Origin of the sequence: Penaeicola halotolerans (assembly GCF_016464625.1) — a bacterium.
In the GTDB taxonomy this organism is placed as follows: Bacteria; Bacteroidota; Bacteroidia; order Cytophagales; family Cyclobacteriaceae; genus Penaeicola; species Penaeicola halotolerans.
The window spans coordinates 517,981-575,651 of record NZ_JAEAGO010000001.1; the positions used below are offsets into that span (position 1 = coordinate 517,981).

The 57,671-nt window shown below is 40.2% G+C and carries 58 protein-coding genes and 1 riboswitch (1 of these 59 running past the window's edge); of the genes, 36 read left to right on the forward strand and 22 right to left on the reverse strand.

Translation table 11 applies throughout. The annotated features are described in order from the left end of the window. Both I5349_RS02265 and I5349_RS02270 read left to right on the forward strand, forming a co-directional pair. Positions 1–618, forward strand: the 3' portion of a protein-coding gene (locus I5349_RS02265) for a M48 family metallopeptidase (protein WP_226389104.1). 186 nt of this gene lie to the left of the window's left edge; 618 of the gene's 804 nt are visible here — the last part of the coding sequence; the start codon falls outside the window, past its left edge; the stop codon is at positions 616–618. A gap of 48 nt (positions 619–666) precedes the next feature. Beyond that, positions 667–1,395, forward strand: coding sequence for a DUF3667 domain-containing protein (locus I5349_RS02270; protein ID WP_226389105.1), 729 nt, complete (start codon positions 667–669; stop codon positions 1,393–1,395). Between the two features lie 72 nt (positions 1,396–1,467). On the opposite strand, the gene I5349_RS02275 is transcribed toward I5349_RS02270, so the two are convergent. Together I5349_RS02275 and I5349_RS02280 are read right to left on the reverse strand one after the other, a co-directional pair. After that, positions 1,468–2,271 (reverse strand): 3'-5' exonuclease, encoded by an 804-nt coding sequence (locus tag I5349_RS02275; protein ID WP_226389106.1) that lies wholly within the window; start codon positions 2,269–2,271, stop codon positions 1,468–1,470. Positions 2,272–2,273: 2 nt separating this feature from the next. Further along, positions 2,274–3,641, reverse strand: coding sequence for a UDP-N-acetylmuramate--L-alanine ligase (locus I5349_RS02280; protein WP_226389107.1), 1,368 nt, complete (start codon positions 3,639–3,641; stop codon positions 2,274–2,276). Positions 3,642–3,780: 139 nt separating this feature from the next. Between I5349_RS02280 and dnaB the strand changes: the two genes are divergently transcribed. Continuing rightward, positions 3,781–5,343 (forward strand): replicative DNA helicase, encoded by a 1,563-nt coding sequence (dnaB, locus tag I5349_RS02285; protein ID WP_226389108.1) that lies wholly within the window; start codon positions 3,781–3,783, stop codon positions 5,341–5,343. Between the two features lie 136 nt (positions 5,344–5,479). After that, positions 5,480–6,478: a quinone oxidoreductase family protein gene (locus I5349_RS02290; protein WP_226389109.1), complete on the forward strand. Its 999-nt coding sequence runs from the start codon at positions 5,480–5,482 to the stop codon at positions 6,476–6,478. 3 nt (positions 6,479–6,481) lie between these two features. On the opposite strand, the gene I5349_RS02295 is transcribed toward I5349_RS02290, so the two are convergent. Next, a complete protein-coding gene (locus I5349_RS02295) occupies positions 6,482–6,814 on the reverse strand; it encodes a tetratricopeptide repeat protein (RefSeq protein WP_226389110.1) in 333 nt (110 codons plus the stop codon). Between the two features lie 76 nt (positions 6,815–6,890). Here I5349_RS02295 and I5349_RS02300 point away from each other — a divergent pair, with 76 nt between their 5' ends. From I5349_RS02300 to I5349_RS02310, 3 genes are read left to right on the forward strand one after another with little or no spacing between them, the layout of a single operon-like run. Beyond that, entirely contained in the window at positions 6,891–7,628 is a 738-nt protein-coding gene (locus tag I5349_RS02300; protein ID WP_226389111.1) for an electron transfer flavoprotein subunit beta/FixA family protein, read from the forward strand. A 32-nt stretch (positions 7,629–7,660) separates the two neighbouring features. Continuing rightward, positions 7,661–8,617 carry an electron transfer flavoprotein subunit alpha/FixB family protein gene (locus tag I5349_RS02305; RefSeq protein ID WP_226389112.1) on the forward strand — a complete coding sequence of 319 codons (957 nt, stop codon included), beginning with the start codon at positions 7,661–7,663 and terminating at the stop codon, positions 8,615–8,617. A gap of 4 nt (positions 8,618–8,621) precedes the next feature. Beyond that, complete coding sequence (locus I5349_RS02310; protein WP_226389113.1) at positions 8,622–9,209, forward strand: bifunctional nuclease family protein; 588 nt, start codon at positions 8,622–8,624, stop codon at positions 9,207–9,209. Positions 9,210–9,280: 71 nt separating this feature from the next. Here I5349_RS02310 and I5349_RS02315 read toward each other — a convergent pair whose 3' ends face one another. The 6 genes from I5349_RS02315 to I5349_RS02340 form a co-directional block, all read right to left on the reverse strand. Then, a complete protein-coding gene (locus I5349_RS02315) occupies positions 9,281–9,484 on the reverse strand; it encodes a helix-turn-helix transcriptional regulator (protein WP_226389114.1) in 204 nt (67 codons plus the stop codon). Continuing rightward, positions 9,484–9,882: a hypothetical protein gene (locus I5349_RS02320; RefSeq protein WP_226389115.1), complete on the reverse strand. Its 399-nt coding sequence runs from the start codon at positions 9,880–9,882 to the stop codon at positions 9,484–9,486. The genes I5349_RS02315 and I5349_RS02320 overlap by 1 nt, the downstream gene beginning before the upstream one ends. 147 nt (positions 9,883–10,029) lie before the next feature. Next, complete coding sequence (locus I5349_RS02325; RefSeq protein WP_226389116.1) at positions 10,030–11,802, reverse strand: DEAD/DEAH box helicase; 1,773 nt, start codon at positions 11,800–11,802, stop codon at positions 10,030–10,032. Between the two features lie 211 nt (positions 11,803–12,013). Further along, the gene (locus tag I5349_RS02330; protein ID WP_226389117.1) at positions 12,014–12,271 is read right to left on the reverse strand and encodes an acyl-CoA-binding protein; all 258 of its coding nucleotides are present in this window, start codon (positions 12,269–12,271) and stop codon (positions 12,014–12,016) included. 140 nt (positions 12,272–12,411) lie between these two features. Further along, the gene (locus I5349_RS02335) at positions 12,412–14,613 is read right to left on the reverse strand and encodes a M56 family metallopeptidase (RefSeq protein ID WP_226389118.1); all 2,202 of its coding nucleotides are present in this window, start codon (positions 14,611–14,613) and stop codon (positions 12,412–12,414) included. Positions 14,614–14,671: 58 nt separating this feature from the next. After that, the gene (locus tag I5349_RS02340; RefSeq protein WP_226389119.1) at positions 14,672–15,055 is read right to left on the reverse strand and encodes a BlaI/MecI/CopY family transcriptional regulator; all 384 of its coding nucleotides are present in this window, start codon (positions 15,053–15,055) and stop codon (positions 14,672–14,674) included. Between the two features lie 300 nt (positions 15,056–15,355). Between I5349_RS02340 and I5349_RS02345 the strand changes: the two genes are divergently transcribed. Continuing rightward, positions 15,356–15,724 (forward strand): phage holin family protein, encoded by a 369-nt coding sequence (locus tag I5349_RS02345; protein WP_226389120.1) that lies wholly within the window; start codon positions 15,356–15,358, stop codon positions 15,722–15,724. On the opposite strand, the gene I5349_RS02350 is transcribed toward I5349_RS02345, so the two are convergent. Continuing rightward, positions 15,721–16,377: an RNA-binding domain-containing protein gene (locus tag I5349_RS02350; protein WP_226389121.1), complete on the reverse strand. Its 657-nt coding sequence runs from the start codon at positions 16,375–16,377 to the stop codon at positions 15,721–15,723. The two genes, I5349_RS02345 and I5349_RS02350, sit on opposite strands and share 4 nt — an antisense overlap. Before the next feature lie 119 nt (positions 16,378–16,496). Here I5349_RS02350 and I5349_RS02355 point away from each other — a divergent pair, with 119 nt between their 5' ends. The 7 genes from I5349_RS02355 to I5349_RS02385 all read left to right on the forward strand — a co-directional run bounded on the left by I5349_RS02355 (position 16,497) and on the right by I5349_RS02385 (position 23,310). Beyond that, entirely contained in the window at positions 16,497–17,069 is a 573-nt protein-coding gene (locus tag I5349_RS02355) for a hypothetical protein (RefSeq protein WP_226389503.1), read from the forward strand. A gap of 60 nt (positions 17,070–17,129) precedes the next feature. Then, entirely contained in the window at positions 17,130–18,032 is a 903-nt protein-coding gene (locus I5349_RS02360; RefSeq protein ID WP_226389122.1) for a histone deacetylase family protein, read from the forward strand. Between the two features lie 14 nt (positions 18,033–18,046). Continuing rightward, positions 18,047–18,301 (forward strand): hypothetical protein, encoded by a 255-nt coding sequence (locus I5349_RS02365; protein WP_226389123.1) that lies wholly within the window; start codon positions 18,047–18,049, stop codon positions 18,299–18,301. A 108-nt stretch (positions 18,302–18,409) separates the two neighbouring features. Continuing rightward, entirely contained in the window at positions 18,410–19,063 is a 654-nt protein-coding gene (locus I5349_RS02370; RefSeq protein WP_226389124.1) for an OmpH/Skp family outer membrane protein, read from the forward strand. An 82-nt stretch (positions 19,064–19,145) separates the two neighbouring features. Continuing rightward, a complete protein-coding gene (locus tag I5349_RS02375; RefSeq protein ID WP_226389125.1) occupies positions 19,146–20,117 on the forward strand; it encodes a deoxyhypusine synthase family protein in 972 nt (323 codons plus the stop codon). A 22-nt stretch (positions 20,118–20,139) separates the two neighbouring features. Next, the gene (locus I5349_RS02380) at positions 20,140–21,816 is read left to right on the forward strand and encodes an OmpA family protein (RefSeq protein WP_226389126.1); all 1,677 of its coding nucleotides are present in this window, start codon (positions 20,140–20,142) and stop codon (positions 21,814–21,816) included. 135 nt (positions 21,817–21,951) lie between these two features. After that, positions 21,952–22,054: riboswitch (SAM riboswitch) on the forward strand. 74 nt (positions 22,055–22,128) lie between these two features. After that, a complete protein-coding gene (locus I5349_RS02385; RefSeq protein WP_226389127.1) occupies positions 22,129–23,310 on the forward strand; it encodes a trans-sulfuration enzyme family protein in 1,182 nt (393 codons plus the stop codon). Between the two features lie 35 nt (positions 23,311–23,345). Here the strand turns inward: I5349_RS02385 and ggt are convergent, their stop codons facing one another. Together ggt and I5349_RS02395 are read right to left on the reverse strand one after the other, a co-directional pair. Next, the gene (gene ggt, locus I5349_RS02390) at positions 23,346–25,052 is read right to left on the reverse strand and encodes a gamma-glutamyltransferase (protein WP_226389128.1); all 1,707 of its coding nucleotides are present in this window, start codon (positions 25,050–25,052) and stop codon (positions 23,346–23,348) included. After that, positions 25,052–27,460, reverse strand: coding sequence for a S9 family peptidase (locus I5349_RS02395; protein WP_226389129.1), 2,409 nt, complete (start codon positions 27,458–27,460; stop codon positions 25,052–25,054). Before I5349_RS02395 ends, ggt begins: the two co-directional genes overlap by 1 nt. Positions 27,461–27,635: 175 nt before the next feature. Between I5349_RS02395 and I5349_RS02400 the strand changes: the two genes are divergently transcribed. After that, a complete protein-coding gene (locus I5349_RS02400) occupies positions 27,636–28,046 on the forward strand; it encodes a hypothetical protein (protein WP_226389130.1) in 411 nt (136 codons plus the stop codon). Here I5349_RS02400 and I5349_RS02405 read toward each other — a convergent pair. Continuing rightward, entirely contained in the window at positions 28,043–28,819 is a 777-nt protein-coding gene (locus I5349_RS02405) for a response regulator (protein WP_226389131.1), read from the reverse strand. The two genes, I5349_RS02400 and I5349_RS02405, sit on opposite strands and share 4 nt — an antisense overlap. Positions 28,820–29,050: 231 nt before the next feature. Here I5349_RS02405 and I5349_RS02410 point away from each other — a divergent pair, with 231 nt between their 5' ends. Then, positions 29,051–29,578: a rhomboid family intramembrane serine protease gene (locus tag I5349_RS02410; protein ID WP_226389132.1), complete on the forward strand. Its 528-nt coding sequence runs from the start codon at positions 29,051–29,053 to the stop codon at positions 29,576–29,578. A 32-nt stretch (positions 29,579–29,610) separates the two neighbouring features. On the opposite strand, the gene I5349_RS02415 is transcribed toward I5349_RS02410, so the two are convergent. After that, positions 29,611–30,042 (reverse strand): peptidylprolyl isomerase, encoded by a 432-nt coding sequence (locus tag I5349_RS02415; RefSeq protein ID WP_226389133.1) that lies wholly within the window; start codon positions 30,040–30,042, stop codon positions 29,611–29,613. Between the two features lie 154 nt (positions 30,043–30,196). Between I5349_RS02415 and I5349_RS02420 the strand changes: the two genes are divergently transcribed. The 4 genes from I5349_RS02420 (at position 30,197) to I5349_RS02435 (ending at position 32,169) form a co-directional block, all read left to right on the forward strand. Further along, positions 30,197–30,670 (forward strand): DUF4442 domain-containing protein, encoded by a 474-nt coding sequence (locus I5349_RS02420; RefSeq protein WP_226389134.1) that lies wholly within the window; start codon positions 30,197–30,199, stop codon positions 30,668–30,670. Between the two features lie 5 nt (positions 30,671–30,675). Further along, positions 30,676–30,858, forward strand: a complete 183-nt coding sequence (locus I5349_RS02425; protein WP_226389135.1) for a hypothetical protein — start codon at positions 30,676–30,678, stop codon at positions 30,856–30,858. Then, entirely contained in the window at positions 30,858–31,340 is a 483-nt protein-coding gene (locus I5349_RS02430) for a DUF2452 domain-containing protein (RefSeq protein WP_226389136.1), read from the forward strand. Before I5349_RS02425 ends, I5349_RS02430 begins: the two co-directional genes overlap by 1 nt. Before the next feature lie 163 nt (positions 31,341–31,503). After that, on the forward strand, positions 31,504–32,169 hold the full coding sequence (locus tag I5349_RS02435; RefSeq protein WP_226389137.1) for a DUF7255 family protein: 666 nt from the start codon (positions 31,504–31,506) through the stop codon (positions 32,167–32,169). A 38-nt stretch (positions 32,170–32,207) separates the two neighbouring features. On the opposite strand, the gene I5349_RS02440 is transcribed toward I5349_RS02435, so the two are convergent. Both I5349_RS02440 and I5349_RS02445 read right to left on the reverse strand, forming a co-directional pair. Continuing rightward, entirely contained in the window at positions 32,208–33,278 is a 1,071-nt protein-coding gene (locus tag I5349_RS02440) for an inorganic phosphate transporter (RefSeq protein ID WP_226389138.1), read from the reverse strand. 33 nt (positions 33,279–33,311) lie between these two features. Beyond that, on the reverse strand, positions 33,312–36,464 hold the full coding sequence (locus I5349_RS02445) for a TonB-dependent receptor (protein WP_226389139.1): 3,153 nt from the start codon (positions 36,462–36,464) through the stop codon (positions 33,312–33,314). A gap of 110 nt (positions 36,465–36,574) precedes the next feature. Between I5349_RS02445 and I5349_RS02450 the strand changes: the two genes are divergently transcribed. From I5349_RS02450 to I5349_RS02475, 6 genes are all read left to right on the forward strand, one after another. Beyond that, complete coding sequence (locus tag I5349_RS02450) at positions 36,575–36,913, forward strand: ArsR/SmtB family transcription factor (protein ID WP_226389140.1); 339 nt, start codon at positions 36,575–36,577, stop codon at positions 36,911–36,913. A gap of 122 nt (positions 36,914–37,035) precedes the next feature. Next, the gene (locus tag I5349_RS02455) at positions 37,036–37,494 is read left to right on the forward strand and encodes an SRPBCC domain-containing protein (protein ID WP_226389141.1); all 459 of its coding nucleotides are present in this window, start codon (positions 37,036–37,038) and stop codon (positions 37,492–37,494) included. A 65-nt stretch (positions 37,495–37,559) separates the two neighbouring features. After that, positions 37,560–38,477 carry a hypothetical protein gene (locus I5349_RS02460; RefSeq protein WP_226389142.1) on the forward strand — a complete coding sequence of 306 codons (918 nt, stop codon included), beginning with the start codon at positions 37,560–37,562 and terminating at the stop codon, positions 38,475–38,477. Positions 38,478–38,525: 48 nt separating this feature from the next. Continuing rightward, entirely contained in the window at positions 38,526–39,143 is a 618-nt protein-coding gene (locus I5349_RS02465) for a hypothetical protein (protein ID WP_226389143.1), read from the forward strand. Then, the gene (locus tag I5349_RS02470; protein ID WP_226389144.1) at positions 39,144–40,328 is read left to right on the forward strand and encodes a hypothetical protein; all 1,185 of its coding nucleotides are present in this window, start codon (positions 39,144–39,146) and stop codon (positions 40,326–40,328) included. It begins immediately after the preceding gene. A gap of 180 nt (positions 40,329–40,508) precedes the next feature. Then, a complete protein-coding gene (locus I5349_RS02475; RefSeq protein WP_226389145.1) occupies positions 40,509–41,288 on the forward strand; it encodes a murein L,D-transpeptidase catalytic domain family protein in 780 nt (259 codons plus the stop codon). Here the strand turns inward: I5349_RS02475 and I5349_RS02480 are convergent. Beyond that, entirely contained in the window at positions 41,281–42,951 is a 1,671-nt protein-coding gene (locus I5349_RS02480; protein WP_226389146.1) for a L,D-transpeptidase family protein, read from the reverse strand. The genes I5349_RS02475 and I5349_RS02480 overlap by 8 nt on opposite strands. Positions 42,952–43,217: 266 nt before the next feature. Between I5349_RS02480 and I5349_RS02485 the strand changes: the two genes are divergently transcribed. The 3 genes from I5349_RS02485 (at position 43,218) to I5349_RS02495 (ending at position 45,380) form a co-directional block, all read left to right on the forward strand. Next, the gene (locus I5349_RS02485) at positions 43,218–43,766 is read left to right on the forward strand and encodes a Crp/Fnr family transcriptional regulator (protein ID WP_226389147.1); all 549 of its coding nucleotides are present in this window, start codon (positions 43,218–43,220) and stop codon (positions 43,764–43,766) included. 66 nt (positions 43,767–43,832) lie between these two features. Continuing rightward, on the forward strand, positions 43,833–44,192 hold the full coding sequence (locus I5349_RS02490; protein ID WP_226389148.1) for a bleomycin resistance protein: 360 nt from the start codon (positions 43,833–43,835) through the stop codon (positions 44,190–44,192). A gap of 180 nt (positions 44,193–44,372) precedes the next feature. Beyond that, entirely contained in the window at positions 44,373–45,380 is a 1,008-nt protein-coding gene (locus tag I5349_RS02495; RefSeq protein ID WP_226389149.1) for an alpha/beta fold hydrolase, read from the forward strand. Between the two features lie 1,074 nt (positions 45,381–46,454). Here the strand turns inward: I5349_RS02495 and I5349_RS02500 are convergent. After that, positions 46,455–47,081 (reverse strand): deoxynucleoside kinase, encoded by a 627-nt coding sequence (locus I5349_RS02500; RefSeq protein WP_226389150.1) that lies wholly within the window; start codon positions 47,079–47,081, stop codon positions 46,455–46,457. Between the two features lie 132 nt (positions 47,082–47,213). Continuing rightward, entirely contained in the window at positions 47,214–48,104 is an 891-nt protein-coding gene (locus tag I5349_RS02505) for a 3-hydroxyacyl-CoA dehydrogenase family protein (protein ID WP_226389151.1), read from the reverse strand. A 166-nt stretch (positions 48,105–48,270) separates the two neighbouring features. Between I5349_RS02505 and I5349_RS02510 the strand changes: the two genes are divergently transcribed. Then, positions 48,271–49,104: a CvfB family protein gene (locus I5349_RS02510; RefSeq protein ID WP_226389152.1), complete on the forward strand. Its 834-nt coding sequence runs from the start codon at positions 48,271–48,273 to the stop codon at positions 49,102–49,104. Here the strand turns inward: I5349_RS02510 and I5349_RS02515 are convergent, their stop codons facing one another. Then, complete coding sequence (locus tag I5349_RS02515) at positions 49,105–49,464, reverse strand: arsenate reductase family protein (RefSeq protein WP_226389153.1); 360 nt, start codon at positions 49,462–49,464, stop codon at positions 49,105–49,107. It lies immediately after the preceding gene. A gap of 103 nt (positions 49,465–49,567) precedes the next feature. Between I5349_RS02515 and I5349_RS02520 the strand changes: the two genes are divergently transcribed. Next, on the forward strand, positions 49,568–50,065 hold the full coding sequence (locus I5349_RS02520; RefSeq protein ID WP_226389154.1) for a YkgJ family cysteine cluster protein: 498 nt from the start codon (positions 49,568–49,570) through the stop codon (positions 50,063–50,065). A 1-nt stretch (position 50,066) separates the two neighbouring features. On the opposite strand, the gene I5349_RS02525 is transcribed toward I5349_RS02520, so the two are convergent. Both I5349_RS02525 and I5349_RS02530 read right to left on the reverse strand, forming a co-directional pair. Next, positions 50,067–50,459: a hypothetical protein gene (locus tag I5349_RS02525; protein ID WP_226389155.1), complete on the reverse strand. Its 393-nt coding sequence runs from the start codon at positions 50,457–50,459 to the stop codon at positions 50,067–50,069. Continuing rightward, the gene (locus I5349_RS02530; RefSeq protein WP_226389156.1) at positions 50,437–51,675 is read right to left on the reverse strand and encodes a sterol desaturase family protein; all 1,239 of its coding nucleotides are present in this window, start codon (positions 51,673–51,675) and stop codon (positions 50,437–50,439) included. The genes I5349_RS02525 and I5349_RS02530 overlap by 23 nt, the downstream gene beginning before the upstream one ends. 113 nt (positions 51,676–51,788) lie before the next feature. Here I5349_RS02530 and I5349_RS02535 point away from each other — a divergent pair, with 113 nt between their 5' ends. The 4 genes from I5349_RS02535 to I5349_RS02550 all read left to right on the forward strand — a co-directional run bounded on the left by I5349_RS02535 (position 51,789) and on the right by I5349_RS02550 (position 57,649). Next, on the forward strand, positions 51,789–52,274 hold the full coding sequence (locus I5349_RS02535; protein ID WP_226389157.1) for a hypothetical protein: 486 nt from the start codon (positions 51,789–51,791) through the stop codon (positions 52,272–52,274). Positions 52,275–52,372: 98 nt separating this feature from the next. Next, positions 52,373–54,277 carry a DNA topoisomerase IV subunit B gene (locus I5349_RS02540; protein WP_226389504.1) on the forward strand — a complete coding sequence of 635 codons (1,905 nt, stop codon included), beginning with the start codon at positions 52,373–52,375 and terminating at the stop codon, positions 54,275–54,277. Positions 54,278–54,308: 31 nt separating this feature from the next. Beyond that, positions 54,309–56,945 (forward strand): DNA gyrase/topoisomerase IV subunit A, encoded by a 2,637-nt coding sequence (locus tag I5349_RS02545; protein WP_226389158.1) that lies wholly within the window; start codon positions 54,309–54,311, stop codon positions 56,943–56,945. Further along, positions 56,945–57,649, forward strand: coding sequence for a TrmH family RNA methyltransferase (locus tag I5349_RS02550; protein WP_226389159.1), 705 nt, complete (start codon positions 56,945–56,947; stop codon positions 57,647–57,649). Before I5349_RS02545 ends, I5349_RS02550 begins: the two co-directional genes overlap by 1 nt. Positions 57,650–57,671 lie beyond the last annotated feature (22 nt).

Below are 57,671 nucleotides of genomic sequence, written 5' to 3' on the forward strand. Positions count from 1 at the left end.
ATGGTCATCAGATCAGGTCAGCGTATCCAGAAAGCTGTAGAAGAGTATATGGCTGAAAATGGTCTTTCTGATCAAATCGCTAATTTTGAGTGGGAATATAATTTAGTGAAAAATGACTCCACCATAAATGCTTGGTGTATGCCTGGTGGTAAAGTGGCTTTTTATACTGGTATCATTCCTATCTGTCAAGATGAGACAGGCATAGCTGTGGTGATGGGGCATGAGATCGCTCACGCACTGGCCAATCATGGTCGTGAGCGTATGAGCCAAGGAATGATAGCTAATGGACTTCTAGGAGGTATAGGAGCGGCTATGGGACAAAATCCTACTCTTACTCAACAGATATTTTATCAGGCAATCGGTATGGGTGGTCAGCTTGGTATTTTGAAATTTAGCCGAACGCATGAAAGTGAAGCTGATGAAATCGGCTTGATCATCATGGCTAAAGCTGGATACGACCCTAGAGAGGCACCTAAGTTTTGGGAGCGCATGAGTGCTGGCACTGGTGGTGGCGGAGGACCTGAGTTTCTATCTACTCACCCATCTCCAAAGACTAGGATAGATGACCTCAATGCGCTGATTCCAAAAGCTATGGAGTATTATAAACCTGCACAATAATTTAATATCATCCCTCAAATTCCATTGAGGGATTTTTTTAAATAAGCTATGGAAGAAAAAGCGACTAAATATCCATTAGTGCATCAAGAGGAGAAACTAATTGAGCGCATCACTTTTGGTAAATTTTTAAGAGACGTATTGGCGGTTTTTAATTTAGAAAAAGGGTATCTAGCTACTCTTAAAAACCTGATTATCCAACCAGGAGCATTGATTAGGGCTTATTTTGAAGCTTCTAGATTCAAGCAATTTCATCCATTGAGGCTCTTGTTGATCAATACTACTTTGGCCTTATTGATATGTAATTACTTTGATATTGGTGAAGGTATGGCTAAGTATTCCTTCGGTCAATTAACTAGTGGTGGTGTAAATTCTATAGAGGGGATTGACTTTTCAGAAAGTAGAATCAGTGATTTTTTTTATCGCTGGTATAATTTGATGAATTGGCTTTACATACCAGTGGGCGCATTAGTAGCCTTTCTTGTCTATAGAAAAAAAGGCTTTAATCTGGCTGAACATTTCGTAATCAGCACCTTTATCAATGCCATGATTCAATTTTTTCAAATTGTAGTCATTTTCGTGCCAGTGATATGGGGATTTGAAATTTATAGTTTCGTAGCATTTATTTTAATGCTGACTTACTACACTTGGGTATATAATAGTTTCTTTAAGGAAAAATTAATGGTTAGTTTTTTAAAAACTTTGTTAATAGTTCTTGGATCTTCATTCGCTTATACAATCATTTATTACTTCATCTTGGGTATATATATGACTACTTAAGCTTAATTATATCTAAAGAAAAAGCCTCCAAAAAGTGTCTAGCATTTGGAGGCTTCTTCATTTTAAGGTTTCTTACTTATTAAAACTCCTCAGCTTAATCTGGGTGAGTTTACGCTTGGTATCCAATGGAAATTCACCACGCATCATCCAATCATAATAGGTAGGCTCCATCTTGAGTACCTCATCGACTGAGCGTCCTTTGTGCTTGCCAAAATTGAAGACTTCTACCCCCTGATTATTTAAGACGAATCTGCCCGCTAAGTCAACCATTCGATCTGCTGTAAGTTCATGCAGTACAGCCATATCATTACTGATTTTACCGATTTCTTTTCCAGACATATCGATCATTGCCTGACCATCATATCTGGCTACTTGCGCTTTGATCACTTCATAAGTAGCTAGCGTATCCGCCTCTGCACTATGTGCATCCTTGAGGTCTTTGTTACAATAAAATTTGTAAGCGGCACTGAGCGTTCTTTTTTCCATCATGTGGAAGATTTTCTGAGCATCTATGATTTTTCTATTGGACACATCAAAATCCACTTCGGCTCTCAAAAACTCTTCAACAAGAAGTGGAATGTCATATTTAAGAACATTGAATCCAGCTAGATCAGCTCCTTGCAAGAAAGGGGCTAGTGTGCCAGCGAGCTGTTTAAAAGTAGGTTCATCTTTGACATCCTCGTCATAGATACCGTGCACAGCACTTGCCTCAGCGGGGATTGGTACTGTTGGGTTGACGCGGTATGTTTTAGTGATTTCCTCTCCATTAGGCATGATCTTATGCATAGAGATCTCTACGATACGGTCTGTTGCAGTATTCGTACCAGTAGCCTCTAGATCAAATACGACCAATGGATTTCTTAAATTTAACTTCATGCTTACGCTGTTTTTTGGATTTGAGATTGAATTTTGGTCAGATCCATATGATCATAACTGCCAGATCCCATTAAAAGAAGATTTTGGCCTTTCCAAGTCTTCTGACAAAGGTAATTTTCTAAATCACTTTTGTCGGTGAAAAGCTGAATATCTTTTCTATTGAAGGCAGATTGCAATTCCTGAAGACTGAGCATTTCCAGCTTTTTCAATGCCACAGCTTTTGGATTGATATAGATCAAAAATTCATCTGCAGCTTTTGCAGTGTCTTTATATTGCTGGATAAATTCTTTATTCAAGCTACTGTAAGTATGCAGCTCTTGGACAGCCACAAGTTTTCTCTTAGGATATTGTGTTTTGACAGCTTCTACTGTGGCCTTAAGTTTAGAGGGAGCGTGTGCAAAATCTTTGAAAAAGACAGTTTCATTTAGCTCAAACAGTTTTTCTAAGCGTTTCGATGCTCCTTTAAAGCTTGCAATGGCTTCATAAAACATATCAGTTGTAATACCAAGCCTCAAAAGAACGGACATGGCTCCACTCAAATTTTGGAGGTTATGATCACCAAATACAGAGATGGCAACCTCTCCATTTTTTGTTTTCAAATAAGTTTTGCCATCCTTTACCTTAGCATCTAGTGCTTCGTATGGAGTAAATGTAAAGTCTTCATTCGTATCTTTCTTGAAAAGCTTTGCTAAAGACTTATCTCCAGCATAATAATACACGATACCGCCTTTGTCAGTGATATCTATGAGTTGCTCAAAGGCTTTGATGTATTGTTCATATTGAGGGAAGACATTGAAGTGATCCCACGCTATACCGCTGATCAATGCGATGTGATGATGATAGTGTAGAAACTTAGGCCTAGGATCAGTAGGAGAACTTAGATATTCATCTCCTTCTATGATGATCAGCGGGGCATCCGATAACTTTACCATTAGGTCAAAAGATGCTATTTGAGCTCCTACAGCATAGTCAAAGGACTTGTTCCAGTATTTCAGTACATGCAATATCATGGAAGTGATGGTAGTCTTGCCATGACTCCCAGCGATGACTACGCGCTGCTTCTGTAGAGATTTTTGGTAGATAAACTCAGGAAAGGAGTAGATAGCTAAACCAAGCTCTTGCGCTTTCAGTAGCTCTGGATTATCTTTTCTAGCGTGCATTCCCACAATAACAGCATCGATATCTTTGGTTATTTTATCAGGATACCATCCTAGAGACTTAGGGAGAAGTCCAGCACTAGACAAACGTGAGTAGGACGGCTCATGAATCTCATCATCTGAACCAGTGATTTGATAACCTGATTGTTGAAGTGCCAAGGCGAGATTATGCATGATGCTACCGCCTATCGCTATAAAGTGTATGCTTTGCATTTTAGATTGCGTTTTAGGTCAAAAATAGAAATTTAATCCATAGTCACCAATTTAGTTTGAGACACTAATAGACCAAATCAGCTTTTATTGTGTATAAAATGTGTAAAACAATCTCTACATTCCAATTACATTTGTAGCTATGGCAAATGAAAGAGTGAGCAATTCCAATAGAAGAGTAGGTGCAAGAAAACCAAGTACAGATCAGGTAAGTGGATTAGGTAAACTGCCACCACAAGCAGTTGATCTAGAAGAGGCTGTACTAGGTGCATTGATGCTAGAGAAGGATGCGCTTACAGCCGTCATAGATATCCTAAAGCCTAATAGCTTTTACAAGGATGCTCATAAAGAAATATATGAAGCGATACTTGATTTATTCAATGCGAGTGAGCCTGTAGATATTCTCACAGTTACAAATCAGCTTAGAAAAAGTGGTAAGCTGGAGTTTGTTGGAGGTGCATTTTTTATCACAGACTTGACTACTCGAGTTAGCTCAGCTGCCAATATTGAGTTTCACGCACGTATCATAGCTGAGCAAGCTATCAAGAGAGACTTGATCACTGTCTCATCAGAAATCCAAAAAGAAGCTTTTGAGGACACTACAGATGTCTTTGAACTTTTGGATAAGATGGAGCAGTCACTATTCGAGATCTCTGAATCTAATATTCGTAAAAACTATGCGGATATGCGCTCTATCATGCGAGAGGCATTTACAGAACTAGAAGCCAAGAAGCACCATAAAGACGGACTTACAGGTGTGCCAAGTGGTTTTACTGCACTAGACCGAGTGACCTCAGGGTGGCAGAAGTCTGACTTAGTCATCATCGCTGCTCGTCCTGCTATGGGTAAGACAGCCTTTGTATTGTCAGTTTTGAGAAATGCTGCAGTAGATCATGAAAAGCCAGTAGCAATATTCTCACTGGAGATGTCCTCCATCCAGCTTGTGAATAGATTGATCTCTGCTGAGGCAGAATTAGAATCTGAGAAAATCAAAAAAGGTCAATTGGCCGACTATGAGTGGGAGCAACTTGTCCACAAAACGAATAAGCTGTCTTCAGCACCGATATTCGTAGATGATACCCCTGCACTTTCGATCCTTGAGCTAAGGGCAAAATGCCGTAGACTCAAAGCTCAGCATGATATTCAGATGATTGTTATCGACTATTTACAATTGATGTCAGGAGATAGCAAGTCTAATGCGGGGGGAAATAGGGAACAAGAAATCTCAGCGATCTCTAGAGCATTGAAGAAAATAGCCAAAGAACTTAGTGTGCCAGTCATCGCACTTTCTCAGCTATCTCGTGCAGTAGAGACGAGAGGTGGAGATAAACGTCCTCAACTTTCGGATTTGAGGGAATCTGGAGCGATCGAGCAAGATGCCGATATCGTTATGTTCCTCTACAGACCTGAATATTACGGCATCACACAAGATGAAGAAGGCAATGCTACTCAAGGAGTTGGAGAGGTGATCATCGCTAAGCACAGAAACGGCTCTTTGGATACTGTTAAACTACGATTTATAGGAAAGTATACTAAATTTCAAGACTTGGAAATGTCTCAGATGTATGGAGCAGGCGTGCCTTATGGGAGTTCATTTCCTTCAGGTGCCAAGTCAAACTTCGATGCAGGAAGTATGATCACACTTCAAAGCAAAGCAAATGAAGGAGATATGCCAAACACTTTAGATGACGGAGCGCCTTTTTAATAGAATTGAGATGTCCATGAGGCATCTTTTTTTATAAATGACAGAAATACACTGCATGCATACTATTTTTTACTTATTTTAGCCATCTCTTTTATAAAATGACCAACTAAGTCAGTTGATAAGTGTTATATAGACTATGAAAGCAATTATCCTAACGGATCAAAACGAAGATAAATTAGACTTTGTCACATTGCCGAAACCTAGTCCCGCTACTGGAGAGGTTCTTATCAAAATCAAAGCAGCTGCACTCAATCATAGGGATCAGTGGTGTAGAGAAGGACTTTATCCCAGTATTAAATACGGGACAGTATTAGGCTCAGATGGGGCAGGAGTGGTAGAGGAACTTGGTGATGCTGTTTCAGAAAAGCTACTCGGTCAAGAGGTATTAATCAATCCAAATATTGGCTGGGGAGAGCTTCCTAATGTCCAGCATAAGGATTTTAAGATATTAGGAATGCCAGATCATGGTACTCTTGCTGAATACATAGTTGTCAAAGCAGATAGGGTTCATCTGAAGCCTTCTCACTTGTCATTTGAAGAAGCTGCGGCTTTACCATTAGGGGGATTGACTGCTTACCATGCGTGCTTTTATCATGCTCAAATCAAAGCAGGTGAGAAAGTACTGATCACGGGAGTTGGTGGTGGAGTAGCTCAATTCGCAATGCAGTTTGCAGTAGCAGCTGGAGCAGAAGTATATGTTACTTCAGGGGCTGTAGATAAAATCTCTCAAGCTAAAACTTTTGGAGCCTTAGAAGGCTTTAATTACAAAGAAAGTGAGTGGCAAAAGGCTGCTTTAAAAACTACTGGAGGATTTGACAAGATCATAGATAGCGCAGGTGGGAAAATGCTCAATACCTTGCTAGATATCGTCAAGCCTGGAGGTAAGATTATCTTTTATGGCGCTACCTTAGGAAATGTAGAACAGCTGAATCTTAGAAAGATCTTTTGGAATCAGATCACCTTGCAAGGCTCTACTATGGGGAGTGATCAGGACTTTGAAGATATGATCGCTTTCGTGTCAAAGCACAAAATACACCCTATGATCAGTAGTCTAAGGCCACTGGCTCAAGCTTTAGAAGCGTTTGAAGAAATGAAAGCAGGTAAGCAAACTGGGAAACTTGTACTGTGCCCTTGATCATCATTCATCTATGTCTATGAGATAGTTTTGATAGGCATTTTGAAGTTCACTGAGTGCATGTTGATCCTGTTTTTGCTTTGCTAGATTGATGCCCTTTTCGAAGATATTGATGATTTTCGTTTTGTCTTCGAGTAGGTCTATCAGATAAGATGCAGCATGCAGATAAGTAGGTAAGTAGTCAGGATGATCTTGTAGCAATTTATCAAAATATAATAAGGCTTTTTGATCATTAGTATTTTGATATTCAAGGGCTAAAGCATAGATCACAAATGGATCTTTTGGTTCTTCTTGATGAAACTGTAAGAGCTGTTGAATCCTTTCAGAGTTGGGCATTGCTTGATTTTTGAAATCTATACTTAATCGTTAAATTCACGCAAATTTAAATTAAATAAACACATAAATAACTTATATGAAAATTCTAGTTTGTATCACTCACGTTCCGGATACGACCTCAAAGATCGCTTTCACGGATAACAATACAAAGTTTGATAAAAATGGTGTACAGTTCATCATAGGTCCTTATGATGATTATGCATTGGCCAGAGCAGTAGAGTTGAAAGAGGCATCTGGAGGAACGCTAACAGTACTTAATGTAGGTACAGCGGAGACAGAACCTACGATCAGAAAAGCTTTGGCTATCGGTGCAGATGATGCTATTCGTGTCAATGCTGAGCCTACAGACTCGTTTTTTGTAGCACAGCAGATTGCAGCGATCGCTAAAGAAAATAACTATGATTTGATCTTGATGGGTAGAGAGTCTATCGATTTCAATGGTGGTATGGTACACGGTATGGTAGGTGAGCTTCTAGGCATTCCATCTTTTTCGCCTGTGATGAAGCTAGATATCGAAGGCAATACAGCTAAGATGGCCAGAGAGATCGAAGGTGGTAAAGAATACTTGGAAGTATCTCTTCCTTTTGTAGCTGGATGCCAGGAGCCTATCGCTGAGTGGAAAATCCCTAATATGAGAGGTATCATGTCCGCTAGAACGAAACCTTTGAACGTAGTGGAGCCTAGTGGAACAACTGAGAATACAAAAGTGAGTGAGTTTCAGCTACCTCCCGCGAAAGGTGCGGTGAAGATGTTCACTGTGGATCAAGTAGCAGACTTAGTCAAAGCTTTGAAAAACGAGGCTAAAGTAATTTAATCAATCATTGAGTCAAGATAAATAATAGAGATATGTCAGTATTAGTATTTATAGAAGCAGCCGATGGAGTAGTGAAGAAATCCTCTCTTGAGGCAGTATCATACGGGTTTAAGTTGGCTGGAGCTTCAGTGACAGCGATTGCCATGGGATCTATTTCATCAGATGAATTGGCCAAAGTAGGAGCAGCAGGAGCTGCTAAAGTACTTCATATAGCAGATAGTAGATTGGACAATGGTGTCATCCAAGCGTATGCAAGTGCTTTGACGCAGGCTGTTGATAAAACTGGCGCGGATACATTGGTATTAGCGACTTCCTCACTGGGTAATGCTGTAGCAGCTAGAGTTGCCGTCAGCATGCAAGCTGCCCTAGTATCTAATGTGGTAGATCTACCAGAAACAGGTAGTGGCTTCAAAGTAAAAAGAAGTATCTACACTGGTAAGGCTTTTGCCATGACTGAAGTAACTACTGCGAAGAAAATTTTAGCGATCAAAAAGAATGCAGTCGAGATCAAAGAAGATGGTGCTGCAGCTTCAGTAGAGGCATTAGTAGTGAATCTAACTGATGCAGATTTTGCTGCTAAGATAACTTCAGTGGATAAAGCGGAGGGAGATGTGTTGCTTCCAGAAGCTGATATCGTAGTATCAGGTGGTAGAGGACTCAAAGGTCCGGAAAACTGGGGCATGATTGAAGACCTTGCCAAATCTCTTGGTGCCGCTACAGGCTGTTCTAAGCCAGTTTCTGACATGGATTGGAGACCTCACCATGAACACGTAGGCCAGACTGGTGTGAAAGTTAGTCCATCTTTATATATTGCAGTCGGAATCTCAGGAGCGATACAGCATTTAGCGGGTGTCAACTCTTCCAAATATATCGTAGTGGTCAATAAAGACCCGGAAGCACCATTTTTCAAGGCTGCTGATTACGGTATTGCAGGAGATGCTTTTGAAGTACTTCCGAAACTAACTGAAGCCATCAAAGCAGCCAAATAATAAAGTGAGCAAAATTGAATTAGAAATTCTGGGTCTCTCCTCAAGTCAATCTCAGGCAGGTTCTTTTGCCTTGGTACTTGGAGAGAGCAATGGAAATAGAAGATTGCCTATCATCATCGGGATGTTCGAAGCACAAGCGATTGCGATAGAGATCGAAAAGATCATGCCTAATAGGCCCATGACTCATGACTTGTTCAAGTCATTTGCTTCAGGTTTTGGCTTTTCGATTGATCATATCATGATCTCTAGCCTCAAGGAAGGAGTGTTTTATGCAAAGATCGTGTGTCATAGTGGTACTAAAAAGCTAGAGATAGATGCGCGCCCATCTGATGCCATAGCGATAGCAGTGCGTTTCAATGCACCAATCTTTAGCAATGAGCAAGTATTGTCAGAGGCAGGCATTCTATTTACAGAAGGAGAAGAGGAGGAAGGTATCAAGCCTGAAGCTACTCCAGCCAAAAAATCTAGTTCGGATGCTTCTTACAAAGATTTCTCTTTAGAAAAGCTACATGAGCTACTAGATCAAGCACTTGAGAAAGAAGACTATGAAGTAGCTGCTAAGATTAGAGATGAGATCAATAGGAGAAACTAATAAAGTTCATTAAACAGTATATAATACGAAAAGCCATCTGCAAGGATGGCTTTTCGTATTTAATTGACCTTTTATTCATCTTCTAACTCTAATTCAAATAATTGATTAACAGATACTTCAAACACTTTTGATAATTTTAAAGCAAGTACAGTAGAAGGAACATACCTATTAGCCTCTATAGAATTGATTGTCTGTCTAGATACACCTATTTCTTTAGCTAAATCTTCTTGAGTGAAGTTTTTTATAGCACGATGGATCTTCAGTGTATTTTTCATTAACGAGATTTTTTCAATATGTAATACATGAAGAAATAGACTATATGCATCGATATCAATAAAGCAAATACATCTTTGTATGATGAACTGCTTTCAAAAACTAAATTGATTACAGGCTCTATGATTACGCTTACACTTCCAAATAAAAATGCTGCTGTATATGCTTTAAATCTGAGCTTTATAGTCAGTTCGTCTTCATCCTTATCTTTAGTGATCGCTAGTAAAGTAAGGGATAATAACAGACTCGATATGAAAATTTCTTTTGTCACTGCTTTATCCAAGCCTACTATCCCAGAAATGGATAATACAGTAACTATAATACTAAGGCCTAAAATCGAGTAAGCTAGCTTTTTGAATTTTGCTGGAAGTAGATTTAGATCTTTTTGCTTCGTAGTCATAATACGTTTTTTATGTAAAGTATATTTATCTTTATGACAAATATACTTTACATTTTTATTGTTCCAAATCTGTTAATAGATATTTTTTTAACAAAAAAACACCAACCCTTTCGAGCTGGTGCTTCATCAACCTTATTTTAACCTTGCTTATTTAACTTCTTTAGAGAACTCTACATTGACAGTTTTGCCTTTGATTTGGTTCTTGTTCATGACACGTAGTACATTGTCTACATCAGCCATAGGGACATCTACAAAAGTGTAAGAATCAAAGATATCGATCTCACCGATTCTGTTTCCAGCTAGGCCAGTTTCTCCTGCGATGGCACCTACGATGTCACCAGGTCTGATTTTGCTTGACTTTCCGACATTGATGAAGAGTCTTCCCATCTTCTCAGTATTGATACGTGTTCTGCTCGCTCCACCTCTGTCACCTCTATCTGATCGTCCACCTCTGTCTCTATCTCTTCCACGACCTTCGCTTCTATCAGCTCTAGGACCTCTATCTCTATCGCGCCCACGATCTCCTCGGCCTTCGCGTCCAAATCGATCTCCACGACCTTCGCTACGCTCACGGCCTTCACCTCTCTTGTTTTCAAATGAGATATCCTCAAGTTGCTCACTGCTTTCTCCCACAATCATTTTGAGTAAAGAAGCGGTGATCGTCATATGATCCAAGCCTTCGAAGATCATCTCTTCAATGATTTGCTTGTATTGAACCATATCACCACCTTTCGAGATCGTAGTTTTGATGGTATTGACTACATTTTGTCTCTTGAGATCGATCAGTTCTGCTACTGAAGGAGGAGACTTACGCTCTATTTTTGACTTAGTATATGCTTCTATTTCTCTTAGTCTTCGAGATTCTCTTTGACCAGTGATAAATGAGATGGCTTTACCTGATCTGCCTGCTCTACCAGTTCTACCGATTCTGTGTACATAGTACTCCTCATCTAACGGTAGATCATAGTTGAACACGCCATCTACATTGTCAACATCAATACCTCTGGCCGCTACGTCTGTAGCCACTAGGATGTTAACGTTTCCAGTTCTAAACTTACTCATCACGCGGTTACGCTGTGCTTGGCTCAAGTCACCGTGTAGTGCCTCTGCTCCATAGCCTCTAGAGATCAATGTCTCAGTGACTTCATCTACACCACGTTTCGTGTTACAGAATACAAGCATCAACTTCAAGTTGTGCAAGTCTATGAGTCTAGTCATCAATTCTAGCTTCAAGCTATCTTTGACTTCGTAGTACGTCTGTTCTATGTTAGATACTGTAAGCTCCTTTTTGATCACTTTCACGATCTCAGGATTTTTCTGATACTTTCTAGTCAAGTCCATAATAGGCTTGGCCATAGTCGCAGAGAAAAATACTGTTTGAGGATTTGATTGCATTTTGCTCAAAATCTCCTCGATATCCTCTCTAAAGCCCATGTCGAGCATTTCATCAGCTTCGTCTAATACGATAGCCCTGATCTCATCCATCCAAAGAGTACCCCTGTTGATGTGATCGATCACTCTACCTGGAGTACCTACAACGATCTGAACGCCTCTTTTGAGGGCACGAATTTGTTTGTCGATAGGATCACCACCATAGATAGGAAGTGAATTTACTTTTGGTAAGTATTTAGAAAGTTTTTTGACTTCACCAGAAACTTGGATAGCAAGCTCTCTTGTAGGACACAATACCAACACCTGCGTTTGCTTGATGTTAGGATCGATCGAGTTTAGCATAGGAATGCTAAATGCTGCTGTTTTACCGGTACCTGTTTGTGCTTGACCTATGACATCTCTGCCTTCTAAGAGGTGAGGAATAGCCATAGCTTGGATAGGAGAGGGATGGACATAGCCCATTTCTTCCACTGCCTTAAGAATTTCACTTGAAATCCCAAGGTCTGAGAATTTAATTTCTTCGTTCATTAGTAAATTTTTTCTGTTTGCCTTTTCACCTTCGACTTCCTATACCTGCATAACCCTGTGAAAAGCAATGAAACAGAAAGAAATCTTTGGTGAACACTTCTAGTTCTTAAATAAGATCTTTTGAATTATTTAAAAACTGACGCAAAATTAAGTGTAATATTCTACAAATCCTAATTTGGTAAAATATTATTCGATTGGGGTTGTTTTTAGCTTATTTATTAGCCAGTTTTTCTATCAGTGAAATGTAAGCTTGCATAGCCTCTTCTGCACTTGTCCCAGCTAAGCCAGCCCAGGCATTGTACTTAGCAGCTGCTACAAAATCAAAGCCTCCAGGTCGTTCTGTTTTGTTGTCACCTTCAGTAGCTTGCTTGAATAAGCTGTAGATTTTGAGTAGGTCCTCATTAGATGGTCGCTCAGTGAGTGTTTTAGATTTGGCTACAGCCGCCTCAAATTGTTCTTGAGTAGTCATAGAAACTGAATATTGAATTTTAGTTTCCGAAAGATATTGAGTGATTCATAAATTTAAAAGCGTTGAGAAAGGATTTTATGTAAAAAAAGAAGCGTTTGAACTTCAAACGCTTCTTTTAATCCTAACGTAACAAATAGCTCTTACTTCAATGTTACAAGAACTACTCCATTATTCGCTTGATCTCCAAATTTTCTAACATACTCAGCTGCAGATGATGCTTTGATGATTTCAAAAGATTGGATTTTATTTCCATCTATTGATTTTAAATAAGATTCAGTAACCTTTTTGCCATCAACCAAGAACAATGGCTTAGTCCCATCAACCTGTGATACGGATATATTACCTATTTGCTGAGTATTCACTCTTTTAGGGTTGTCAAACTTTACTTGTCTGATATCAGCCGATCTGAGAGCCTGAAGGACATCTGAGATGGTGCCAGCCTCATGCTGTCCTACAGTTTTGAGAGTAGCGGTCAAAGTTTCATTAGGATATTGCTTCTTTAAGTCAACCAACGTTCGCTCCAGATTTTCCATAAGGACTTCTTGATTGTTGATCATTAGTTTGTCTGAGGCATTGATATTGATAACAATATCCTTTTCCTTTTTCTTTTCGAGTGGTATTTCGATGACTTCTAGAAACTCACCATCTGCAGAAGTTTTTTTCTTAGCCTGAGTTTCTGTGATAGGAATCTCGATCACTTCAGGAAATTCATCTGAGACAGCTCCTTTATTAGCATCTCCACCAAGTTTAAATCTGATAGGGAGTCTCATCATGACATTCACTGGACGTCCTCTTTGGGTACCTGGTTCCCATTTTGGAGCTTCTTTGATGACTCGTATAGCTTCTGCATCTATACTTTTGCTTACACCTTTCATTACTTTAGGGTCAGCAAGCGATCCATCTTTCTGCACGATAAAACTCAAGTAAACAGTTCCTTCTATACCTTCATTTCTAGCGACTTCTGGATATTTGACATTCTTGCTAAGGTAGTCTAGCCAGCCTTCCATACCACCTGCTGGATTGGGAGAATTGTCCACATATTCGAAAACTTCATCGCTATTATACGCTAAGGGCTTGAGGTGATCAGTATGCACTTTGATATTAACGACTTTTCCATCACTAGGTATGTCAAAAGTGAAACGGATACTTTGCTCTGAAGCGATATTTTTACCGTTTTCTTGTGCAGGGTTCCAAGCTGGCATAGAGGATATCAGTCGAATCGCTTCTTCATTACAGCCACCACCTATACCTCTTTTGATAGTAGGATTGACGATCTTGCCATTAGCATCTACTACAAATGCTACCTCTACTGTACCCATGATCCGCTCTCTTCGAGCTTCTAGTGGATAGTTGACGTTTGAACTCAAGTATCGATTGAGGGCTTCTAGTCCATTTGCTGGCTGGGCAGAAACGTAGGTGGTATCTGATACACTTGCCGAAATACTTTCAACAGTAGAAGGGGCTGAGAAGCTATCTAGTACTTCAACAGCCTCAGGCTGTACCGATTTAAAGCTCACTAGGAACATCATGCCTAGTAGTACGGGGATGACCATTAGCAGCTTGCTAACGGGCACATGGTTTTGATTTTTCATCATTTTGACTCTTTTTAGGGTTAAGGACTTTGCGAAATAATTACCAAGTGGTAAGTCCAAACCTTTAAAGGCCATCTTTACGATCAATTTTGTATAGTCTTCACGACTTGCAGCGTGCTTTACGACAGATTCATCTGCCAAGTATTCATGTGTGTCTGCTGCTGCTGTTTTGAGTAGATACACGAGTGGGTTGAACCAAAAGAATATACAGATTAATTCAAAAAAGATCACATCAAAACTGTGTTTTTGCTTGATGTGTTCTAGCTCATGATGAAGTATCTGATTTCTTTCTCGTTCACTTAATTTGGTGTCGTAGTTCCAAAATAAGTAATCCCAAAAGGAGAAAATAGGAGTGTTACCATGAGTAGGGACATCATAGTAATCTTCTTTAAGTATGTATTTGGTTTGATACCAACCTTGTCGAATGAGTTGTTTGAGTTGACAAATTTGATAAGCAAAGCGAATTAATAACAAGCCAGTAATAATGCCATATACTAGTAATATATAATCAAATGCATCCCAAAGCATGGGAAGTCTTTTGCTTTCTACTGTGAACTCAGGTAGTTTATAGTTCTGAGCGATGGTTTCCGCTTGTTGATAATCATAGTTGATCACATCAAATAGGGGAAATACCTCTATACTTGGTTTTTCAAAGGCTACAGGAATTTCCAGTAGGGGTAAAGAAAAAGCAATGATTGGAGCCAATAGAAGATAGCTTCTATTGAAGACCAAGGCTTTTTCCCTTTTCAAAAAACAATAGTAGAAAAGGTAAAGTACCAATAAGCAAAAGGTGCTTTGAAAAATATAGTTACTTAGTAGTGTTATCATCTGGATCTAGGTCTTGGCTGATTTCCTTGACTAATTCTTCAAGTTCTTTTGAATCCAAGTTTTCTTCTTTGGCAAAGAAAGAAGCAAGCTGTGTAAACGATCCGCCAAAATAGCCTTTAATCAGGTTTTTGAGGGAGAAGCTACGATAAGTATCCTTATCTACTATTGGATAGTACTCATGTGTCTTACCATATGCATGATAGCTCACAAAACCCTTACGCTCTAGGATGCGAACGATCGTAGAGACGGTATTGTAAGCTGGCTTAGGCTCTGGCATTTTAGCCAAGATGTCTTTGACAAATCCCTTCTTCAGATCCCAAAGGATTTGCATGACTTGCTCTTCTGCTCTTGTTAATTCTCTCATAGTTTATTACTGTTAATCAGTTTTCAATATAGTGAATTTTATTTGACAACTACATCTTTAAGGGTAAAAATATATTTGTACTTATCACTTAGTAATTATTTCAGTTCTAAGGTATAACTATTGATTTTTATATACAACTATTTTAATAGTTTTGTTATTATTTTCTTAGTTTATATAGAATAGTAAAGGCGGAATATCAAAAAATAGGTGCAGTAGGGCAGGATACTAGCTAAATCTTTTTACTTTAGAGTAGCATTAGGGATGCTTATATAATCTTTTTTCATCAAAAACACTAAACCTATGGCCAGTAAGACAAGCCAATCTATCGATATCCTGATTCAACTAGTTATTGCAGCAGTAGCTGTATTGATCACTTCTTATATTTTACCTGGAGTGGCGGTTGATGGTTTTTTGAGTGCCTTGATCTTAGCAGCGTTCATTGCCTTGATGAATGTTACTATCAAGCCAATATTAGTTATCTTGACGATTCCGATTACAGTTTTCACCTTAGGGTTGTTCCTTTTAGTGATTAATGCTATTATCATCTTGATAGCACATGAGGTGATTCCTGGCTTTGAGGTGGGTGGTTTTTGGTATGCTTTACTTTTTAGTCTAGTACTTTCTTTGATCAATTCGATCTTCGGAGTCAAGTTGGGAAATAGTCACTAAAGCGTGTAGTATTTCTGTTTCTCGTGATCAAACTCCTTAATTTTTCCTTTTTGAAGGAGTTTGATGATACTTCTATTGGCACGCCTTTCACTTACATTGAGTTGCTTGCAAAGCTGTTTGGCAGATAGCCTCTCTAGACGTGATAGCTGTTGCAATATTTTTATTTCTAAGTCATCAAATGTGTATTCTTCGGAGGCTTTAGTTTGGGTGAGCATTTTGATCATGCGCTTACCTGCGGGGATACTCTTATCATGAGTTCTGATGTAGACAGTCTTTTCTCCTTTGTCATCGATCGCTTGGTGAGGCTTTAGTAGACTCTCTGGGATGACGACTACCAATATATAAAGACAAGTATCTGTGAGCTCATCTACCACATGTTCGATCAACTCAAACGCTACTGCTACAGGAGGTTCACAGTATTGTGTTGTAGCCAGTTCGACCATGTAGCGTTCTTCTTCAGGATCGATTCCTTGGATTTGCTTATTGTCTTTGATGCCAATAATGATCTTACCTCCTTTGGTATTGGCAAAGGAACAGATGGTTTTTGCTATTTTCGATAAGCTCGTGATAGACTGCTTAAAGTCTTGATTTTCATTTTCTCCCGCTCTTAGGAGGGCTTTTAGATAAGCAGGATTATTCTGTGGCAGGAGCATTTTGTTTTTCGATTTCTTTGGCTATATTAAGGAGAAATTCTATTTGTGTTTACTTTTACGAAGCATTTATACATTATTTATAACAATAAATTTTAACCCTATCCCAATCTTTTATGACCATATATCTCAAAAATGAAGGCTTCGACTCGAAAGAGATCAACAAGCTCAGGGGGGAACTCAAACAGAGTGGTAAACCCTACAAAATCATAGAGAGCGAAGACAACAGTGAAGAGTATGTGAATTTTTACTTCATAGGCATGTATGAGGGAAGAGAAGTGATTTATGACGCAGTGATTTACACATTAAGACTTCATCACAGTAGCGAGCTCTACGAGATAGCCGAGCATAAGGCTGCGCAGAAGTTTCCAAATTATAAAACCATCAATTATAATGAGGATGAAAATGGAAACATGGCACCGCTATCAAACGAAGAAGAGGAAATAGGTCTCTTCATGGCAGAAGTGATAGCGGATTTAGAAGAAGAAGAAACGGTCAAGGTCAGTGAGCACGTTGAGATAGATTTACATCATGACTATGGCATCGGTTTAGACATTGGACTAAATGTAGAAGTGGTAGATGATACGGTTATCCGTAAGTTTATCAAAGAGTACAATGATGACACGCTGAAATTAGACAAAACCCTCTATTCCTTCATGTCCGAGGACGATGAAGACTTTGATGAGGAGGATTAAGACATTCCCAAAACCATTTTCTGAAGCCGTGGGTTAGATAACTTACGGCTTTAATATTGTATGTTAAAAATCGCTTGGTCTGAAAAATACGCGCATGCTCTCCCAGATGGACACCGCTTTCCGATGGAGAAATATACCTTACTCCCAGAGCAATTATTATATGAAGGCACTGTGTCAGAGGTCAACTTTTTTACCCCACAATCCATTGATCCTCAGTATATCGTAAATACGCACAAAGAGACTTATTGGGAAAAGTTAGTGTCGCTTCAACTCAGCAAATCTGAAATTAGAAAAACGGGTTTTCCACTTTCTAGAGAGCTAGTAGAGAGAGAGATGCATATCATGCATGGTTCAGTACAGTGTTGTTTGTATGCATTAGAATATGGTGTGTCGATGAATATAGCAGGTGGAACGCATCATGCATTTACAGATAGAGGAGAGGGCTTTTGTTTGCTAAATGACATCGCTATTTCAGCTAACTATCTATTGGCCCATCAGTTAGCAGAGAGGATTTTAGTAGTTGACCTAGATGTTCATCAAGGCAATGGCACAGCGGAGATTTTCCAGCATGAGTCAAGAGTCTTTACATTTTCTATGCATGGAGCACATAACTATCCTATGCACAAAGAGAAGTCAGATTTAGATGTAGATCTACCAGATCAGACAGATGATGCCACATATTTGAAGCTTTTAGATAGGCATTTAAAAGAAATTTTGGCTAAGTTTCAGCCAGATTTTATCATATTTCAAAGTGGAGTAGATGTGCTAGCTACAGACAAACTCGGTAGAATGGCGCTAAGTATAGAAGGTTGTAAGCAAAGAGATCACTTGGTATTAAGTGTAGCAAAATTAAACCAAATACCATTGATGGCCTGCATGGGAGGAGGATACTCTCAGCGAATCAGTCACATCGTAGAAGCTCATGCCAATACTTTCAGAATAGCACAAGAATTGTATTTCTAATAAATGAATAGCATATGGAGACTAGTCTCAAAAAAAAGTGGTGGATCGCTTCTGTAGTAGGGCTTTTGTTGATAGGAGCAGGTATTTCGATCATCACAGAAGCATCTAACTTGAAATTTGAAAAAGTGTCCACATTGACTTGGTTTGCTTGGGGGACTTGGGGACTCATTACTTTCAATACTGGTATCGCCATATTTGGAAAGGCGATCAGTTACAGGACTCAGCTCGACTGGATCAAAAGAAGGAAAAGACTCAATAGCAGTAAGTAGATTTTTTGCTTTTCCCTTTAACGATTTTTAAATCTTAGTTTTCTTGTAGAATGAATACTTTGTTTATATTTGCCTCGAACAAATAAAAACGAGACAAACGTGAATAAAATGAAGTTTTCTTTTCCCCTTTTGACTATTGCAGCGGCTATGATACTAGTAGTTGGTTGTAAAAATCCTAGTACAGAAACATCTAATGCTGATACATCATCAAGCACTACTACTGGATCTGGTGAGATCGAAGTTCCTACTAATGTAACCATCGCTTATGTATTGACTGACAGTGTGATCAGTGGATATGAATACTACAAAGTAAAAGCTGCCGAACTAACTGAGAAAGGTCGTAAACTAGAGTCTGATCTATCATCTAGAGCTAGAGGATTAGAGCAAGAAGTAGCGAGCTATCAGCAGAATGCTAGAAATTTGACGATGAATCAAGCTAGAGCAAAAGAAGAAGAATTGGTCAATAAAGAGAGAAGTCTTGTTCAGTACAGAGATGGCTTACTTCAGCAAATGTCTAGAGATGAAAATCAACTCTATGCAGACGTATATGATCATATCAGTGCTTTCATGGAGACTTATGCTAAAGAAAACAATATCCAAATGGTGCTTTCTTACACAAGAGGTGGTGCTGTATGGTACGGTGACTCAGCTTATGATATCACAACTGATATTGTAAAAGGCCTAAACGAACAGTATGCAAAAGGCATCACACCTACAAAGTCAAGCGCACCGATGAAAGCTGACTCTACTGCTACGAAATAATCAAAATTTCATATATTTAGAAGCTCAGCCGCAAGGTTGAGCTTTTTTATTTTAATTTTGCGCACAATAAAAATCAAGCGATATGAAAATCACTGAATTCTTAAAACACAACTATAGACACTTTAACGCTGCTGCTCTGATAGACGCGGCAGAAGGATATAAAACGCATCTCAATGAAGGTGGTAAAATGCTCGTAACTTTGGCAGGGGCTATGTCCACTGCTGAGTTGGGGATCTCACTAGCGGAAATGATTCGTCAGGGTAAAGTACATGCGATCAGCTGTACAGGTGCCAACTTGGAAGAAGATGTATTCAACCTGGTGGCTCACGATTATTATGAGCGTATCCCACATTATAGAGATTTGTCTCCTGAGCAAGAGCAAGATTTACTAGATCGCCATATGAATCGTGTGACAGATACTTGTATTCCTGAGATGGAGGCCATGAGAAGAATCGAAAATGTGATTCTCAAGGAATGGATGAAAGCAGATCAGGCAGGTGAATCATATTTTCCTCACGAGTTTTTCTATAAAATATTACTGTCTGGAGATCTAGAAGCTTCTTATCAAATAGACCCCAAAAATAGCTGGCTTCTAGAAGCAGCTAAAAGAAATCTACCGATGGTCGTACCAGGTTGGGAAGACTCTACGTTAGGCAACATGTACGCGGGTCACGTGATCAGTGGAGACATCAAAAATGTTCACACGGTGAAAAGTGGTATCCAGTACATGATTTCTCTTGCAGATTGGTACACAAATAATGCAACTGACGAAAGTACTGTTGGATTTTTCCAAATTGGCGGGGGAATTGCAGGGGATTTCCCGATATGTGTAGTTCCTATGCTGCACCAAGACCTTCAGCGCACCAATGTGCCGCTTTGGGGCTACTTCTGTCAAGTCAGTGACTCGACTACGAGCTATGGCTCATACTCAGGAGCAGTACCAAATGAGAAGATTACTTGGGGCAAACTAGGCATTGACACACCAAAGTTCATTGTAGAGTCTGATGCTACTATCGTAGCGCCACTCATATTTGCTATCGTACTAGATCAATAAAATGAAATTAAACAAGCAAATCATGGGAGCAAGCATAGTCACTATGCTTGCTTCTTTTTTACCAGTACATTTTACACAAGCCCAAGAGCAAGTTGAAAATCTCTCGAGGCTCAACTCGTCTTTTGACGAGCAACATTTGATCATCAGCCCAGATGGAGAAGCTATTTATTTCACCCGTGCACATCATAGAGACAATGCTGGTGGGAATAAAGACAAAGGTGATATTTGGGTAAGTTTCAAAGAAGGGACTGACTGGGCAGAACCAGTAAGACTCACAGGAGATATCAATAACGAGCTGTACAATGCAGCTGTTGGCTTTGTAGATGAGAACACTTTGATGGTCTTTTACCACAACATGAGTAGTGTGGTAGACAGTAAATCCCGACTAGGCTTACATCTTTATAAAAGAAGTGGCAATCAATGGATTTATGACAGCAAAGTCAATATGCCTTCTCTGAGTAATAAATCAACACATCAAAGCGCACGCCTCACAGCAGATGGACAAGTCATGGTGATTGCTATGGAGTCTTATGGGTCTTATGGGAACGAAGATATTTATGTGAGTTTTAGACAGCCTGATGGCGCTTGGTCTGACCCACAAAATTTAGGGCCAGATGTCAATACCTATCAACAGGAAATGACACCATTTTTAGCTTCGGATAAAAAGACGCTTTATTTCTCATCAAATGGCTATGGAGGATTTGGTGGGAGAGATATCTATGTCAGTAAAAGATTAGACGACACTTGGGAGCGTTGGTCTACTCCTGTCAATTTAGGTCCTGAGGTCAATAGTATTGGTGTTGAGTTATCTTTTACCCTAGATCCAGATGACAAAGGTATGGCCTATTTCACAACCACCCAAGATAGCGAAGGCTTTGGTGATGTTGTCCGTATGCGCATAGCCCCAGCAGACGAAGAAGAAGTTATCGAAGAGGAAGTGCCTGAGGTTATTGAAGAAGTGATGATAGAAGAAGTCGAGGAGGTAGTAGAGGAAGTCAAAGAAGAGGTGAAAGAAGAAGTCAAGCAAGTACCACCAGTAATTGAAGCTCCTAAAGTAGCACCAGAACCCGAACGTCCAGAACTGGTTGTACTCAAGGGTCGTGTGCTCAATATCAATACCATGATGCCTGTAAAAGCTGAAATCACCCTGATCAATATGGTCGATAGTAGCAGACAGACTGTTAGCTATGATACGTTAAATGGAGAGTTTTATGAGGCAAAGAACTTAGAACGACAAAGTTATCAAGTAGAAGTAAGGTCTTCAGGCTTCTTAGTGCTAAAGCAAAAGGTGGAAGTGACTACTTCTGGTAATCTACTAGCAAGAGACTTTTTACTGACTCCTATAGAAGTAGGAACCGCTGTAAAGATCGAAAACGTACTTTTCAAAAGAGGAACAGCAACTTTTGCAGATGAGCAAGTGTCTAAAGAACTTGACCAAATCTATCAGTTATTGGTAGACAATCCTCAAATGGAAATTAGGCTGGAAGGACATACAGATAATCTAGGAAATCCAAATCTCAATCAGATCCTGTCTGAGCGTAGGGTAGAAGCGGTCAAGTCTTATCTCGTAGGAAAAGGTATCGCCATCAATCGTATTGCTACTAAAGGATATGGTGGAACTAGGCCAATCGCTAGTAATCAAGAAGAGGCAGGACGTGAGCTCAATCGTAGAGTTGAGTTTGTGATCACTAAATTCTAATTACTTCATTTGATAGAATATGAAAGCACCTTGGAGAAATCTTCAGGGTGCTTTTTTATGCAGCTTTCAGAAATTATATATGCAAGCTTTTTGATAAGTCTCTCGTAGCATGTTTATTTGTATCATCAGTGAGATGATTTATGAAGAAGAGGGGAGAGATCAGGCTCTTAGAACCTCTGGCAACCAGCTTTCCCAAAGAAATGGTGCCAAAACCTGCCCCACAGGGGGATGATAAATTATGGTCTAGCGATCGATTTGCCATTCATTCTTCTATTTCTTTGAGCTGACTTACTTTTAAAATCAGACAAAGATATGAGCTATCAAAATTTTGAAACACAAGCCATCCGATTACATGATGGTACCAAAGACAATCGTGCACACGCTGCACCGCTACACTTGACCTCAAGCTTCACTTTTGACTCTGCAGAAGAAGCTAGGCAGATGTTTGCCGAAGAGATACCTGGAGACATCTACTCTCGATATGCCAATCCCAATACTAGTGATTTGATCCAGAAACTATGTGCTGCAGAGCAAACGGAAGATGGCATCGCTACAGCCTCTGGCATGGCAGCTATGTTTGGAGCTTTAGGAGGACTCTTAAAGCAAGGTGATCACGTATTGGCTGCTCGCTCGCTGTTTGGTTCTACACATCAGATATTGACTAAGATACTGCCTGAGTGGGGAATCACGAGTTCTTATGGTGACATCTCGAATACAAGTGCTTGGGAAGCCTTGATTCAACCAAATACTAGGATGATCTTCATTGAAACACCTTCAAACCCAGGCTTAGAGATCATAGACTTGGAATGGGTAGCTGACCTTTGTAAAAAGCATGGATTACTTTTGGTGGTAGACAACTGCTTTGCAACACCTTATCTCCAACAGCCAGCTAAATGGGGAGCTGATATCGTGACACATAGCGCAACTAAGTACATAGATGGCCAAGGCCGTGTATTAGGAGGTTTGATTTTGGGTAAAAAGACCTTGATTGATAAGATTCGCTTTTTTACGCGTCATACTGGCCCAGCGATGTCTCCATTTAATGCTTGGGTGCTTGATAAAAGTATGGAAACACTGGCCGTCAGAATGGATCGACACTGTGACAATGCCTTACATATCGCTCAACACTTTCAAAACAATGCGCATTTAGAATTTGTCAAATATCCTTTATTAGCGTCTCATCCTCAGTTTGAATTAGCTAAGAAACAAATGCGCAAAGGAGGGGGGATCGTTACCCTTCATTTAAAAGGAGCTTTGGAGCGTACGCAGCGATTCATCGATCATTTACAGATGATCAGTATCACAGCAAACTTGGGCGATACACGCACGATCGTCACACATCCTGCCACTACTACTCATAGTAAATTGACAGAAGCTGAACGAAATAAAGTAGGGATCTATCCTGGTTTGGTAAGGCTTTCTGTTGGCCTAGAACATGTGGATGATATCATTTTAGATATTTCTCAAGCACTAGAAAAGTCTGCTCTTAAATAAAAAATCCCTCACTATTCAAATAGTGAGGGATTTAACTAATAACCTTTAGCAGTATCATCACCTCTTGGGTCAGCACCGCCTTCTAATTTGCCATCAGGCCTGACTAAAATAGCATCTACTCTACCGATTCCATTTCTGCTTTTAAGCGAATGTCCCATGTTTTTGAGTGTATTTTGAAGTGACTGACTCAATGTTCCATTCTCAAAGGCTATCTCATCAGGAAGCCATTGACTATGCACTCTTGGAGCATTTACAGCCGCTTGCATACCCATGCCATGATCGATGACATTGAGGATGGTCTGATAGACAGAGGTGATGATCGTACTACCACCTGGAGTACCTACTACCATAAAGAGTTTACCATCTTTGGCAAGAATAGTAGGTGTCATGGAGCTTAGCATTCTTTTACCAGGAGAGATACTATTGGCTGCTCCACCGACAAGTCCATAGGCATTGGGAGCGCCAGGCTTGATGCTGAAGTCATCCATCTCATTATTGAGTAAAAATCCAGCACCACCTACATAAACTTTTGAACCAAAGCCGCCATTGAGGGTAGTCGTACAAGAGACGGCATTACCCGCTGCATCTACGATCGAAAAGTGGGTAGTTTGCTCAGATTCAACTAGGACAGTACCTGCTGAAATCGCGCTACTAGGGGTTGCTTTTTGTGAATCAAAATCACTCATCCTACCGAGATTGTAAGAAGTCTCAAGGAGATCATTTACAGGAACATCCACAAAGTCCGCATCACCTAGGTACTCTGCTCTATCTGCATATACTCTACGCTCAGCTTCGGTCATCAAGTGTATAGTCTCTTGACTGAAAAAGCCCATTTCTTGAATGGGATAAGCTGCAGTCATTTGTAGTAATTGTAATAGTGCTATTCCTCCACTGGAAGGTGGCGGCATAGAGATGATCTCATAGCCTCGATAATTGCCAATGAGCGGTTCTCTCCATACAGCTTCATAATTGGCTAAATCTTCTGCTGTGATGATTCCACCGCCTCGCTTCATCTCAGCAATGATCAGCTCTGCGGTTTCTCCTTGATAGAAACCTGCATTTTGATTATCGCTGATCCTCTGGAGCGTTTCAGCGAGTTCAGGGATGCGAAGCGTATCAGCAGTCAGCCAATTCGTCTTTGCAGTAAATGCAGGTGGATTGGTGCTGTACTTCAAAAAATAATCGCGCTGTACATTCATTTTTTGAGCCTCTTTCTCAGTGAGTAAAAAGCCATCTCGAGCGAGCCTGATTGCTGGCGCGAGCAGTGTCTCCCATGGTAAACTTCCATAGCGTTCATGGGCTGCTACCATGCCTGCCACCGAACCGGGAACTCCTGAAGCTAGATGTCCTAGCCAGCTTAAGTCTTTGATTACTTCCCCATTTGCGTCTAGATACATGGTTTCAGAAGCCGCTAGCGGTGCTTTTTCTCTAAAATCTAAAGTGGCAGACTCTCCATTGGCTAGACGGATGACCATAAAGCCACCTCCTCCTATGTTACCAGCATCAGGATAAACCACCGCTAAAGCAAACTGGGTGGCAATCGCTGCATCGATGGCATTTCCCCCTTGACGCATGATATCAGCACCCACTTGAGAAGCGATCGGATGGGCAGATACTACCATGGCACTATCTGCTAAAAGACCAATCTCTACATCATTCGCTTGTTGGCAACTAAAACTGCCTAGAGACAAAAAGATTCCGACTGCAATAGCCGGAATCTGAAGTGTTTTGTATGAAAACATTACTTGTTGAGTAAGGTGTTGTTGAAGAGTTTAAGGATGCGCTTGTACTCATCTGTCCAGCTGCTCGGCTCGACAAAGCCATGATCCTCCATAGGATAGACAGCCATTTCCCAATTGTCCTTTTCTAGTTCGATCAATCGCTGAGCTAGTCTGACGACATCTTGGAAGTGTACGTTCGTATCGACCATACCATGTGCTATCAAGAGATCACCTTTAAGTCCTTCTGCAAAGTAGATTGGAGAACTTCTTCTATAAGCGATCGGATCTTCTACAGGGGTGTTGAGGATATTTGAAGTGTAACCATGATTGTAGTGTGCCCAGTCTGTAACGGATCTTAGTGCAGCTCCTGCAGCGAAAGTTTCACTTTCATTAAACATGGCCATCAAGGTAATGAATCCACCATAAGAACCGCCATAGATACCAATCCTACCCGCATCTACACCTTTCTCGTTTACAAGCCATTTGGCACCATCTACATGATCAGAGAGATCTTTTCCTCCCATATGTCTATAGATACCAGTACGGACATCTCTACCGTATCCAGCAGAACCTCTGTAGTCGATGTCTAAAACAGTATAGCCTAAATCAGTGAGTAAGTTGTGGAACATGTATTCTCTGAAATAAGTACTCCACCATTTGTGTGCATTCTGAAGGTAGCCAGCACCGTGGACAAAGATCACGGCAGCACCATTTTTCTTGTCAGCACTTGGTTCATAAAGTCTGGCATAGACATTTTGACCATCTGCAGCTTTGAAAGTTGTCACTTCTGGAGCTCTCCAATTATAAGCTTTGAATTCCTCTGATTGTGAATTCGTCACTTGCTGTGCTTGAGCTCCTGCCTTATTAGGCATCAGGAAAAGCTCCTGAGGCTTATTGCTAAAAGAATAAATCAGTGCAATGTTTTTCTCATCAGGTGAAAGGCTGACCTCATTATTACCTGTAAGTGAAGTGATCTGCTCAGCTTTGCCTCCATAGAGTGGCATTTTGTAAAAGTGTCGCTCACCAGGGTGCACTTGACTAGAAGTGAAATACCATGACTTCTTGTCCTGACTGATGAATGGATCAAACACTTCAAACTCGCCATCTGTCAATTGTTTTTTCTGACCTGTAGTGATATCTAAAAGATATAAATGACTATAGCCAGTAGCCTCAGATTGGAAATAGATGTGCTTGTTATCAGGAAGCCAACCCAATGTACCACCTCCTTGAGAGTAGCCCATACCAGGCCCAGCTATCCATGCTTCATCCCTTTGTCTATCTAGTGGAATGAGCTTACCATTGCTGAGGTCTATCTGCATGATCCAGCGATCTTTATTGTCTTGTGAGCGAATATTGACTATGGCATATTGACCATTATCAGAATAGTAAGGGCTTGAGAAATAGACTTCTCTGTTTTTCTTTTCCCAAGTTTTCTCAGGGTAATCTTTTACGTAGTCAGGAAGATCTGCTATGCCAGGAATGTCCGCAGTACTGACTTCATAGCTTTTGTCATTTCGCACATCATAGACATGCATCGTCATGGTCGCTAGGGGATTGCCTACTTTAGTACGTGCATTGATGTCAGTAGTGTAGCCACTCTCGTCAAGATAGTCAGGTACTATCGTTCTTTTACCTCCTGTAGCTGGCTTGTAGATATTATAGGTGACAAAGTTCCCATCAGGGCTTACTTGGATGCCATTAAAGAAGCCAGTTCCAGCCGAAATACTTTTTCTTCCAGTCGGTTCTGAACGCATCATATTATTATAGGCACGACTAGCTTCCCGCTTAGCATTCCTGTCTTGTAGCACCTGTATGAGTGCTGTATTGTCTTCTTGGAGCCAATCATCTTGATCAGAACTGCTGCCGCTTCCATTTCTATTACTAGACCTGTCTCCACCATTTCCAGGACTAGCAAAGTTGGTGATCTGAGTCAGCGCACTATTTGACCTGTCTAGGATATAGACATTATTGTTAAAGTTGAAGCTGATCTTACTTTCATCTAGCATAAATGCCGCATTGCTAATATTACCGCCTAGATCCAAGATCGTCTGATGCGTATTTTTCTTCATATCTTGAAGCTTGAGCATACCATTTTGAGTATACAACTTCAGTGTCTTTTTGGTATTGAAAGTGCCTCCTCTAGGTAAAAATGCTTTGCGTTCAGCGATGGTTACTTTGCGAATAGTCTCTGGTTTATTCGCTTCCATCACATAAAGGGAATCTGCTGGATCTGCATTGTCTTTATTCCAAGTGAAGTAGAGTTTGCTACCATCTTCACTCCAATAAGGGTTTGAAGGAAAGCTTCCCATCCACTTAGGATCCTTCATGATTTTCTCAACACTTAGAGCAGATGTCTGTGCCCAAGCAGTCTGGCCAAGCCAAAGAAAGGCTATCAAGAGCCAAATTGATTGCTGTAAAAATTTCTTCATGATCATATAGGCTGTATTGTTTATTTACTTTCTCAATTAGCCGAAAAGATGATTAAATACCAAAAGATTTCAGATGAGTGGTAAAAGCATGTTCAAAAATGAACGATAATGTTTGCTCAAAATTAATTTTATGTTCATATTGAATGCCTGATTATTAAAAAAAAGGAAATAAAGCATGGCTAGAGCAAAGGATCATTTATTGATCGTCAGTGATGACCAGCGCTTCATCAAAGTAATGGAGCTGTTGTTTGCAGAAGATTATCATCTTGTAGTACAATCTCCTGCTTGGCAAAAGATGACAAATACTGATGAGTCTGTTATCAAGTTTGTCTTTATAGATATTTATGATCTGGTAGAAGAAACCGCGATTCAATTGATCAAATTAGCTGCTGAAACTATCCCTGATGCGTCTATTGCTATCTTGCAACCATTACAAGCATGCAAAGCAGAACAATTGAAAAATAGGTTTTCTGAAATTGATGAATGCTTTGACAAGCCAGTAGACGCACTAGCCCTCAAACAATACGTAGCTCGATGGGGGCAACGATCGGAGTCTAAATCTAGCTTTAGTTTCTTAAGGTTTTAGAGTTTTTTTATGGCTACTGCCAACTCTTGAACGGCTTGCTGTATCGTTTCCTTGATCAAGTTGTAATCACTCTCAATTTCAGGATAGACCTTCTTTTGTCGCTGATTACGTTCATAGCGAACAACCTCATCTTTAATCATATTGATCCCCATAAAGGCCAAAGTTGGTTTGATCTTGTGCACGATAGCGCCACATTTAGCTTGATCACTTGCTTTATGAGCCGCTTCCAATTCTGAAAGATTACCAGGAGTATTTTTAATAAAAGTCTCAATCATCTGTATTTGCAAGCCAACATCTCCTTCAGAGATTTCTTTTAGGTAGTCTAAATTGATGTATTGATAGTTGATCTCCTCGTTCTGAGTTGCATGGGGTGAGTTGCTCAGTATTTCATGGGAGATTAATCTTACAAGCAAACTACTAAGATCCTCTGGCTTAAATGGTTTACTCACAAAGCCATTCATCTTAAGTGCAGTACATTTAGTGCGACTTTCTACCGTATCATTCGCAGTGAGTGCTATGATGATGGCTTCACTATCTATTGATCTGATGGCTGCCGTAGCCTCAAATCCATCCATGACAGGCATCTGCAGATCCATCAAGATGGCATCAAATAGTGCTGGCTTAAATACATCTACTGCTTCCTCTCCATGATTGGCTAAAGTGACTTCTGCTCCCCATTTTTTCAAGAGGCTCATAACATACATTTGATTGATAGGATTATCTTCGACTACCAGTATGTGTTTTCCGAAAAGTAAATTTGACTGATCGCTCACAAGAGTGGAAAAATAGAGATAGGTAATACTTGCATTATCAAAGGTTTATATGTGGTGGTTAAGCTACTAAACATAAATGTACCTAAATTTAATAAGGTATAATCATATTTCATGTTAAAAATATTTTGTCAATCGAATTAACAAGAGAGTTCTTTCTTTGGTTTGACATATCTTCGATATTTGTTTATGAAAAAATATACCAACCGATTTCGGGAAAGCTTAATTGTTCCGATGAGGTTTACTTTTCTGATCTTATTGAGTTACTTTTTCTTGAGAGCTTTCGGCATCTCTACGAGCTATCTTGGGATTTTACCTAGAGATGTCTTTGGTCTTATAGGAGTGATCACTGCTCCTTTAGCACATGGCAATCTCTCTCACTTGATGTCCAATATTTTCCCTGTCTTTTTACTGACTTCATTGCTGTACTTTTTCTATGATAAAATAGCCGACCAAGTCTTTTTGTACTGCTATTTGGTGACAAACCTGCTCGTGTGGATTATCGGAAGACCGTATATTCATATTGGTGCTAGTGGTTTGGTATATGGCTTGGCTACTTTCATCGTTGCGATGGGGATTTTTCGAGGGAGATTCATCTCCATAGTATTGGCACTTCTGATTGTATTTCTATATGGAGGGATGATCTATGGCATTCTCCCTAGCAATCCCTACATTTCTTGGGAGGCGCATTTCAGTGGTGCTTTGACGGGCTTGCTCGTAGGGCTATGGATGAGTAGGCAGCGCAGGGTTTCAAGCTTATAAAAAAAGCTCGTCTTGAGACGAGCTTGAGTAATTTAGCTGATGACGATCTTTTCGATAAGGTCACCCTGCTTGATCTGATCGATGATGTCTAAGCCATCGACTACTTTGCCGAAGCAAGTGTGATTTCTATCCAAGTGCTGTGTATTCTGTCTGTTGTGGCAGATGAAAAACTGTGATCCGCCTGTATTTCTACCAGCATGTGCCATAGAAAGTACACCTTTGTCATGATACTGATTGTCTCCAGTAAGTTCGCAATCTATCTTGTACCCTGGTCCACCTGTACCATCACCTTTAGGACAGCCGCCCTGAATCACAAAGTTTGGGATCACACGGTGGAAAGTTAGTCCATCATAAAAACCTTTTTCTGATAAGTCGATAAAATTTTTGACAGTGTTAGGAGCATCCTTTTCGAAGAACTCTACTGTCATCACGCCCTTAGAGGTATGTATTGCTGCTTTTTTCATATAAATGTTAAGTTTAATATCTATTCACTACATACGAATAAAGTACTTTGTGAAGATTACTTTGGGTTTTATACTTAATGTTAAATTACCGATCGCAAAATTAAGCCCCTTTGTCTGAATATAACTAATTTTACCAAGAAGAAAATTTGGAGACATGTCAAAAATGAAGCAAACACTCCGAATGATGCGTTGGTGGCCACCGTTTTTAGGGGCAGGGATCAGGGTGATTTCGGTAGATGATCAGGTGAGAAAGGTAGTGGTACGCATGCGACTTTCTTGGTGGAACCGCAATATTGTCAAGGTACATTTTGGTGGTTCGCTATATGCCATGACTGATCCTTTTTATATGTTGATGCTCATTCATAACTTAGGTAAAGACTATGTCATCTGGGATAAAGCGGCAGAGATTAGATTCTTGAAACCAGGTAAGTCAACTGTCTTTGCTGAATTTTTTCTCACAGAGGAACGTCTTAGCGAAATCAAAATGCAAGTAGATGAGTTAGGTAAAAAGGATGTGAGTTTTATAGTCCTTGTAAAGGCTGACACTGGCGAAGTGGTAGCAGAAGTGAAAAAGGTCATTTACATCAGAAGAAAAGATTATCAACCAAAAAGAATCCAAGTCAAGTAGTCAAGATGAGTAAGGGTAAGAAGATATTTCTGGCAGCAGCCATTGTGTTTTTTATCATCATGCTCTATATCGGGTATGATATCTCCACGAGAACCCGTTTTCCAGGTTCAAAGGGCTATCTAAAAGAGTCTGTATTGCCATCTGATGACAGCACAGCGAGTGATTCTACCAATACTGATCAGAAGTAATGAGTAAACCAGGAGGGAAAAAGATTAACGTTGAGCAGATCGATCTGGAACGTATGAAGGAGTTCGTGACCGAAAATCCAGGCATCTTACCTTATGCGCATCAGTCGGGAAGTGCCCTCGTCAAGCCAGAAGATGTGGGCAAAGTAAAAGGTCGTGCAGTAGCTGCCATGCATAGTCAGACTGACATGCAGATGACTCAGATCTATAAGCAGATGGAGCTATTAGCTCAGCAAGCTGCTATGCTCAAAAAACGTGTGGAAGTCTCTGAGCGCATCTATCAAACTCAGATGAGTTTTGAGCCCTTGATCAACCATATCTACTACCTCTATGAGCGCAAAGATGGCCAAGACATGCTCTCCATGGTAGCACCTAATGAATGGGGTCGTAAGCTACCCTTCAATCGCTATGTAGCTAAAGTCAAACTACTGGCTGACCATACTTGGGAAATCCTCGAAGAGGGAAGTACCGAATCAGAAGCATAAAAAATGCCTTGACGAAATCGTCAAGGCGTTTTTGTTTTCAAAAAATAGCGTGAATTGTATTATGACACTAAATTATTAAATACTTTCTGATAAGCAATAACTAAGCTGTATTATTTTGTATTTTTTGATTAATCGTAAATCAATATAAGGCTTATCGGGTTGTATGAATATCAAATTGAAAAGAATTGAAGAAGTCTTGCTAGAAGCCTTTGTAGATCCAGCAACAGTTGTGACGGCATCCCTACATGCAAGCGAGCAGCAACGCTTAAATGCTGATGCTACACTCATAGAGTTGGCAGAGGACTTGGGAGTGAGCCATTTATCTGTGCCAGCATCATTATCATTTGATTTTAAAGCGCGTAGTGTGATGATCCTTTGGGATGATGTCACTACATTTCACCGATACAGAGGCATCAGCCTACGCAATACCCTGTATGAAAACATCAAATACAAGTGGCATGCAGAGCAGCAGCGCTATTGTCGTACTTATGAGTCGCAGTGTCTCAAAGCAGCAGGTACCTTCAGCGAATGGAATGGGGGCACACCAGCTTATCAGCTCTTTGGGCGCTCCTCAGAGCCAGGAGATTTTGGTGGGGCAGGTGCGGCAGGCTGGAAGTATCGGGCTTATGTAGCTTTTTGTCAAGACCTGTACCTGATCAGACAAAATATTCCCATGCTACGAGTGAGTGTCTATGATCCACTCTTAATAGATGGAAAGATGCAGCCCTTAGGATTTCTACTTCAAAATAACTTTGCTCAGCATAAGAGTTACTTGGTAAATTACTTCAAGCGCAAAGTCGAGCAAGCCATGTTTGCATATCTGGCGTAGTGCTTAAGTCAAAGTCTGTGTCGTTTGTTGATTGAAATTTATGATAGGGTATAACTAATCAACCAGTAAAGTAGCGCACTACAAACAGCGGCTAAGGGTAAGGTAAGTATCCAAGAGAGGAGTATGTTTCTGATTACTTTCAAGTCAGCTTTTTTGGTCACAGTACCAATCCCAAATATAGAACCTACCGATACGTGGGTAGTAGATACAGGCAATCCATGAATACTTGCGGTAGTGACCAAGAGGCCCGTTATCAAATTGGCAGTAAATCCTTGCCCACTATTCATTGGAGTGATTTTCTTACTCATCATTTCACCTACCTTTTTAGCATTTAAGAGTCCTCCTAAGGCCATGACTAAAGCAATCGCCAGCATACCCCATTTAATGTCTAAGACCTCAATGATCAGGAGTAAGCCCACTATCTTAGGGGTATCATTTAAGCCCCTAGCAAAGCTGACTACTCCTGCACTTAAAAAGTGAATAGTATCTAAGGCCTTTTGTAAGCTGATACCCAAAAAACTCCCTTGATAAGTCTCTACATAAACTGGTAAAGCCCCTTTTTTGAGAGGTAAAATACTACTTTCTAGCCGTAGCGTTTTTTCTTTAGTCAATCCAAAGAATAAGCTAAGCCTTTTGAAAAGAAGGTATGTGAGGAGGCTTAGCGCAGCAGCTGCCAGTGGACTCACGATCAAAGGCATGAGGAAGGTATTTCCCAATTTGGTGAAATTGAACTCCATCCCCACGGCTACTAATCCACTTCCTAATAAAGCCCCTACTAAACCATGAGTAGTAGAGATCGGCATTCCTACTTTAGTTGCTATAAAAACCGTGATGGCCGCACTTAAAGCGATAGAAATGGCAAACTCAGGTGTTTGAATCAAACTATCCGGTACAAGTCCTTTTCCTGAGAAATTTTTCACTAAAGCACTTGCCAAAAAGATGGCCGCTATAGAGCCTGACAGGGTAGTGATAGTCGCCCAGCCAATCGCCCCCTTATAACTAGTAGTGCCACTACCAAAAAGGGTTGCTACCCCCTTGAAGTTATCATTAGCACCATTGGTAAAGGCAAGAAAACAAGCGGCTATAAAAAGTAATAAAAGGAGACTCATATCGGATTTGTATTTAGCATCTGGTAGTGGTTATTAAAAGGCGTACTTTAATCCTAACTGTCCCTGCCACCTAGAAGCAAGAGGATCTATCTGCCAAGGGGTACCACTGGGATCATTAAACTGGAATGTGGGTTGGTTAGCCACTATTCCTTGAAATTCTAATAGGGAGAAACTGGAGTTTTCCAGATTTGGTACAAAATGCTGTTTGCCCCAGTTGCGATTAATCAGGTTTGTGAAATTGAAGATATCCAGAGAGAGCTCTAGTATATTGTCTTTCTTACCTAGGGTTTTTTGATAAGAAATGTTCAAGTCAACTGAGTGATTCCATGGAGTTCTTGCACCATTCCTCTCAGCGTACTTTCCTCTATTTTTGCTTAAATACTGATCATTTTCGATATAAGCATCAAGCTGTTGCCATTGTTGTTCTGCACTTACCAGTACATTGTTGTCATTGTCTCGGATAGGGACTAAGACGATATCCTCTCTTGATCCGGGGATAAAGACCAAGTCATTTCTAGAAGAGCCATCTCTGTTAATATCCCCGGCATATACAAAGGTAAATGGACTGCCAGATCTGCTATTGATAAAACCACCTAACTTCAAAAGCGAAGTTTTTAATGGAATTTTATAAAAGTGGTAGGAGACTATTTTATGTCGCAGGTCAAAATTGGAAAATGATAAATCTGGGTTATTGGCTACTATAGCTTGGTTCCATTCAAAGTTAGCGGCATGCGAGCTCCTCACGGTACTGCTCACATCCTTACTCACCCCATAGGTATAGGCAAGGTGCCCATCATATCTTTTCTGAGACTTAGTGATACTGGCAGTCAACGAGTAGCGGTATCCTCTGTTAGTGTTGGTAAGCAAGAATACATTCGTGAAATTTTCATTGATTTTAATGCTTTGATTGGAAGTCAGATAATAAGGGCGATTATCCGTACCAGCAAAGTTTCCTATTGAGTCTTTCCGGTTGATAGATTGGAATAGTAATCCTTGAAGTACTTTGCTGTATGTCGCCTCTATAGATATTCGGGTGTTTTTATCTAGCTGCTTGTCGATAGCGATACTGCTCTTCCAGTCTTTGGGGAGGTTAAAGTCATTGTCTATCAGATTGATCTCTGCGATGTTGGAACCGGTGGTAGCGAAGTCGCTCACATCTCGGACTATAGGAGTAGGGGAAGTAGGTCTTACATCTACATTAAAATACCGCGTCCCTGAGATATAATTTGCATAGGCATACCATAGAAAAGGCATGCGGCCATTGAATAGACCTGTACCACCTCTAATCACCAAGGATTTATCTGCCTTCAAGTCATAGGTAAAGCCAAACCTTGGATTTACTTGTGGTCGGGTAGTGATTTGATTAGTGAGGTCTGCAAATTCAGGAGTATCCCTTACTTCTTGACTAAGTGGAAATGTCGTAGTGGTATATTGAATGTCTGTTCTTAAGCCGATGATGACATTTAGCTTTTCTGAAAGCCTGATCTCATCTTGAAGGTATATCCCTCCTAAGAGCACATTGAAATCCGCAGAAGGAGTACGTTTATTCAAATCAAAATCATTGTTTTCAATATTATATACACCTCTGATACGTACAGGTCTATCATTGAATAGATCATCTACGGAGTTGTACTGCCAGCGACCGTTGAAAGCAGTGAGAAATCGATATTCAATGGTATTAAACTCTAGAGAACCACCAAGCATGATAGCATGCTTTCCGCTGTAGTAGGAGAGGTTATTGGTGATCTGAGAGGTATTCAAGCTTGCACCATAGACTGCGGCTTCACGATAAGTTCCTGCAAAGATACGGTTGGTGGTATTGTAACTGATTTCTAAGTGTGGAAACACCTCTCCGTCATAGGTTCGCTCATCCTCTACATTAGTATTGGAGATAATGAGTTTATTATACCACTTGCTAGATAAGGTAGTTTTTAGCTCACTTACGATGCTATAGTTCAAGGTTTTATGGCGGTAGCCTTGATTACCAAAATTGAATGAGTTAGTCGTCCATTCTAAATTATCAGCAAATCCATTGACAAGGTTTCCTCGCACGGTGAGGTTGTTGTTTTTATTGATATTGTAGTCAAAGCGCAAAAAGAACTTAGTACTCTGCATGGCAATGTTGCCGTTTTGAAATATCCCCGGATCATAGTTGTAGCGACTTTTGAGGGTATCACTAATTCCTTGGACAATTTCTAAAGGGATTTCCGAAGTGGATGAACCAGGAGCATTGAGAAGATTTTCGTTTCTGGAGGCAAACTCTACATTAGTAAAAAAGAACAGTTTGTTTTTAATGATAGGACCGCTGAAACTAATACCAGTTTGTATATCAGAAAAGTTGGTCGTCTCCTGTTTCTCTCCTGCAGCATAGCTTCCTATGAGGTTTTTGTCTTTTAAAAACCCATACACTTCTGTCTTAAAGGTATTTGTTCCATTTTTGGTGATCACATTGATACTAGCTCCTGTGAAGTTGCCGATACTGACATCAAAAGGCGTTTGTTTGACAGAAAGGTCTTTGATAGCACCAAAACCAATAGGTTGTGTACCTGCTAAACCACCTGGTGTGCCTGATGCCAGTGCACCTGATGCTCCGCTAGCAGGCTCTTGAAAGCCTAGTACATCATTGGTAGCACTTCCATCGATGCTCAGGTTATTAAACCGGAAACTTGCACCACCAAATGAATTAAGGTTGGCTTCACTCAATACATTGGTGACGTCTTGAAGGCTTCTATTTTTAGTCGGTAAGCTACTGATAAGGTTCTCACTTATGGTCGCTTCATTGCCTATGGATTCACTTTTCTTCAGCAGTTCGTTAGTCCTAGCAGTGATGACTACCTCATCTAATGAAATCTCATCAGGTTGTAAGACAATGGAAAGTGAAGTGGTTTTACCTAAATTAACGGATACATTGGTCAGCCTTTCCGATTTGTATCCGATGAAAGTAACTGTAACTGTGTAATTATTGAAAGGCGGTAGTTGAGGGAGTATGAAATAGCCTGCTTCATTGCTTGTAGTTCTGTAGGAAATGCCTGTTTCCGTGTTGAGTGCGATGACATTGGCAAATGGAATAGTCTCACCAGTAGTTTCTTTGAGATTGCCAGACAGATTTCCTGTAGTCTCTTGAGATAAAGCGCTATGCGTCATCAACAAAGTCAGTATCAAAATGACAAAGTAAAGTTTATTCATTGTATGTTTACGATAAGTGTTGGCGGCTTAATTTTCCGAGCGCTTTATATACGATACAAAAACGTCATTAAATCGGGAATAAAAGCATAGTCTATTATCGCATTTATACAATGGCTAAAATTCAAAAAGACTTATTTTCAAAAAAAGATGTAGAGTATGCAGCGCTGTCCAAGTGCTTAGCTCACCCTGCTAGATTGATGATCTTAGACATTTTGTCTAAACATAAAGACAGGACTTGCAAAGAGTTAGTATTTGACATACCCTTGTCTCAATCTACTGTTTCCAAGCATTTAAATGATTTATTAGCTATTGGCTTGATCTGTCGTAAAGTCAGTGGAGCGCAGTCGCTATACACCCTCGAATGGAATAAGTTAACCCGATTTTTTGAATTGACTAATCGACTTTCTAAAGGTATGATGCCTCATCGTCCTAAGCGTAATTGTTGTTAGCCGCTTAAATATTTTAGGTAAAACAAGCTTTTAAGGCAGCTAATCTCCAGGTCAATTCCTTCTTTATGTGTATCTGAAAAGCATCAAAATTTTGCTAGATTTATCAAAAAAATAATGCGGAAATGGAAAAGCTACAATTCAAAGAAAGCATATATGCACCTGCTCAAAAAGTGTATGAATTGATGCTAGGCCTCAAAGACAAGCGTACTTATGAGTATTGGACAGCTGAGTTTAACCCTACTTCTACCTTTGAAGGGAGTTGGCAAAAGGATAGCAAAATCCACTTTATAGGCACAGATGAATCGGGCAAAAAAGGTGGGATGGTCTCTATGATAGAAGCACATCTACCTGCTGCTTTTGTCTCGATCAAGCATATAGGGTTTTTGGATGGGGATATAGAAGTGACTACGGGTGAGCAAGTAGAAAAATGGGCTGGCGGTCATGAAAACTATTCCTTTGAGGAAAAAGGAGGCATCACTACAGTCACAGTAGACTTAGATACTATAGAAGATTATCTAGCTTACTTTCATGAAACCTACCCTAAAGCCTTGCTAAAGCTTAAAGAGCTTGCGGAGAAATAATGATAGATTAAGTAATATTTTTTTAACTTATCTATTAACACGTACAAACCACCAAATCACCTTATATGAAAGTATTCTTTTTCCTTATTTGCTGTGCGATAAGCTTTAACTCATTTGCGCAGATCAATCCCACAGACTCTACAGTTCAAGTCATTGCTTATTGGGATCTAAATGAACAACAAACCTATGCTGTAACCCTTGATAAAATCAGAATTAAAGACTGTGATACACTTTCTAGTGAAAGAATTTCCTATATGATTGACATGAAAGTCATCGATTCTACAGCAAATAGTTATTTAGTGGAGTGTATTTATCGTGATTTAAAGTCTGATAATAATGACCAATTGTTGAAAGATTTAAGGATGATAGCGGAACAGGTTAGAGTAGTAGTCAAAACAGACGAGCTGGGAATGATAGAAGGAGTTGAGAATTGGAAAGAGGTGAGGGATTTTTTTGGAAAAAGTGTACAAATGATTAAGGAAAAGTATAAAGATGTTCCCAGAGTAGATAAAATTGTCAAACAAACATCTAGTATGTTCATGACTAAAGCGGGAGTAGAAAACGCTTCTATACAAGATATACAGCAAATGCTCACTTTTCATGGAGCTCAGTATAAGCTAGGTGAAATGTTAGAGATATCTCTTTATACTCCCAATAATTATAATCCTAATGAGCCTTTTGACACCGAAGGCATAGTATTATTAGATGAGATAAATTTTGAAGACTATCATTTTGTGATGCGATCAAATCTTGAAGTTGACTCTGAACAGCTAACAAATGCTACGAAGCAATACCTTACGGAAATGGCTAAATCTTTAAAAGTACCCGCACCTAATTTTGATCAGGTAAAGGCACTTACCAATGTGACAAATATTGCTTCTAGGATTCATGAAACTGGATGGATAATGTACAGCATCTTGACTAAAGAGGTGCGTGCAGAAGGTGAGGTCCAAATAGAGGAAAGAATCATTGAGTTGATGTAAGAAAAAACCATTTTGATAAAAATTGAATACTAACCCCAACCTTATAACATGAAACTAATAGATCGCTTTTTAAAGGCCAAACACTGGCAGCTGTTCATACCACTTTTTGGTATACCAATCATATTCCAGTTTTATATGACGTCTATGATATTTGCTAGCATCAATCAAACTCAACCCGATCCTTCTGTAGTGTTTAGTATCATGGGCTTTTTTCCAATAGTGATGCTACTGGTGATGGGAGTGCTTTTTACCTGGATATGGTCTGTAGGCATAGGGCTTCAAGATAAAATCCCCTCTACTGTAAAGATGAAAACGAAAAAGTTTAAAATCTTCTTTTTCATTCCCGTTGGCTACCTTTTAATGTTCATACTAGGTATGACTGTCTTTTTTAGCAACATGCCAAGTCTTTTAGAACATACCGACCCAACTGATTTTAGCTTAATTTTCAGTTTATGGATCATTATATTTCCATTACACTTCTTTGCGATATTTTGTATTTTCTATTGTATGTATTTTGTAGCGAAGACACTTAAGACAGTGGAGCTACAAAGGGCTACTACTTTTTCTGACTTTGTAGGAGAATTTTTCTTGATTTGGTTCTATGCAATAGGTGTTTGGATCCTCCAGCCAAAGATCAATAAGATGGTAGAAAACCAACCTCAGTAAATGTCCAACATTCATTTTGCAAAGGGTAAAATATCTGTTCACGCAATAGGGAAACAGCGTTTTTGGATAGGAATAGCAGTAGGTTTTATATCAGCTATTGCTATTTCTTTATTTTTCAATTACTCTAGAGAGGCTATTAGAGTTCAATCAATTCTCTATGGAGACCTTTTGATTCTAGAAAAGCAAGAGAGACTCTTTTTTGATTATTTCTTCTCATTGCTGGCTTCTGTATTGGGACTTTGTATGACGATCTGGATATGGCTTCAAAGTAAAAAGCATACAAGGAAAAAGGAGAGTCTATTTAAGGGTTTATCTATCACTAATTCAAGCTTAATTTTTTGGGTTATTCTGATGATGGTCTCCCGTTTTGGCTCAATATTTCCTATAATTTTAATGGGTCTTCAAGGGATAGAAAACTATTTAGATGGTTTGAAAGAGTTTTGGATATTGCTGCTGCTACTCCCATTAATGACTTTTCTCCAAAGTTGGCAGACGGTGAGATTGGTTTATCAAACAAGGTGGTGGATAGTTTTATCTTTCATTTGCTGTGTAATTCTCAGTGTAGTACTTCAAAAAATAACCGCTGTCAATCAGGAAAAGGTCAACAAAGTATATTTCCAAAAGTTAGAGAATGAATTTTCTAATATTGATGAGCAAGTGAAGTTTGCCAAAGAAGCATATTACCTTGTTTTTGATCCTCAAACGATCAAGGTCTTAAAAATGCAGAGAACAGTAAGTTCCTTAGATCAAATTGATAAAGTGAAGAAGGCATTTTCAAGTGATAGACTCGTTTCTTTAGATACTATTCTGCTACAAAAGATGATACTTAGAAACTTCAAAGAAGCTAGAAGATATAATCATTGGGAAGAGGACGCAGATGTTTGGATGTATGCTACACCTAAGAACATACGACATCAGCTCAACTTATATAACGAAAATGCGGTTGAAACTAAAGAATTGTTTGCAGTACTTCATGAAATCATTTCTACAGTCAACACTCCCAAGATACCTTGGGATTCCATGAATAGATATTCCGCGCTAGACAAGAGAAGAAGCTATTGGGATTTCAATAGTGATGCGAAAGCCTTGATTCAACAATTGATAGATGTAAGAAAAGAATTAGTGGCAAATAGTAAGTACCATGACTTATCTAAAGATTTAGAAGAGATAAAAGTTCAAGATTAGAAATTATTAAAAACTTGAAACTAAAGTAGATAATATCTTCCTTCTGAATTCGTCTTATTCACCACATCTCTACATACAAGCGGCATTTGATTGGCTATGAAAATTTGTCTCCCCAAAAGGCATCAAAATCTGCTAATATTCTCCTAATTTTGTGAAAATCAATGTTTTAAAAAAGGGGAGATGTTATTGCGGTCATGTATCATAAGCTTTTTACTCTGGGCATTTTTGCCATCCTACTTGGTACATAGCAAGGTGGAAAGTACTGCGATGACCGCTGCTAAAAAGGAAGAGAAGCTAGCAGCATACATGCGCATGGTTTATGACCAACTTGAAGTGCTGAATGACAAACCTGATTTTCTTGTTTTTCAAAAGGCCTTGAGTGGTTTTTTGCAGTTGAGCCACGCTGATCAGATTGAAAACAAGCTGTTAACTATCATTGATTTTTCTTTGCCTTCCACACAAGAGCGTCTTTGGATCATAGACATGACTAGCCAAGCGATCATTTATCAATCATACGTAGCACATGGGCAACAGAGTGGGGGACTTTATGCAGAGCATTTTTCTAATAAGCCCAATTCCCATCAAAGCAGCCTTGGTTTTTATATCACAGGTGAGCCCTATCAAGGCAAGCATGGACTCTCACTGAGACTAGACGGTCTGGAAGCTGGTATCAATGACAAAGCACGCGAAAGAGCCATCGTGATCCATAGTGCAGACTATGTGAGTCAAACTTTCATAGAGCAGCATGGTAGATTAGGTAGAAGTCACGGCTGTCCAGCCATTCCAAAAGAAGCCCATGAAAAGATCATCCAACAGATCGCTGGGAAATCTTGCTTGTACATCTATCATGATTCGCCTGCTTATCACGCTCAGTCGCAAGTGCAGCTATCCAGTCAAGTGCTGAATGCTATGATCATAGAACTCATACCAACTACTGATCTCCCCAATCAACTTAATTAGCCGCTAGATTCGGCCTTTCATAAGCCTGCTTCAAGGCAGCTACCAAGATAGCATCTCGGTCATAGATATCTGGCCTAAAATATACGGTGCCTTCATCATCTGCCCAAGAAGTCAGATAGATCAAGTGTACAGGGATAGCCTGAGTAAATCGAATAGTCTTTGGATTGGGTTGTTTCAACAAGCGATCTATGTCCTCAGCAGCTACACTAGGATGTGTCTCTACGAGTATCTTGGCAAACTCGATGGGTCGATTGATGCGAATACAGCCAGAACTAAATGTGCGCTCAGTTTGGTTGAAAAGATCCCTCGTAGGTGTGTCATGGATATACACATTGTGGCTGTTGGGAAACATAAACTTCACTTGTCCCAAAGCATTGTCTTTTCCTGGCATCTGACGGATCATGTAAGGAAAGTTTCCAGAAGAGGCTTTTTGCCAATCGATCTTAGAGGGATCCACTTCCTTACCCTCTCTGGTGATCACTTTCATGTTCTTTTGCGCGAGGTAGCGGATGTTTTTACGCACAGCGGGGATGATGTCATTGTTGAGAATGGTGGGAGGTACTGTCCAGTCAGGATTGAGCACCATAAAGGTCATCATCGAACTAAATACAGGCGTTCTACGGTAGGTTCTCCCTACGATCGCTTCCGTCTCAAAGACTACCTTCCGATTTTCAATCAGTTGCATATTGAAGTCTGCGATGTTGACCATGATATGCTTGGCTCCCAAAGAGTCATCGATCCATCGCCAGCGCTCCAAGTTAGCTGCGATCGTCTCTATGCGTTGATCAACGGTGATGTTGAGAGCTTCTACAGTTTTAGGCCCTAGCGTACCATCAGGCGTGAGTCCATTTCTTCTTTGAAAGATGAGCAACTGCTGGTGCAGACTTTCATCAAAAAGCGTAGAATCAGAAGTGTCTATCGAGATAAAACCTTGTGTCTTGGCCAAGCGATTTCTCAGTAGAATGACATCTGGATGACTCATACCTTTGACCAATTTAGGCTCTGTTGGATTAAAAGCTGCCCAGCCACCATCAGCTTGAATGCTTCGGTATTTGAGTAAGGCTTTTTGCAGATTGGTATATTGAAAATGATGCGGAACCAATGACTCCAGCGTTTCGGCTATTTTCTCGGCTTGTAAAACTGAATCTACGAAGGTCGGCCAATTGATCTCGAGATCTCTTTTGGCAGCATTCCACTGAGGATCTATTTTGGTAGCATTTGTCTTTCCAGCGGCCAGGTGTGAGGCTAGTAGGAGAAAGCTGTCCGTCAAGAGCAGCTCTAGTTCTGCGACATCCTCTGCAGAAGTAGGGTTGCTATTGGCGATCTTCTCGATCAGATAGTTGATACTCGTGAGGTGATAATCCTCAGGATTGAGGCCATTTTGTGTAGCATTTTCGATAGCGCTGAGTAGTTCTCTGACATTGTTTTCAGCATCCCATTTTTGAGAGAGTAGACCATTACCTTTTTGATACAGCTGATCGATCAAGTCAAGCTGCAAGATCGGTTCACCCACTGTCAGGGTAGAATCAGTAGCGATGGAAGCTATCTTTAGGCTTAGTTGATCAGATACTGCTTGTTTATCAGGTTTATTGGTACATCGAGAAAAACCAAGGGTAAGTATTATCAGGATAAAAAGTAGTATTGAAGGCTTGATACGTTTCATCTTTAGACGAATTAGTTTCTAACTCAATATAAGCTAAAAATGACCCATATCCAAGGTATCTAAGGCGTAAGACTTATATCTGCTGTAAGGATTACCGTAACTCATAGCTTCACCAAATCTCAAAATCTTGCCAAGCTGTTGAAATCTTGAATAGATTTCGATTATATTCATCAGTAGAGATAAAAGGCCCAAAATCAGATAGATATCACCAGATAGGGTAGTCTCAATAATATCAAAACGCGACTCAAAATTTTAGACATTGTATAATGACTACAAAAGAAGTTTTAGACGACTTAGGGCAATTCTCAGACTTTGATAGTGCATTATTTGAAAAATATGCACTAAGGAGAAAGCTGGATAAAAATGAAGTGCTCTTGCATGAAGGCGAGATATGCAAAAGCTTTTTCTTTATTCTGTCGGGGGCATTTTTTCAATTTCAGACTGTTGATACAGACGAGGTGATTATTGATTTGCATTTACAAAATGAGTGGATGTTCAATCAAGAGAGCCTCACCGAACAAGTGCCTTCAAATACTACGATCAAGGCTTTCACCAAATCAGAAATAATTGAGTTGAGTCTTCACAGTTTTCATCACCTTAGTTCACAAGCACCAGCATTTTTACAATTTGGTAGCATTTTAAACCAAACTAAACACAGGACTTCACTTTTTGATAATTCACTAAGTCCTGCTGACAAATACCATTATATCAATTTGATAAAACCAGAGTTAACGAAAGTGTTTCCACTTAAAATGATCTCATCTTACCTAAAAGTAGCCCCTGAAACATTGAGTAGGGTGAGGGCGAGGCGTTGAATTTATTGATTTCAATCAAGTGTCATTTTAAGAACTTATCACAACCTTTGAGAAAAAGATATCATTATGCTAACAGCGATCATCCCAAAAATACCCATGCGTAACAGGGCTTTGACCTACACGTACTATGTGGAAAAATTAGGTTTCAAATACATCGGTAGTGATGACTTTGACCAATATTTAATTGTCGAAAAAGATGGCTTACAAATTCACTTTTTTGAGTTTAAGACACTCGATCCAAAGGAGAATTATGGTCAAATCTACATACGTACTAAGGATGTGGATAAACTGTATCAGGATTTTCTTCAAAATAAAGTAGAGATTCACCCAAACGGACATTTGGCCAATAAGCCTTGGGGTCAAAGGGAGTTTGCTTTACTAGATCCAGATAATAACCTACTCACTTTCGGACAGGATAAAAGCTAAAGGGTTGTATCAAACCTCACAAAAACAGGAGGCAATTGATTGTTTAATTTTCGTAAAAAGTATATCTATCCCAAATTATATTTCAAACTAGGCGTTCTCTAAATGTAGAAGATAATCTAAAAATTTAGATTGCTATATTTAAATACTTAAAGATTTTAAAAAGCTAAAACTCGAGGCTAGATGAGGATTATTCAAGGTATTTCAGTTTTAATATACCTCTTGGCATTTTTTAGTAAAGGTTATTCTCAGAATATATTTCCTTACGAAAGTGAAATAGAAAATAAGGATGACTTCATATATGAGGATATTGATTTTTTTAACATGGAAGCTGATATCCAACTTTCTGGTACTTTGATTAAACCCAAGCAAGCTTTTGAGAAAATAGCGGTAATTGTTCCAGGAAGTGGAAAAGACACGCGATATGCCCATTTTGTACTAACAGAAGAACTTCTGAAAGCGGGTATTGCTGTATATCGATTTGATGAGAGAGGTGTAGGGAGATCTGAAGGTGAATATTCTGAACTTGTTGAGACTTTATCATGGGATATAAGTGCTGCTACTGATAAGATAAAACAGTTATATACAGATAAAAAGATTGGTTTTATAGGGCATAGTCTTGGTGGAGTCGCCTCTTTATTGTCATTTAAAAATCATACTAGTCCAGAATTTCTAATACTGATAGAGACTCCTGTGATCAAAAATGGTGATTTTGTTATCCATCAAATTAGAATGGATTATGAGAATAGTATACCAGAGGTAATGAGACAGGGAAAATCTAAAACAGAAGTGTTAACCTTCTTGGAAGGTTATAAGCAAGTTTTGACTGAGAGCGATAAAACTTCCTTCAAAAAGGATTTAAAGAATTACATCAAAGCGAGTGGATTTCAAAAGAAGTTTATTCGGCTAGCTAAGGATGATTTATTCGTGGAAATGTCAAAGATTGATTTAGAAGCTACTCTAAAAGAAGCTAATATCCCTATCTTATATCTCACAGGAACGAAGGATAATATCATTGACAATGAAAAGGAGGTTAATTTGATTTATTCATTTGAAAATGAGAATATTGAAGTTCATATTTATGAAGGATTGAATCATTATTTAACAGATAGAAATGGAAAGGTAGGCTCATCTCTTTACCAAATGGATGAAGAACCGCTTTCCTTGATTATAGACTGGTTAAGTGAATGAAAGTATTTCCTTTCTATTTGATTTTGTTCCAAATGTGTATTTGTAGAGACGTCCATTTATGGCGTCTCCTTTTTAATCATCGAAATGGTTGAAACCATTTTAAGGAGGTGGTACGAGCATCATAACCCACGGTTTACATCCCGCACATGCGGGACTATAAATATGTCACGCCTGCCTTAAGAGCTGTATCATCTGCACCATCATCGTAGAGACGTCCATTTATGGCGTCTCTATTGCTGACATCACCCTATCATTACCATCCCTTTGGGAGGCAGGTTCGACCCACTTCCTCCGTGTTGGAGGTAGGCGGGGTCGTTAACTATCCACTACCGATTAGCTATAAACATCTCCCTTCAGGAGACAGGTGAGACCCATTCTGGGTCTGGAATGCCCGTTTCTTGATCCCATGCCCGTTTTGTCATCCTGACGATAGAAAGGATCTCGTAGCAGAAAGCCTGCTGACCTACCTCTTCCAGCTGGTCACAATATGCATCGGATGAAACAATAAAGGCCTGAATGGCCGTGACAGACTAGCATAGGGTGAAGCCCTATGTTGGTCAGTTCCGTTACAAACACTAGCCCTGTAAGGGTGTAACTGGGAGAGAGTATACCAAATATGACAGGTCTTTTTGTTGCGCGCCTGCCTGCGGCAGACAGGCCTTCAGAACTTTATCATTCGTGCATTCGTGGCGGTAATAATTAATTCGACCTACTTCCTCCCTGTTGGAGGCAGGCGGGATCTTAGGTGGCTCTTTGAGCTAGTATATTGTAGCCAATCAAAGTCAAATCTCAGTGAAATTACCTCCCGAAAAAGTACAAGGACATTTTTGAAGCTCTACAGCACTTAAAAATTTCACTATTGATAGAATCTGCGGTATTTACTTGATGTTTATCCGACTTTACCTAGGGTTTCCCCAGGGTTATCCTCGACTCTTCCTCGACTCTTCCTCGAGTATACTTCGACATTATTTTTTCAGAGACCCTTTGCGCTACCCCTAAAATGGCACTTTTTGGAAATTCTTAGAATACCATGAATTCTTCAAAATAGATAAAAACAAAGGATTTTGAGCCGATTTACCTCTGCTTACTAAAAAGCCCATTAATCTCCAGATCTACCTTAGATACAATCTCTGAGAAATCTTCCACATGAGTCACAAAGTCTAGGTGATTCACATCAATGATCAGTAGCTTGCCTTTGTCATAATTAGCGATCCACTCCTCATAGTGTTCGTTCAGGTTTTTGAGATAGTCTAAGCGGATCAGGTTCTCATAGCTACGACCACGCTTTTGGATCTGTGAGACGAGTTTAGGGATGTCCGCACGTAGATAGATCAAAAGGTCTGGTGCTTTGACAAACTTCGTCATGCTATTGAATAGCTCAAGGTAGTTGGCATAATCTCTCTCTGAAATCAAGCCCGACTTCTTCAAGTTTGCCGCAAAGATGTGCGCATCCTCATAGATCGTACGGTCTTGAATCACACTCTTTTCGCTTTCACGAATGCGGATGATCTGATTAAATCGACTATTGAGAAAGTACACTTGCAGGTGAAAGGACCAGCGTAGCATATCCTCATAGAAGTCAGCCAAGTAGGGATTATTATCCACCGCCTCAAATTGTGCTTCCCAGCCATAGTGTTTGGCAAGCTTGTCTGTGAGGGTAGTTTTTCCTGAGCCGATATTTCCTGAGATAGCGATATGCATGGTATTTGTTTGAATAGGGGAATGCGAAAATAAATAAAAAGCCTGATTGGCTAAAGGGATTTGAGAGACAAATAAAAATCTCTCAGATACCACATTGTCTCTGAGAGATTTAATTTTTTGAGGCTTAAATGCTTACTTTTTCAAGAAGCGAGGAGCTACCACAAGGTCTTTAGATCCTGGAGTATATTGATAGAACCCTTCTCCTGTTTTTACACCTTTATAGCCAGCTTCCACCATGTTGACTAGGAGAGGGCATGGGGCATATTTAGGATTGCCAAAGCCATCGTGTAGGACATTCAAGATAGACAAGCATACATCTAGTCCGATAAAGTCAGCCAACTGCAATGGTCCCATAGGATGCGCCATACCGAGCTTCATGACAGTATCGATCTCTTCTACACCCGCTACACCTTCAAATAATGTGATGATCGCTTCATTGATCATCGGCATGAGGATCCTGTTGGCTACGAATCCAGGATAGTCATTGACCTCTACAGGGATCTTGCCAAGTGTTTTAGAGAGTGCCATGATCTGCTCCGTCACTGCATCTGAAGTGGCATAGCCTCTGATGACTTCTACCAGTTTCATTACTGGGACTGGATTCATGAAGTGCATGCCGATCACTTGCGCAGGTCTTTTGGTCACTGCAGCGATCTTGGTGATAGAGATAGAGGAAGTATTAGAGGCTAAGATCGTACTAGGCTGGCAAAGGTTGTCCAGTTGCTTAAAAAGGTCTAGTTTGATCGTGAGGTTTTCAGTAGCGGCTTCAATGACAAGGTCTGCTTTTTTGACATTGCTCAGCTCTGTATAAGTAGTCAGATTGCTCAAAGCCTTCTTTTTATCAGCTTCGGTGAGTGTGCCTTTGCTGACTTGGCGATCCATGTTTTTCTCGATAGTCGCCATGGCTCTATTGAGCGCATCTTGATTGATGTCGATAAGGGATACTTCAAAGCCGTTTTGCGCAAATACGTGGGCGATGCCATTGCCCATGGTTCCAGAGCCGATTACTGCTATATTCTTCATATTTGGGTTATTAGTATATGGATGTATGTTAGTATTATGGTATTCAAAACTAAATCTGTCCTGACGTAATTCCAATCTTTCAACTACTTAAATTCCGAATGGTTGGTAGATCTCACGATTTTCCATGTCAAAAAGCCTTACCTTTGAGCCAAATTAAAAGAAACGCATGCAAATCGGTAAATTCAATCAGTTAGAAGTGAGCCACTTGGTGGACTTTGGTTTATATCTCAATTCAGAAAAGGGGCAAATATTGCTTCCTACCAAATACACTACAGGGGAGGAAAAGCCAGGAGATATCCTCAATGTCTTCATCTACACAGACTCTGAAGATAGGCTAATCGCAACTAATCTGATGCCTAAAGCGCAATTGGATGACTTTGCTTGCTTGACAGTAAAGGCAGTACTACCAATAGGTGCTTTTATGGACATGGGCTTGGAAAAAGACCTCTTTGTCCCTAAGCAGGAAATGAGCGAGCCGATGAAGGAAGGAGAGCGCTATGTGATCAAGGTTTGTTTAGACTTCAAAACCAACCGCCTCATTGGCGTGTCAAAGTTAAGGGCATTTCTAAAGCGAGATACAGAGACTCTGAGTGAAGGGCAGCAGGTCAACCTAATGGTATATAAAAAGACAGATCTAGGCTATCTCTGTCTGATCGATGAGACTTATGAAGGTTTGATCTTCGAAAACCAGGTTTTCAAAAAGCTAAAAATAGGAGACAATATTACAGGCTATATCAAACAAGTGCGTGAAGATGGTAAAGTGGACTTGAGTCTGACGCCTATCGGCAAAGCGCGCTTTGGGCAAGGGGCTGATGAGCTCATGATGGTATTAGAAAAGGCAGGAGGATTCCTGCCTTATACGGACCGTACAGATCCTGAAGTGATCAAAGAGAAGTTGGGGATGAGCAAAAAATTATTCAAAGCTTCCCTAGGGAACCTCTATAAAAATAACGTGGTCAAACTACTTCCTGATGGAATTAGTTTGATAGCGGGTGAATAACTATCCCAACTTCAAAATATCATTAGGCGACTTACAGAGCACCGCATGATTGTTTTTGACAGCAATGGGCGCCTTGAGCATGTAAGGATGATTGATCAGAATATTGATCCAATCCTCATCATTAAAGTCATGTCCAGCGATCTTAGCTTGATATTCTGGATGCGCACGGTTGAGAAGGTCTTTAGCCCTAAGTCCTAAAAGATTGAGAAGCGTACGCCAAGCAGTAGAGGTGAGTCTTTCCTTTTGAAAGTTGAACTCATTTACATGGCGCGTGATCGCATAAGCCATCGCGCGTGTTTGTTTGGATCCATTGCTTTCGGGAGCATAATAGAAGAAAAGTTCGTTTGGATGCGTTTTCATAATATGCTAAGTATTTGATGAACAGTTAAATATATGAAATCAAACGCATTAAGTCAAATATTATTTCATATTTAGTGGGTTAGTCAGAATATTGAATATTCAAATGAGTCAGATAGATATTGAAGATTTTGAAAAATTATCTAAGAGCCATTTTTCAAGCAATAAAGATTTTATCAAAAAACTAAAAAAGTCGAAACCAAAGACATTGGATGAGACTTTTGAAAGACACCATGATACAGTCTTTGAGCAGATGGATTGCCTGACTTGTGCCAATTGTTGCAAGACGACCAGTCCGCTTTTTATCCGTACGGATATAGATAGGCTCGCCAAGACTTTTAGGATGTCTTCTGTGACATTTATTGATACGTACTTGAGGGTAGATGAGGAGGGAGACTATGTGCTACAGTCATCACCATGTCCCTTTCTCGGAGAAGATAATAAGTGCCTCGTGTATGAAGATCGCCCTAAAGCATGTCGTGAATACCCACATACCAATCGCAAGAAAATGCACCAAATTCTCAACCTGACATTGACCAATAGTACAATTTGCCCTGCAGTGCTACAAGTTCTTAACAACATGCGCAAAGCAGCTGGACAATAAATCAAGGAGAGATCCTATCGATCACGGCTTCATTGGTGATATTGAGACTATTCATCCTCAAAAAAAACCTCAAAGGAAACTCGTTGGCTGCTGCATCCTCACACTTTTCAGGAGATGGCTCTAGAAAGTAAATGAATATTTTTTGTTCCTGACTGACGAGTTCGATCTCATCTGGTCTTCCCAGTGCCGCAATGATCCCTTTGTTTGTGACGCCTTTGAAGTTTTCTCTGATACGCGTCAATTCTTCTACTTGCTCTAGTCTTAGTCCGTTACAACCGTATTTATCTTGTTGCCAAGCTGCTAAATCAAGATCCGCTGTGTCTAATTTTTCACCACAGGCACTGATGAAAAGGATGAAGAGAATGACTAGGTTACGAAATAAGGCTTTTTGCATGTTGATTGTAAGAGAATATGACTTTGATGAACCAAAGGTAGGAAATGATCCCATAACCGATGACTAAAATGCTGAGATAAGCAGTATCTAATCCACTAATTGGCAGCAATAGATAAAGTAATGCTGCGAAGAGTGCGATGCGAATGCTCTCTAACCAGCGAAACCACGTTTTGCCTTCAAATACCCCGCTGAAATTAACTGTAGTCCACATGATCATCACAGCTGCGGAGAGTTTTTGTAGAGTGCTAAAATCGCTGAGTTTGAATAAAAAGAGTGAAGTGAAAAGCAATACCCACAGGTATTGAAAAAGCACATAGGCATTGGCAGTAGGGCTAGAGGGTGTATCAAACTTTCGTTCATCAGGCCTAGGCTCGTGAGGTGCTCTATAGCCGCCAAGGTAGTCAGGCAGCCATCCTGGTTTCGCAAATACATACCTTAAGCGATCCTTCCAGTGGGGGATCTGCTTGATCTCTGTACCCATTTGCACATAGTGAGAGACATTGGCCCAGAGTGGATTCCAACTACCTAGTTGTTTGGTGATACCGTAGGTTGGCTTTTCTTCTTCTTTTTGGAAAGTGCCAAATAAGCGGTCAAAGATGATGAAGGTACCTCCATGGTTTTTATCGATGTACTTTGGATTACGCGCATGGTGTACTCGGTGATGGGAAGGGGTGTTGAGGATATATTCCAACCAACCCAGTGACTTGATAGACTCCGTATGGATCCAAAACTGATAGAGTAAATTAATTCCTGATACGATAACCAAGCTTACAGGATCAAATCCGATAAAAGCGAGCGGTAAGTAAAAGAAAAATGTCCAGATCACTTGTGTAGAGCTTTGTCTCAAAGCCACACTTAGATTATATTCCTCACTTTGGTGGTGGACACTATGACCACCCCAGAAGAGGTTGACCTCATGACTCATGCGGTGCGCCCAGTAATAGCAGAAATCATAGAGCAAAAAGAGCAAGCTGATCGTCCAGATATTGTTAGGAATTTTAGTGATCGACCAAAACTCATAGAAATAGGTGTAAATCCCGATAGATAATACTTTCAAGAATGCTCCAGATACTTGGGAGACTACGCCACAGTTGATATTGGTAATGGCATCATTGAGCCGATAACTTTCGTGTTTTTGTAGGCGATGTACGACCAATTCTATCCCCATGAGGATAAAATAAATCGGAATCGCGATAACTACTGGACTGAGGTTCATGTTTTTGTGTACTAGGAATCAAATAACTAGATGTGACAAGTTATGTTATTTAGCTTTTCACTAAAACTCTTCCTACGAAAATATTTATATTGCGCTCAAAATACCCACATCTCATGGACAAAATAGCAAAAGCCCTTCATACATTTTCCCTGTTGATTTTCATCGTTTATTTATTGTACAGCTATGCGGGATTGCCTGATCCTGTAGGCTATGATTTTGATACCAATGGACTGCCATTGAGCACCTTGAGCAAGACCGTTTATTTCTACTCAGCACTTGGCATCTTTATCTTATTCAATTTGATTTTCCTTGTTTTAGGCAGAGGAATAGAAGCCAATGTATTCAAGTCACTCAAGCAATACATCGGAGTGGATTATGCCTTTAAGAAAAATTTGATTTCATGGATATACAGTTTCGGGGGGATCTTGAATTTCTTCTTAGCGATCATCCTCTTCTTTTTCTCTTTACTCAATACCACGGAGAGTTTTGATATCAACTACTTCACTTGGCTGATCTATGTCGGTCCTATATTATTTACCGTTTGGATAGTAATGCTTTTTTCTATTTTCTTCAAGAAGGTAAAAAGTATGACAGTTTGAGTCGTAGTTCGATCTATTTCAAAAAAATCCTTTATATTCAATCGACCTTTTGAGCATCGGCTTGAAAGGCTTATTTGAACGCATTTCTATTCAATACCATGGCAGAAGAAAACATACAATATACCGAAGATAGTATACGCTCGCTTGACTGGAGAGAGCATATTCGGCTCCGTCCGGGGATGTATATCGGTAAGTTGGGAGATGGCTCAGCACAAGACGATGGGATCTATGTGTTGGTCAAAGAAATCATCGATAACTCCATAGATGAGTTTGTGATGGGCAATGGCCGCACGATAGAAGTTAAAATTAGTGAGCACAAGGTAGAAATCAGAGATTACGGTAGGGGGATTCCTTTGGGAAAAGTCATTGACTGTGTATCTAAAATCAATACAGGAGGTAAGTACGACTCTAAAGCTTTCCAAAAGTCTGTTGGTCTTAATGGAGTAGGTACCAAAGCTACCAATGCCCTCTCCGATTACTTCAAAGTACAGTCCTTTAGAGATGGTCAGACGAAGATGGCGGAGTTTGAAAAAGGCGTACTCATCAATGACGCTCCGATAGAAGCTAGCTCACAGCGCAATGGTACACTGGTTACTTTCCGTCCAGACAATACCATTTTTAAGAATTATCACTTCATTCCTGAGTATCTAGAGAATCAAATCTGGAACTATGCTTATCTAAATGCTGGTCTCACAATCAACTTTAATGGGCAAAAGTACCACTCTGAAAATGGCTTGCTTGACCTGCTTCGCAGAAAAGTAGATGAGGAGTCTGCACGCTATCCGATCATCCATCTCAAGGGAGAAGATATCGAGATCTCCATGACGCACTCCAATCAATATGGGGAGGAATACTACTCATTTGTCAATGGTCAGTACACTACCCAAGGAGGTACGCACTTGGCAGTCTTCAGGGAAGCGGTAGTGAAGACGATCAGAGATTTTTACAAGAAAGACTTTGATGCCTCTGACATCAGGGCAAGTATCGTAGCAGCGATCTCTGTGAGAGTGCAAGAGCCTGTATTTGAATCACAAACTAAGACGAAACTAGGTTCACAGAGTGTAGGCCCTGATGGTCCAACCATGCGTACTTTCGTCAATGACTTTATCAAAAAAGCACTTGACGACTATCTCCACAAACACCAAGATGCTGCAGATGCCCTGCTCAAGCGTATCCTCCAGTCTGAGCGTGAGCGCAAGGACATCGCAGGGATCAAGAAACTAGCCAATGAGCGTGCTAAGAAAGCTAACCTGCACAACAAGAAGCTGAGAGATTGCCGTGTACACTATGATGATCCAAAGGCGGATGAGGATGCTAAGAATAATACCATGCTCTTCCTCACAGAAGGGGATTCTGCTTCTGGTTCCATCACCAAGTCTAGGGATGTACAGACACAGGCGGTCTTTTCCCTCAGAGGTAAGCCACTCAACTGCTATGGCATGACCAAGAAGGTTGTGTATGAAAATGAAGAATTTAACTTGCTTCAACACGCACTCAATATAGAAGATGGTATAGAGAATCTGCGCTATAGAAAGATCGTAATCGCTACGGATGCCGATGTCGATGGGATGCACATCAGGCTTTTGATCATGACTTATTTCTTGCAGTTTTTCCCTGATCTGGTCAAAAATGGTCACCTGTACATCTTGGAGACACCACTCTTTAGGGTGCGAAATAAAAAGGAGACGATCTATTGCTATACCGATGAGGAGCGTCAGCGGGCGATCCACAAGTTGGGAAGTAAGCCTGAGATCACACGATTCAAAGGACTAGGAGAGATTTCTCCAGGGGAGTTTGCAGACTTCATTGGAGAGAATATTCGCCTAGAACCGATCATTTTGAGAAAGGAAACCAAAATAGCTGATTTGCTCACTTTCTATATGGGTAAGAATACGCCTGACAGACAGAACTTCATCATTGATAACTTAAAGGTAGAAAAGGATGTGGTGCATGATCCTGCTGATAAAATAGTAGCGGAGGATGAAGAGATCGAAGCAGCTTGATTTTTTGACCTAGTAATAAGATATAATCAACATGAGTGAATTAGATAATAACCAACCTGAAGAAGAGAAAAACGACAGTTTACATGATTCACTGCCAGTGACAGGGATGTATGAAAACTGGTTTTTAGACTATGCCTCGTATGTTATTTTGGAGCGTGCTGTTCCTGCGATAGAGGATGGTCTCAAGCCTGTGCAGCGTAGAATTCTGCATGCGATGAAGGAGATGGATGACGGTCGATACAACAAAGTAGCGAACATCATCGGTCAGTCCATGCAATATCACCCACATGGTGATGCTTCTATCGGTGATGCCATGGTCAATATGGGCCAAAAGGAGCTATTGATTGATACGCAAGGTAACTGGGGTGATATCAGAACGGGAGATGGTGCAGCAGCTTCTCGATACATAGAGGCTAGGCTATCTAAATTTGCGCTCGATGTGGTCTTTAACCCTCAGACTACTAAGTGGCAGCTATCTTATGATGGTAGAAAGAAAGAACCTATCACTCTTCCAGTAAAGTTTCCATTGCTACTGGCGCAAGGGGTTGAAGGTATCGCAGTAGGTTTATCTACTAAAGTACTTCCACATAACTTCTGCGAACTGATCCAAGCGTCTATAGATTTACTCAAAGGAAAGCGAGTCAATATTTTCCCAGACTTCCCTACAGGTGGTCAGGCAGACTTTTCGGAATATAATGAAGGCCTAAGAGGTAGTAGAGTAAAGGTGCGTGCTAAGATCGAAGAAGCAGATAATAAGACGCTTCTGATTAAAGACATCCCATTTGGCACGACTACTACAGGTTTGATAGAGTCTATCATCAAGGCCAATGACAAAGGTAAGATCAAGATCAAAAAGGTAGTAGATAATACTGCTAAGGATGTAGAGATCGCTATTCAGTTAGCACCAGGTACGTCTCCTGATATCACGATAGATGCGCTTTATGCCTTCACAGACTGTGAAGTATCCATATCGCCTAATGCCTGCGTGATCATTGACGATAAGCCTGTTTTCATTGGTGTCAATGATATCCTCAAGTACAATACCCAACAAACTGTTAGTCTACTCACACAGGAGCTTGAGATTAGAAAGGGTGAGCTTTTAGAAAAGTTGCTTTTCTCCTCTTTGGAAAAAATATTTATAGAAAATAGAATCTATAGAGACATAGAAGAGTGTGAAACTTGGGAAGCAGTCTTGCAGACTATAGATCAAGGATTGACACCTTACAAGCCACAGTTCTATCGAGAGATCACCCAAGAGGACATCATCAAGTTGACAGAGATCAAGATCAAGCGTATTTCTAAGTTTGATGCTTTCAAGGCTGATGAACTCATGAAGCGCTTGGAAGATGAGCTGGCAGAAGTCAATCATCACCTAGCGAATATCACAGATTATGCTATTGACTACTACAAAGGCCTGCTCACGAAGTATGGTAAAGGTAGAGAACGTAAGACGGAGATCAAGGCATTTGATACCATTGCAGCGAGTGCTGTGGCTGCTAATAATCAAAAACTTTATATCAATAGAGCGGATGGTTTCATTGGCTATGGTCTGAAAAAGGATGAGTTTGTCACTGACTGTTCGGATATCGATGATGTCATCGTCTTTAGAAGAGATGGTGTTTGCCTGGTCACTAAGATTCAAGAAAAGGTCTTTGTTGGTAAGGACATTCTCTATGCTGGTATCTTCCGAAAAGGAGATGAGCGCATGGTGTACAACCTCATCTACCTAGATGGACAGTCTGGCAAGACTATGGTGAAGCGTTTTCAAATCCTTGGTGTCACAAGGGATAAGGAGTATGACCTGACCAAGGGGACTAAAGGCTCTAAAGTCATGTACCTTACCGCCAATCCAAATGGTGAGGCAGAGATTGTCACAGTATTCTTGACCGCAGGTGCTAAGGCACGTATCAAGGTATTTGATTTTGACTTTGCTACCATAGAGATCAAGGGTCGTGGTGCGGGAGGTAATATCCTAACTAAGTATCCTGTGAGAAAGATCCAACTCAAGATGGAAGGTGCTTCTACACTTGGAGGACTTGATATCTACTACGATGAGTCTATCGGCCGACTAAACACAGACCAAAGAGGTAGACATTTGGGCAACTTCTTAGGCAATGATCAGATCATTGTATTCTACAAGAATGGAGAGTATGAAATCACTTCTTACGAATTGACTAACCGATACGAAGCGGAGCAAATCCAGCTGATAGAGAAGTTTGATCCTGAGGCTGTGGTGTCAGCAGTTTATTTCGATGGGGCTAGTAAAAACTATTATGTAAAACGTTTTCTCATTGAGACTTCTACTGCCAATAAGAAGTTTAACTTCATCAGTGAGGCAAGAAACTCTAAACTCATGGTGGTCTCAACAGATAAGCAGGCGCAGATCGAGGTGTCTGTCATAAAGGGTAAAGAGAAAATCAAAGAAACCAATGAGTATGATGTAGACATGCTGATCGATGTCAAAGGTTGGAAAGCAGTAGGAAACAAGCTATCGATCCATGAAGTGAAATCAGTGAAGCTCATACCATCCAAGAAAGAAACTCCTGCACCAAGTCCTAAAACGGGTGGTGCAGATAGTTCGGATAACGCAGGGTTTGGTGTAGGTCAAACGATTAGTTTAGACCTTAGAAAGCCAGATGGGGAAGATAGCCAACCAGAATTGTTTTAATGGATAGACCAGATAAAGTAGATCCTGCGCTGATCGAATACTTGGCGCAATACGTCACTGATCATAAAAAGCAAAAGATAGAAGAGGTACTGGCTCAGCGTAGCCGGTATCTCACAGTAGTGTTGGAGGATATTTACAAACCACACAATGCCAGTGCCGTGTTGAGGACTTGTGACTGTTTTGGTGTACAAGATATTCATATCATAGAAGGCAAAGAAGGCTATAAAGTCAATCCATATGTGACCAGAGGTGCTGCTCAGTGGTTGACACTGCATCAGTATCCTATGAGCGATCAGTCTAATGTCACTACATGTTTTGATAAGTTACGTGCCTCAGGGTATAAGATTTTAGCGACTTCTCCAGTGGCTGATAGTCAACCTTTAGCAGATATTATCCCTGATCAAAAGATCGCTTTAGTTTTTGGTAATGAGCATGCAGGCGTCAGTGAGGAAGTGATCGCTCAGGCTGATGGACTGGTATACGTGCCGATGAGAGGCTTTACAGAGAGTTTTAATATCTCAGTGACTGCTGCGATTTGCCTTTCTGAGCTACAGCGTAAGCTTGACTTGATGCCAGAGATTGATACTTTTTTAACAGAAGAAGAAAAGCAAGCACTCCGCCAAGAGTGGTATTTTGAGATTGTTAAACATGCACCTACACATTTGAAGGCTTTTTACAAGAATCAATTGAAATCAAAAGATTGAGTAAAGTAGATTCTTTGTCCTT

Bases quoted from the DNA above. Each gene is read 5' to 3' on its own strand.
- I5349_RS02450 (WP_226389140.1), top strand. From the start codon at position 36,575: ATGGCTAAAATTCAAAAAGACTTATTTTCAAAAAAAGATGTAGAGTAT.
- I5349_RS02410 (WP_226389132.1), top strand. From the start codon at position 29,051: ATGAGGTTTACTTTTCTGATCTTATTGAGTTACTTTTTCTTGAGAGCT.
- I5349_RS02495 (WP_226389149.1), top strand. From the start codon at position 44,373: ATGAGGATTATTCAAGGTATTTCAGTTTTAATATACCTCTTGGCATTT.
- I5349_RS02395 (WP_226389129.1), bottom strand. From the start codon at position 27,460: ATGAAGAAATTTTTACAGCAATCAATTTGGCTCTTGATAGCCTTTCTT.
- I5349_RS02435 (WP_226389137.1), top strand. From the start codon at position 31,504: ATGAATATCAAATTGAAAAGAATTGAAGAAGTCTTGCTAGAAGCCTTT.
- I5349_RS02305 (WP_226389112.1), top strand. From the start codon at position 7,661: ATGTCAGTATTAGTATTTATAGAAGCAGCCGATGGAGTAGTGAAGAAA.
- I5349_RS02475 (WP_226389145.1), top strand. From the start codon at position 40,509: ATGTTATTGCGGTCATGTATCATAAGCTTTTTACTCTGGGCATTTTTG.
- I5349_RS02275 (WP_226389106.1), bottom strand. From the start codon at position 2,271: ATGAAGTTAAATTTAAGAAATCCATTGGTCGTATTTGATCTAGAGGCT.
- I5349_RS02440 (WP_226389138.1), bottom strand. From the start codon at position 33,278: ATGAGTCTCCTTTTATTACTTTTTATAGCCGCTTGTTTTCTTGCCTTT.
- I5349_RS02540 (WP_226389504.1), top strand. From the start codon at position 52,373: ATGGCAGAAGAAAACATACAATATACCGAAGATAGTATACGCTCGCTT.
- I5349_RS02295 (WP_226389110.1), bottom strand. From the start codon at position 6,814: ATGCCCAACTCTGAAAGGATTCAACAGCTCTTACAGTTTCATCAAGAA.
- I5349_RS02545 (WP_226389158.1), top strand. From the start codon at position 54,309: ATGAGTGAATTAGATAATAACCAACCTGAAGAAGAGAAAAACGACAGT.
- I5349_RS02455 (WP_226389141.1), top strand. From the start codon at position 37,036: ATGGAAAAGCTACAATTCAAAGAAAGCATATATGCACCTGCTCAAAAA.
- I5349_RS02420 (WP_226389134.1), top strand. From the start codon at position 30,197: ATGTCAAAAATGAAGCAAACACTCCGAATGATGCGTTGGTGGCCACCG.
- I5349_RS02315 (WP_226389114.1), bottom strand. From the start codon at position 9,484: ATGAAAAATACACTGAAGATCCATCGTGCTATAAAAAACTTCACTCAA.
- I5349_RS02550 (WP_226389159.1), top strand. From the start codon at position 56,945: ATGGATAGACCAGATAAAGTAGATCCTGCGCTGATCGAATACTTGGCG.
- I5349_RS02300 (WP_226389111.1), top strand. From the start codon at position 6,891: ATGAAAATTCTAGTTTGTATCACTCACGTTCCGGATACGACCTCAAAG.
- I5349_RS02425 (WP_226389135.1), top strand. From the start codon at position 30,676: ATGAGTAAGGGTAAGAAGATATTTCTGGCAGCAGCCATTGTGTTTTTT.
- I5349_RS02445 (WP_226389139.1), bottom strand. From the start codon at position 36,464: ATGAATAAACTTTACTTTGTCATTTTGATACTGACTTTGTTGATGACG.
- I5349_RS02430 (WP_226389136.1), top strand. From the start codon at position 30,858: ATGAGTAAACCAGGAGGGAAAAAGATTAACGTTGAGCAGATCGATCTG.
- I5349_RS02375 (WP_226389125.1), top strand. From the start codon at position 19,146: ATGAAAATCACTGAATTCTTAAAACACAACTATAGACACTTTAACGCT.
- I5349_RS02350 (WP_226389121.1), bottom strand. From the start codon at position 16,377: ATGCTCCTGCCACAGAATAATCCTGCTTATCTAAAAGCCCTCCTAAGA.
- I5349_RS02525 (WP_226389155.1), bottom strand. From the start codon at position 50,459: ATGCAAAAAGCCTTATTTCGTAACCTAGTCATTCTCTTCATCCTTTTC.
- I5349_RS02320 (WP_226389115.1), bottom strand. From the start codon at position 9,882: ATGACTACGAAGCAAAAAGATCTAAATCTACTTCCAGCAAAATTCAAA.
- I5349_RS02510 (WP_226389152.1), top strand. From the start codon at position 48,271: ATGCAAATCGGTAAATTCAATCAGTTAGAAGTGAGCCACTTGGTGGAC.
- I5349_RS02465 (WP_226389143.1), top strand. From the start codon at position 38,526: ATGAAACTAATAGATCGCTTTTTAAAGGCCAAACACTGGCAGCTGTTC.
- I5349_RS02340 (WP_226389119.1), bottom strand. From the start codon at position 15,055: ATGAGAGAATTAACAAGAGCAGAAGAGCAAGTCATGCAAATCCTTTGG.
- I5349_RS02520 (WP_226389154.1), top strand. From the start codon at position 49,568: ATGAGTCAGATAGATATTGAAGATTTTGAAAAATTATCTAAGAGCCAT.
- I5349_RS02470 (WP_226389144.1), top strand. From the start codon at position 39,144: ATGTCCAACATTCATTTTGCAAAGGGTAAAATATCTGTTCACGCAATA.
- I5349_RS02290 (WP_226389109.1), top strand. From the start codon at position 5,480: ATGAAAGCAATTATCCTAACGGATCAAAACGAAGATAAATTAGACTTT.
- I5349_RS02490 (WP_226389148.1), top strand. From the start codon at position 43,833: ATGCTAACAGCGATCATCCCAAAAATACCCATGCGTAACAGGGCTTTG.
- I5349_RS02415 (WP_226389133.1), bottom strand. From the start codon at position 30,042: ATGAAAAAAGCAGCAATACATACCTCTAAGGGCGTGATGACAGTAGAG.
- I5349_RS02360 (WP_226389122.1), top strand. From the start codon at position 17,130: ATGTTAAAAATCGCTTGGTCTGAAAAATACGCGCATGCTCTCCCAGAT.
- I5349_RS02330 (WP_226389117.1), bottom strand. From the start codon at position 12,271: ATGACTACTCAAGAACAATTTGAGGCGGCTGTAGCCAAATCTAAAACA.
- I5349_RS02345 (WP_226389120.1), top strand. From the start codon at position 15,356: ATGGCCAGTAAGACAAGCCAATCTATCGATATCCTGATTCAACTAGTT.
- I5349_RS02385 (WP_226389127.1), top strand. From the start codon at position 22,129: ATGAGCTATCAAAATTTTGAAACACAAGCCATCCGATTACATGATGGT.
- dnaB (WP_226389108.1), top strand. From the start codon at position 3,781: ATGGCAAATGAAAGAGTGAGCAATTCCAATAGAAGAGTAGGTGCAAGA.
- I5349_RS02460 (WP_226389142.1), top strand. From the start codon at position 37,560: ATGAAAGTATTCTTTTTCCTTATTTGCTGTGCGATAAGCTTTAACTCA.
- I5349_RS02270 (WP_226389105.1), top strand. From the start codon at position 667: ATGGAAGAAAAAGCGACTAAATATCCATTAGTGCATCAAGAGGAGAAA.
- I5349_RS02365 (WP_226389123.1), top strand. From the start codon at position 18,047: ATGGAGACTAGTCTCAAAAAAAAGTGGTGGATCGCTTCTGTAGTAGGG.
- I5349_RS02400 (WP_226389130.1), top strand. From the start codon at position 27,636: ATGGCTAGAGCAAAGGATCATTTATTGATCGTCAGTGATGACCAGCGC.
- I5349_RS02370 (WP_226389124.1), top strand. From the start codon at position 18,410: ATGAAGTTTTCTTTTCCCCTTTTGACTATTGCAGCGGCTATGATACTA.
- I5349_RS02480 (WP_226389146.1), bottom strand. From the start codon at position 42,951: ATGAAACGTATCAAGCCTTCAATACTACTTTTTATCCTGATAATACTT.
- I5349_RS02515 (WP_226389153.1), bottom strand. From the start codon at position 49,464: ATGAAAACGCATCCAAACGAACTTTTCTTCTATTATGCTCCCGAAAGC.
- I5349_RS02280 (WP_226389107.1), bottom strand. From the start codon at position 3,641: ATGCAAAGCATACACTTTATAGCGATAGGCGGTAGCATCATGCATAAT.
- I5349_RS02505 (WP_226389151.1), bottom strand. From the start codon at position 48,104: ATGAAGAATATAGCAGTAATCGGCTCTGGAACCATGGGCAATGGCATC.
- I5349_RS02380 (WP_226389126.1), top strand. From the start codon at position 20,140: ATGGGAGCAAGCATAGTCACTATGCTTGCTTCTTTTTTACCAGTACAT.
- I5349_RS02325 (WP_226389116.1), bottom strand. From the start codon at position 11,802: ATGAACGAAGAAATTAAATTCTCAGACCTTGGGATTTCAAGTGAAATT.
- I5349_RS02530 (WP_226389156.1), bottom strand. From the start codon at position 51,675: ATGAACCTCAGTCCAGTAGTTATCGCGATTCCGATTTATTTTATCCTC.
- ggt (WP_226389128.1), bottom strand. From the start codon at position 25,052: ATGTTTTCATACAAAACACTTCAGATTCCGGCTATTGCAGTCGGAATC.
- I5349_RS02500 (WP_226389150.1), bottom strand. From the start codon at position 47,081: ATGCATATCGCTATCTCAGGAAATATCGGCTCAGGAAAAACTACCCTC.
- I5349_RS02535 (WP_226389157.1), top strand. From the start codon at position 51,789: ATGGACAAAATAGCAAAAGCCCTTCATACATTTTCCCTGTTGATTTTC.
- I5349_RS02485 (WP_226389147.1), top strand. From the start codon at position 43,218: ATGACTACAAAAGAAGTTTTAGACGACTTAGGGCAATTCTCAGACTTT.